Source organism: Streptomyces chlorus, assembly GCF_042655885.1.
GTDB lineage: Bacteria > Actinomycetota > Actinomycetes > Streptomycetales > Streptomycetaceae > Streptomyces > Streptomyces chlorus.
On sequence record NZ_JBHSOA010000003.1, the window covers coordinates 340,679 to 398,349 of the forward strand.

General features: G+C 73.6%; 26 protein-coding genes (2 of these 26 running past the window's edge). 8 read left to right on the top strand and 18 right to left on the bottom strand.

What is annotated here, in order from left to right; translation table 11 throughout:
* Nucleotides 1-5,089 carry the 3' portion of an amino acid adenylation domain-containing protein gene (locus ACFPZI_RS01930; protein WP_381357222.1) on the top strand. 2,087 nt of this gene lie to the left of the window's left edge, so 5,089 of the gene's 7,176 nt are visible here — the last part of the coding sequence; its start codon lies off the left edge, out of view; the stop codon is at nucleotides 5,087-5,089.
* An 82-nt stretch (nucleotides 5,090-5,171) separates the two neighbouring features.
* Nucleotides 5,172-5,918, top strand: coding sequence for a thioesterase II family protein (locus ACFPZI_RS01935; RefSeq protein ID WP_381357225.1), 747 nt, complete (start codon nucleotides 5,172-5,174; stop codon nucleotides 5,916-5,918).
* Here ACFPZI_RS01935 and ACFPZI_RS01940 read toward each other — a convergent pair.
* The 6 genes from ACFPZI_RS01940 to ACFPZI_RS01965 form a co-directional block, all read right to left on the bottom strand.
* Nucleotides 5,884-7,110: a beta-ketoacyl synthase N-terminal-like domain-containing protein gene (locus tag ACFPZI_RS01940; RefSeq protein WP_381357228.1), complete on the bottom strand. Its 1,227-nt coding sequence runs from the start codon at nucleotides 7,108-7,110 to the stop codon at nucleotides 5,884-5,886. The genes ACFPZI_RS01935 and ACFPZI_RS01940 overlap by 35 nt on opposite strands.
* A complete protein-coding gene (locus ACFPZI_RS01945) occupies nucleotides 7,107-7,352 on the bottom strand; it encodes a phosphopantetheine-binding protein (RefSeq protein ID WP_381357230.1) in 246 nt (81 codons plus the stop codon). Before ACFPZI_RS01945 ends, ACFPZI_RS01940 begins: the two co-directional genes overlap by 4 nt.
* A gap of 23 nt (nucleotides 7,353-7,375) precedes the next feature.
* Nucleotides 7,376-8,626, bottom strand: coding sequence for a hydroxymethylglutaryl-CoA synthase family protein (locus ACFPZI_RS01950; protein WP_381357233.1), 1,251 nt, complete (start codon nucleotides 8,624-8,626; stop codon nucleotides 7,376-7,378).
* The gene (locus ACFPZI_RS01955; protein WP_381357236.1) at nucleotides 8,623-31,167 is read right to left on the bottom strand and encodes an SDR family NAD(P)-dependent oxidoreductase; all 22,545 of its coding nucleotides are present in this window, start codon (nucleotides 31,165-31,167) and stop codon (nucleotides 8,623-8,625) included. The genes ACFPZI_RS01950 and ACFPZI_RS01955 overlap by 4 nt, the downstream gene beginning before the upstream one ends.
* A gap of 72 nt (nucleotides 31,168-31,239) precedes the next feature.
* The gene (locus ACFPZI_RS01960; RefSeq protein ID WP_381357239.1) at nucleotides 31,240-32,820 is read right to left on the bottom strand and encodes an AMP-binding protein; all 1,581 of its coding nucleotides are present in this window, start codon (nucleotides 32,818-32,820) and stop codon (nucleotides 31,240-31,242) included.
* 5 nt (nucleotides 32,821-32,825) lie between these two features.
* Nucleotides 32,826-33,071: a phosphopantetheine-binding protein gene (locus tag ACFPZI_RS01965; protein WP_381357242.1), complete on the bottom strand. Its 246-nt coding sequence runs from the start codon at nucleotides 33,069-33,071 to the stop codon at nucleotides 32,826-32,828.
* 129 nt (nucleotides 33,072-33,200) lie between these two features.
* Here ACFPZI_RS01965 and ACFPZI_RS01970 point away from each other — a divergent pair, with 129 nt between their 5' ends.
* Together ACFPZI_RS01970 and ACFPZI_RS01975 are read left to right on the top strand one after the other, a co-directional pair.
* Nucleotides 33,201-34,532 carry an alpha/beta fold hydrolase gene (locus ACFPZI_RS01970; RefSeq protein ID WP_381357245.1) on the top strand — a complete coding sequence of 444 codons (1,332 nt, stop codon included), beginning with the start codon at nucleotides 33,201-33,203 and terminating at the stop codon, nucleotides 34,530-34,532.
* Between the two features lie 4 nt (nucleotides 34,533-34,536).
* A complete protein-coding gene (locus tag ACFPZI_RS01975; protein WP_381357248.1) occupies nucleotides 34,537-35,286 on the top strand; it encodes a class I SAM-dependent methyltransferase in 750 nt (249 codons plus the stop codon).
* Between the two features lie 100 nt (nucleotides 35,287-35,386).
* On the opposite strand, the gene ACFPZI_RS01980 is transcribed toward ACFPZI_RS01975, so the two are convergent.
* Nucleotides 35,387-36,097 carry a PIG-L deacetylase family protein gene (locus ACFPZI_RS01980; RefSeq protein ID WP_381357250.1) on the bottom strand — a complete coding sequence of 237 codons (711 nt, stop codon included), beginning with the start codon at nucleotides 36,095-36,097 and terminating at the stop codon, nucleotides 35,387-35,389.
* A 161-nt stretch (nucleotides 36,098-36,258) separates the two neighbouring features.
* Here ACFPZI_RS01980 and ACFPZI_RS01985 point away from each other — a divergent pair, with 161 nt between their 5' ends.
* Entirely contained in the window at nucleotides 36,259-36,621 is a 363-nt protein-coding gene (locus ACFPZI_RS01985; RefSeq protein WP_381357253.1) for a VOC family protein, read from the top strand.
* 211 nt (nucleotides 36,622-36,832) lie between these two features.
* On the opposite strand, the gene ACFPZI_RS01990 is transcribed toward ACFPZI_RS01985, so the two are convergent.
* The 8 genes from ACFPZI_RS01990 to ACFPZI_RS02025 all read right to left on the bottom strand — a co-directional run bounded on the left by ACFPZI_RS01990 (nucleotide 36,833) and on the right by ACFPZI_RS02025 (nucleotide 51,982).
* Nucleotides 36,833-37,756, bottom strand: a complete 924-nt coding sequence (locus ACFPZI_RS01990; RefSeq protein WP_381357256.1) for a DUF6039 family protein — start codon at nucleotides 37,754-37,756, stop codon at nucleotides 36,833-36,835.
* Between the two features lie 30 nt (nucleotides 37,757-37,786).
* Nucleotides 37,787-40,099 (bottom strand): ACP S-malonyltransferase, encoded by a 2,313-nt coding sequence (fabD, locus tag ACFPZI_RS01995; protein WP_381357259.1) that lies wholly within the window; start codon nucleotides 40,097-40,099, stop codon nucleotides 37,787-37,789.
* A 4-nt stretch (nucleotides 40,100-40,103) separates the two neighbouring features.
* On the bottom strand, nucleotides 40,104-40,952 hold the full coding sequence (locus tag ACFPZI_RS02000) for a DUF6039 family protein (protein ID WP_381357384.1): 849 nt from the start codon (nucleotides 40,950-40,952) through the stop codon (nucleotides 40,104-40,106).
* Between the two features lie 156 nt (nucleotides 40,953-41,108).
* Nucleotides 41,109-42,695, bottom strand: coding sequence for an MDR family MFS transporter (locus ACFPZI_RS02005; protein WP_381357263.1), 1,587 nt, complete (start codon nucleotides 42,693-42,695; stop codon nucleotides 41,109-41,111).
* Nucleotides 42,696-42,983: 288 nt separating this feature from the next.
* Entirely contained in the window at nucleotides 42,984-48,986 is a 6,003-nt protein-coding gene (locus tag ACFPZI_RS02010; RefSeq protein ID WP_381357266.1) for a beta-ketoacyl synthase N-terminal-like domain-containing protein, read from the bottom strand.
* A gap of 69 nt (nucleotides 48,987-49,055) precedes the next feature.
* Nucleotides 49,056-49,928, bottom strand: coding sequence for an ACP S-malonyltransferase (locus tag ACFPZI_RS02015; RefSeq protein WP_381357269.1), 873 nt, complete (start codon nucleotides 49,926-49,928; stop codon nucleotides 49,056-49,058).
* Nucleotides 49,929-49,931: 3 nt separating this feature from the next.
* Nucleotides 49,932-50,753: an enoyl-CoA hydratase/isomerase family protein gene (locus tag ACFPZI_RS02020; RefSeq protein ID WP_381357272.1), complete on the bottom strand. Its 822-nt coding sequence runs from the start codon at nucleotides 50,751-50,753 to the stop codon at nucleotides 49,932-49,934.
* The gene (locus tag ACFPZI_RS02025; RefSeq protein ID WP_381357275.1) at nucleotides 50,753-51,982 is read right to left on the bottom strand and encodes a hydroxymethylglutaryl-CoA synthase family protein; all 1,230 of its coding nucleotides are present in this window, start codon (nucleotides 51,980-51,982) and stop codon (nucleotides 50,753-50,755) included. Before ACFPZI_RS02025 ends, ACFPZI_RS02020 begins: the two co-directional genes overlap by 1 nt.
* Before the next feature lie 272 nt (nucleotides 51,983-52,254).
* Here ACFPZI_RS02025 and ACFPZI_RS02030 point away from each other — a divergent pair, with 272 nt between their 5' ends.
* The 3 genes from ACFPZI_RS02030 (at nucleotide 52,255) to ACFPZI_RS02040 (ending at nucleotide 54,400) form a co-directional block, all read left to right on the top strand.
* Nucleotides 52,255-53,025 carry a 4'-phosphopantetheinyl transferase family protein gene (locus tag ACFPZI_RS02030; RefSeq protein WP_381357278.1) on the top strand — a complete coding sequence of 257 codons (771 nt, stop codon included), beginning with the start codon at nucleotides 52,255-52,257 and terminating at the stop codon, nucleotides 53,023-53,025.
* Between the two features lie 13 nt (nucleotides 53,026-53,038).
* Nucleotides 53,039-53,608, top strand: coding sequence for a YdeI/OmpD-associated family protein (locus tag ACFPZI_RS02035; protein ID WP_381357281.1), 570 nt, complete (start codon nucleotides 53,039-53,041; stop codon nucleotides 53,606-53,608).
* 81 nt (nucleotides 53,609-53,689) lie between these two features.
* Nucleotides 53,690-54,400, top strand: a complete 711-nt coding sequence (locus ACFPZI_RS02040) for a Crp/Fnr family transcriptional regulator (RefSeq protein ID WP_381357284.1) — start codon at nucleotides 53,690-53,692, stop codon at nucleotides 54,398-54,400.
* Nucleotides 54,401-54,709: 309 nt separating this feature from the next.
* On the opposite strand, the gene ACFPZI_RS02045 is transcribed toward ACFPZI_RS02040, so the two are convergent.
* The 3 genes in view from ACFPZI_RS02045 to ACFPZI_RS02055 are tightly spaced (each overlapping or abutting the next) and all read right to left on the bottom strand, a layout consistent with a single transcriptional unit that may run on beyond the window.
* Complete coding sequence (locus tag ACFPZI_RS02045) at nucleotides 54,710-55,330, bottom strand: V-type ATP synthase subunit D (protein WP_381357286.1); 621 nt, start codon at nucleotides 55,328-55,330, stop codon at nucleotides 54,710-54,712.
* A complete protein-coding gene (locus ACFPZI_RS02050; protein ID WP_381357288.1) occupies nucleotides 55,327-56,736 on the bottom strand; it encodes a V-type ATP synthase subunit B in 1,410 nt (469 codons plus the stop codon). The genes ACFPZI_RS02045 and ACFPZI_RS02050 overlap by 4 nt, the downstream gene beginning before the upstream one ends.
* Nucleotides 56,733-57,671, bottom strand: partial view of a V-type ATP synthase subunit A gene (locus ACFPZI_RS02055; protein WP_381357290.1) — the 3' portion only. The gene runs 834 nt beyond the window's last position; 939 of the gene's 1,773 nt are visible here — the last part of the coding sequence; the start codon falls outside the window, past its right edge; it ends in the stop codon at nucleotides 56,733-56,735. The genes ACFPZI_RS02050 and ACFPZI_RS02055 overlap by 4 nt, the downstream gene beginning before the upstream one ends.

Here is a 57,671-nt window from a genome sequence, read left to right on the forward strand (position 1 = left end):
GGCCGACGGCGACACCGGCGACGCCCCGTTCCCGGGCCCGGCGGGCCCCTCCGCCGGGGCCCTCGACGCGGTGGCGGCGCGTGAGCACTGGCGGCGGCGGGTGGCCGCACTGCCGCCGGGGCCCCGGTTGCCGACGGTTGCCGACGACGGGGGCCGGATCCGACTGCGCGGCACACTGCCGGGGTGGCGCACCGTGGTGGCCGCCGGGGCGAAGCACGGCTGCTCACCCGACGGCCTGTTGCTGGCGGCGTACGCACGGGCCCTCTCCCCCGGGCTCGGCGACGTGTTCGGCGTCCCGGTGGTGCGCTGGCCGGACGGGTCCGACGCCGCCCGGCCCGCCGAGCGGACCGCGCTGAGCTGGGTGACGGTCACGGCCGAGGGCTGTCCGCTGATCGACCTGGCGCGCCGTTACGACGCCGTACTGGCCGAGGACCGGGAGGCCGACACGGTGAGCGGCCTGTCCGAGCTCCGCAGGGCCAGGCGCTCCGGTCCCGGCCTGGCCGTCGTGTACACCAGCCTGTTCGACCTCGACACGCATCCGCTGCCGGACGGGGTCGAAGCGGGGGCCTGGGCGACGAGCACCCCGGGCGTGGCACTGGACTGCGTGGCGGTCCAGGAGGGCGACGTGCTGGAGTACGCCTGGGACGTGCTGCCGGAGCAACTGCCCGAAGGGTGGCCCGAGGAGGCGTTCGCGCGGTTCGCCGACGACCTGGCGGGGCTGGTGTCGCTCGAACAGACCCCGGTCGACGACCCGGATCTGCCGCCCGCCCGCTGGAACGACACCGCCCGCCCGTTCCCGGCGGACCTGCCGGTGCAGGTGCTGATCGAGGACCAGGCCCGGATCAGGCCGTCCGACGTGGCGGTCCGCTGGTCCGGTGGCGCCCTGTCGTACGCGGAACTGGAGCTGCGTGCCAACCGGTTGGCCTGGACACTGCGCGAGGCGGGAGTGGGCCGCGGAGACGTGGTCGGGGTGTCGGTGCGCCGGGGCCCGGACATGGTGGTCGCGGTCCTGGGCATCCTCAAGGCGGGCGGGGCCTATCTGCCGGTGCTGCCCTCGCTGCCCAGCGAACGGGCCTCGGTAATGCTGGCAGACGCCGCCGCAGCGTTCCTGGTGTGCGACGCGACCTGCGGTTGGGCGGCGTCGCTGTCCGGCACGCACGGCACTTCGTCGGCGAAGGACGCGACTCGGGCGGCGCAGGACGTACCGGAGTTGCGTCTGGTCGACCTGGATGTGGTGCTCGCCGAGCCGCACCCGCGCGAGGGGCGTGCGCCGCAGCCGGTGAACGAGGTGGACGATCTCGCGTACGTGATCTTCACGTCGGGCAGCACCGGGCGGCCCAAGGGTGTCGGGGTCTCTCACCGCCCGATGCTGAACCTCTTCGAGTGGAGCCGCCGCACGTTCGGCTTCGGGCCCGGCGACCTCGGCCTGTGCGTCACGTCGCTCGGCTTCGACCTGTCGGTCTTCGACATCCTCGGACTGCTCAGCCTGGGCGCCGCGTTGTACGTCGCCGACGAGGAGCAGCAGCGCGACCCGGGGCTGCTGCTCCGGGTGCTGGAGACCGAGCCGGTGACGTTCTGGAACTCGGCACCGACCACCTTGGCCAACTTGGCACCGGAGTTCCCCACGCCGTTCGGCCGGTGCGGCGGCGACACCCTGCGACTGGTGTTCCTCAGCGGCGATTACACTCCCCTGTGGCTCCCGGAGAGGCTTCGAGCGGCGTTCCCCGGCGCCACACTGGTGAGCCTCGGCGGTGCGACGGAGGCGACCGTCTGGTCCAACTACTTCGTGGTGGACCAGGTGGACCCGGGGTGGCGCAGCATCCCGTACGGACGTCCGCTGGACAACTCCCGCTACCACATCCTCGACGCATCGCGCCGCCCGGTGCCGATCGGTGCCGAGGGCGACCTGTACATCGCGGGCGACTGCCTGGCCCTCGGCTACTACCGGCAGCCCGGCCTCACCGCGGAGCGGTTCGTCACCGGCGAGTTCCCCGGTCTTCCGGAGACCCGGCTGTACGCGACGGGTGACCGTGCTCGGTTCGCGCCCGACGGTGTCATGCACTTCCTCGGCCGTCGCGACGGTCAGGTCAAGGTGCGCGGCTTCCGGGTGGAACTGCCGGAGATCGAGCACCGGTTGCGGACGCACCCCGGTGTCGCGGACGCGGTGGTCCTGCTGCGGTCCGGCGGCTCCGGGGAGGACCGACTGGTGGCGTACGTACTGCCCGAGGACCGGGCGCCGCGCCCGGACCGGGCTCCTGCTCCGCCTCTCACCGGGGCCGAACTGCGGGCACATGCCTCGGCCGCGCTGCCCGACTACATGGTGCCGTCGGTGGTGGCGTTCGTCGAGGAGTGGCCGACGACGCCGAACGGCAAACTGGACCGCGACGCCCTGCCGTGGCCGGCCGACAGCACGTCTGTGCCCGCGCCTGCCGTGGAGCGGGCCGCGCCGCCGGTCCCCGCCGGGCGCGTGCCGGGTGCCGGTGTCGCCCGGGCACGGGAGCGGACCGAGGTGCGAGAAGCCGCACCCGGTGCCGCGGAGTCCGGACCGGCCGGGACGGCGCCGAGCGCCGTGGTCGCCACCGGTACGGCAGACGTGGGCGCCGCGGCTCCGGCCGAAGACGTGGCGTCGATCGCCGCGCTGCTGGGCGAGTTGCTCGACCTGCCGCCGGTCGACCCCTCGGCGGACCTGTGGGAGCTGGGGGCCACCTCGTTCACCATGGTGCGGGCCAGCCGGGTGCTGCGGGACCGGTACGGCTGCGAGGTACCGGTGGCGCTGTTGCTGTCGGAGCCGACGGTCGCGGCCATCGCCGCGCACCTGTCCGCCGCGTCCCGGTCCCAGGCGCAACCGGCGCGCACCGAACCGGTGGGCGCGGAACACGAGCAGCCGCCGGCATCGCGGGCTCAACGGGAACTGCCCCGATCACCGCGCGTGCGACCGGAGCCTGCGGAACCACGGAACGTACGAACGAAGCTGCCGGAAACACCGTCGCCCCGTGAGGAGCGACCGGAACCATCACACGTCGCCCCACCGCCGCGGGCCGATGCACCGCGGCAGGCAGAGCCGCGTCGTGCGTCGCCCCCGCAGCAGGTGGACTTCTTCGCCGTCGAGGACCGGCGTCGCTTCAAGGAGGGCGACCTCGGACAGCGGCCCGCGCCCGAGCACGCCCGCCCGGTGCCGCTGGCCGGCGGGCGGCCGAGCGAGGGGCAGCGACGCTGGCGCGCCAGCCGCCGCCCCGTGACCGAGGGGTGGCTGGACGGCGAACGACTCGGCCGGCTGCTGCGGGTGCTGGCCCGGACGGACGAGAGCGCCGGCTCCGGCGCGCTCTACCCATCCGCCGGTGACACGTACGCCGTTCAGGTCTACGTACTGGTGCGCGACGGCGCGGTGGAGGGGCTCGACGCGGGGGCCTACTACTACCGGCCCCGCACGCACGCCCTGGAGCCCCTGGGCACCGGCACGGGCCTTCCGGTCAACGCCCACGTGTACTACAACCGGCCTTTCGCCGCCCGTGCCTGCGCGGAGATCTACCTGGTCGGGGAGCAGCAGGGCATCGAGCCGTTGTACCAGGCCCAGGCCCCCCGCTACCTGGCCCTGGAGGCAGGCCACATGGCTCAGCTGCTGATGCAGCAGCAGGTGCCGTCGGGTGTCGCGGTGTGCCCGGTCGGCGACCTGCGGCAGAGCGACCTCGCCGAGACGCTGGGACTCGGACCGTCCCACACCTTCCTGCTCGGGCTCCTGTGCGCGCCGCTGGACGCCGCCGGCGACGAGGCCCCCGGCGAGCCGCTGTGGACGGCGGCTGACACCCCGTCCGCGCGGCAGCCGGGCGAGGTCGCCGTCGTCGGGATGGCGGGCCGCTTCCCCGGCGCCGCCGGCCCGGACGAGCTGTGGCGGATGCTGCACGAGGGCCGGTCGGCCATCGGTCCCATGGCCCCGTCCCGTGTCGCGGCGCTCGGCTGGACCGGCCGGCCGCCGATCGGGGGGTTCCTGGACACGCTGGGGCCGGTGGACCTGCGCCCACTGCGGATCTCCCCCGCCGAGGCCGCTGTCATCGACCCGCAACTGCGCCTGCTGCTGCCGGCCGTCTGGCAGTGCCTGGAGGGTGCCGGGCACACCCCCCGGTCCCTGACCGAGGACGGCGGCCGGGTGGGGGTGTTCGTGGCGTCCATGTGGGACGACCACCTCGCCACGGCCGGGGACGGCTGGGAACGCGGAGACGCCGTGGAGGTCGTCGCCACCCGGGCGACGCTGCCCAACCGGCTGTCCCACACGTTCGGGTGGCAGGGTCCGAGCCTCGCGGTGGACACCTCCTGCTCGTCGTCGCTGACCGCCCTGCACCTCGCGATGCAGGCGCTGCGCTCCGGTGAGTGCGACAGCGCGGTGGTCGCCGGGGTGAACCTGGTGACCCACCGTCGGCACGTGGGCCTGCTCAGCGGCCTCGGCCTGCTCGCCACGCCGGACGGCGGCACACCGAACGGCGCGTACGACGAGGCAGCACCGGGCTGGTACCTGGGCGAGGCCGTCGGCGCCCTGCTGCTGCGGCGCGCCGACTCGGCCGCCCGGGACGGCGACCGGGTGCATGGAGTACTGGAGGCTTCGTGGTGCGCTCACGCGGGCGGGGAGGGCCGGTTCGGGGCGCCCGGGCCCGCCTCGCTCACCTCGTCGTTGACGGACATGCTGCGGACGGCCGGGCTCGACCCGACGGCACTGTCCTACGTGGAGAGCGCCGCGGCGGGCGCCGGCCTGGCCGACGCGACGGAGGTATCGGCCTTCGCCGAACTGCTGGCCGGCCGGGACGGCCCCGTGCCCATGGGCACGGTCAAGCCGAACATCGGGCACGCCGAGGCGGCGGCCGGACTGGGGCAGCTGATGAAGGTGCTGCTGCAACTGCGGCACGGCCGGATCGCGCCGACCCTGGTCTCGGGACAACCGAACCCCCTGGTGAACTGGGCGGACGGGCCGGTGTACGTACCCCGGCGGGCCGTCGACTGGGAACGGTCGGGCCCGCCGCGGCGGGCGCTGGTCAACGCCGTCGGCTCGGGCGGCTCCTACGGCCACCTGGTGGTACGAGAGGCGGAGGGGACCCGGTGACCGCGGATCCGGCCGTACGCACCACCAGGAAGGGCCCGACGACCGTGGACCGGGCCGCACATGAACCCGGAGGGATCGATCGATGACCGTGGACTGGACCGCCGGCACACGCGATCCGCACGCACCCGTCCGGTTGTTCTGCTTCGCGCACGCCGGTGGTGGCAGCACGCTCTTCCTGCCCTGGCGCCGGATGTTGGCGCCGTACGTCGATGTGGTCCCGATCGTGCTGCCGGGCCGGGAACGGCGCTACCACGAACCGCCGTACACCCGTATGTCGGACCTCGTCGAGGACCTGGTGCCCGCCCTGGAGCCGTTGCTGGACAGGCCCTACGCGCTGTTCGGGCACAGCATGGGCGCGATGGTGGCCTACGAGGCGGCGCAGCGGCTGCGCCCGGCGCCGGGCATGGTGTTCGTCTCCGGCCGGCGGGTGCCCGGGGGGACGGGCGTACGTCATCTGCTCGGCGACCGCGAGTTTCTGGAGGTGCTGACAGGGCTCGGCGGGACACCGACGGCGGTGCTCGACTCGCCCGACCTGGCGAACCTGTTCCTGCCGTCGCTGCGGGCCGACTTCCGGCTGGTGGAGACGTACCAGCCGGCGGCGACCCCGCCTCTGGCGTGCCCGGTGACGGCGCTCACCGGCGACGCCGACCCGGAGGTGGCCCCGGCCCAGATGGCACGTTGGGCCGATCTCACCACCGGGGGCTTCAGCCTGCACGTCTTCCCCGGGGACCACTTCTACCTGAAGGGGCTGCCCGAGGCGCTGCGCCGCACCCTGCTGGACGCGACGGGCCGACTCATCGAGCAGCCCGCCACACCACAGCGGAGTTGAACCCCCCGAAGCCGAAGGCGTTCGACACGACCCAGCGCAGCGGGGCGGTGACGGCGGTGTCCCCGACCAGTCTGGGGGCACCGTCGATCGGTGTGCGCAGCCACGGGTCGGGGTGTGCGAAGCCGCCGCGCAGTTGCACCACCGCGGCGACGGCGGACACGAGTCCGGCCGCGGTGAGCGCGTGCCCCGCCAGTCCCTTGACTGCGTTGGCCAGGGGTGAGGCGTCGGCGAAGACCTGGGCGATGGCGTCCGCCTCGATCCGGTCGCCCAGCGGCGAGCCCGTGCCGTGCGTGCTGACCAGGTCCACGTCGGCCGGGTCGAGATCGGCGGACGCCATGGCCCGGGCCATGGCGTCGGCTTCCCCGTCGACGGTCGGGGCGGGCTGGCTGTTCGCGTCCAGCGTGGCGGCGTGCCCCGCCAGTTCGGCCAGGACACCGACCCCGTGGCGCGCTGCCCCGGCCGCCCGCTCCAGCACCATCGCGGCTGCCGCTGGCCCGTGCACGAACCCTCGGTGCGAGCGGTCGAACGGGCCGCCCGGGCCACTGCCCTCGGTGGGCACCATGGCGCCGAGGTTCAGGAAGCTGCGTAGTTCGGCCGGTGCGGGTTCGGCCAGCGCGCCGACGACCAGGCAGGCGTCGGCGACCCCCCAGGAGACCAGCCGGGCGCCCTGGATGAGGGCAAGGTTGCCACCGGCCGAAGCTCCGCCCACGGTCAGCCCCTCCCCCCTGATGCCGAACGCGGCGCTGAGCGTCGCCACATGGTCGGTGTCCTGGTACTGGAGCGCCAGCCGGGGCGGGACCAGTAGCGGATCTCGTCCCAGGCGCCCCGCGGCGGCGGCGCTCTGGGCGCCGTTGAGGTTGTTGCCCCCGACCACCACGGCGAGCCGCCTCGGGTCGAGGTCGCGCCGGTGCAGCTCGGCCGCCCGCCATGCCTGGCCCGCGACAGCCAGGGACGCGCGGACTGGCCGGGACGTGCGGCGCAGCGCCCCGGGCGGGAGGGACGCCGCCGCGACCGCTTCGCTCAGCATCTCGTCGGACAGCGCGGCCCGGTACGGCAGGGCGTCGTGCGCTTCGGTACGGGCGATCGCGGTGCGGCCGGCGCGGAGCGCGGCGGTGAACCGGTCCACGTCGGGCCCCAGCGCCGAGAGCACGCCGAGTCCGGTGACCGCGACCGGCGGGCCGGCCGGTGTCACCGGTACCGCTCGAACAGGGCGACCAGGTCGCCGACCGGCATGGCCTGGCGGAACTCGGTGATCGGGACGAGCACGTCCAGGTCGTCCATCACGTTGATGACGACTTCGCTGCGGTCCACGCTGTTGAGGCCGAGGTCGGCGAGGGTGCGCGCGGGCACGATGTCGGCGGGCTCGAGGTCGGGCAGGATCGCCCTCGCGTGGTGGCGGATGGCGGCCAGGACCGCTCCGTCGGTGTGTTCCATGGTGTCCTTGACGTCCTTCCGGTTCAGATCCAGTCGTAGTGGCGGTGGTAGTTCTTCACGCTCCGGAGCGCGAGCAGGGGCGGGCCGCCGCGGGAGTCGGGGCGCCATTCGGTGGCGGCGTCGACGGTCAGGTCGGGGCGGGGCAGCAGGCATGCCCGGCTCGCCGGCAGCAGGTCGGTGTACTCGGCGAATCCGAGGCGGCGGCGGGCGGCCAGCCGGGGCCCGATCTTCCGGGCCGCCACGACCTGCCCGGAGCCCTCGCCCACGGTGCCGCTGAGGAATTCCGAGGAGCACCCGGAGCCGTAGGAGAAGAGGCCCACCCGGGCGCGTTCCGTCATCGCGGGCAGCTGGTCCACCAGGCTCGCCAGCGCCAGGTAGAGGGACCCGGAGAAGAGGTTGCCGACCTGCGCCGGGTAGGTCAGGCCGGGTTCGACCCTGCGGGTGAAGTCGGCGGCGATCGCGGCCGGTTCGCATTCGGTGAACTCGCGCATCGCGCGGCGGTGCGCCGCGCGCACCATGCCGGCGAACGGGGTGTGGAAGACCAGGTGGTCGAACGTGCCGTCCAGCGTCACGTCGGCGACCCGGCTCCGGTAGTCGGCGAAACTGCGGACTGTGCACTCCAGATAGGCCACGAGCGACTGGTCGGCGTCGGCGACCTCGATGTCGGGGCCGGGCCGGGCGGTGTCCATCGTCTCGAAGCTGTGCAGACCGAACGCCCCGAGGTCCAGTTCAAGGATGTCGGGCTGCTCGCTGAGCAGCATGGCGACCGCGCCGCTGCCGGTGGCGAGTTCGGCGTACTCGGCACGCTCGTCGGCGAGCCCCACGTCGGTGGCGATGAGCAGCACCCGGGCGTCCGGTGAGGCACCCGAGGCGAGGTAACCCGAGGCGAGTTGCAGGGCCGCGGTGGCGGCGTAGCAGGCCTGCTTGACCTCCAGGAGCCGGCAGTGCGAGGGCAGTCCGAGGTACCGGTGCGCGTACGAGGCGATCGACTTGCTGTAGTCGACGCCGGACTCGGTCGCCACCAGCACGACCTCGATGGCGTCACGCACCGCCGGGTCGAGACCGTCGACCAGGCCCTTGGCGGCGTTCACCGCGTGGGTGACCGGGTCCTCGAAGGGCAGGGCGACCGAGCGCCCGGTCAGCATCAGGTTCTTGACGCGGCCGCGGTCCAGGCCCCTGCCCTCGGCCAGGTCGTCGGCGCTGATCCAGGCGCTGCCGCCGTAGACGTCGAGTGCCTCGATGCCCACCGTGACGGGGCGCGGTGCGGTGGTCATGCGGTCTCCTCGGTGGGCCGGGGGGCATCGGTGGAACGCGGCGTGCCGGAGTCCTCGCCGGAGCGGGAAGCGCTGCGGGGCATGCGGTCGGCGGACGCGGCGACGACCTCCCGCAGGAGTCGGCTGATCTTGTCCGGGTGGGTCACACAGGGGAAGTGCCCGGCGTCGGCCAGCTCCTCGTACCGCGCGCCCGCAATCGCGGCCGCCAGTCGGCGGGCGGTGTCCAGCGGCACCACGCAGTCGAGCCGTCCTTGGATCACGGCGGCGGGCAGGTCGAGCTCCGGCAGGCGGCGCAGCAGATCCGGTTCGCCGGCGAACAGGTCCAGGTAGGACAGGCCGACGTACGGGTCCATGCTCTCGCAGCGCAGCAGCTCCGCCGCGAGATCCGGCAGCCGCGCGGCGTCGCCGGTGGCCGCCGCGACGGCGGCCATGTCCTCGGCCACGATGACCTCGAGGCGGTTCACCTCGCCGACCCGGTTGGCGTACCGGTACGAGCCGCCGATGGTGGTCAGCGAGGCGGTGCGGCCCGGGTGGCGCAGTGCGAAGGTCTGGGCGACCAGGGCGCCCCAGGACGCTCCGGCCAGGTGCAGCGGGCCGTCGATGCCGAGCCGTTCCAGGGTGTCGGTGCAGAGGTCGACGATGTGGTCCAGGGACATCTGTCCCCGGGTACGGGTCGCCCCCACACCGGGGTGGTGCAGGACCACCAGGCGGTGGTCCGTGCCCAGTTCGGCGAACTGGCGGGCGAACATCCCGGCCCCGATGTTGAACGGGTGCATCAGCAGCAGGGTGGGGCCGACACCGTGCACGAATGCCTCGACGGTCGCGGTCTCCAGCTCCACCAGGTGGCGCTGGACGGCCGGGGCGTGCGCGCTGAGCACCGCCAGGTTGTCACCGGCCGGTGCGTATCCGTCGGCGACCGCTGTCCGTACGTCGTCCGGGATCCGCTCCGCGGGCTCGAACCGGGCCCGTGCCAGTGCCATCGGCGAGTCCACCGGCCCGGTCGGGTGCAGGTCCACCACCCCGGAGCGGTCGGCGAAGCACACGGCGAGCCGGTCGGTGAGCGTCTTGGCGTCGGCGTCGGACAGGCCCGTCGGCAGCGTGAGGCGCAGCAGACCCACCGGGTCGTCGCCCACGTGCGGGCCGCCCCGGACGCCGGTGGCACGGTAGATCCAGGCGAGCATGGCGGGCCCGGGCTGGACGAGGCCGGCAAACGCGTCGTCGCGCCGCGGGTCGAGCAGGACGCAGTGCCCGCCCGGTCCGCCGTGCACCGGCGCTCCGGCCTCGACCAGCCGCTGGTGCAGGGTCCGCACCTGTTCGCTCCGGCGGTCGACCAGCTCGCCGATCACCGGTGTGTCGGTGAGCGCGGCGCCGAGCACGGCCTGCTGCTGGCGGCCGAGTTGACGGCCATAGGCGTCCTCGTCCTCGGCCATCCGCTCGGCCAGGTCGGCGCGGCGGGTGGCGACCAGTCCGCCCAGCCCGACGGCGAAGTTCTTCGACAGGCTCACCGTCGCGGCGTCGGCGGTGTCGAGCTGGTCGCGCACGGTCTGCCAGAGCTCGGCGCGGGCCGCCTCTCCGGAGGCCCATGCGTTGTCCACCATCCGGGTGGCGTCCAGCACCAGCGGCACGCCGCGCTCACGCAAGGTGCGGGCCGTCTCCCTCAGGGCGCCGAGCGTCAGGGGAAGGCCGCCGGCGGCATTGGTGCTCAGCTCCAGACAGACGAAGGACACGTCCGAGCCGTACTCGTCCAGCAGGGCCGGCAGCCCGGCGAGTCTGGCGTCGCCGGTGACCTCCGCGCCGTCCGGGCGAGGGATCCGGACTGCTGTGAACCCCTCCTCGGCGAGCGCGAACTTCCAGGTGGGGAACAGGTCGTTGTGCAGCACGACTCCCCGTCGGCCGGGCCACGACCGGCACAGCCGCAGCTCCGCGGCCCGTCCGGACGACGCCCACGAAAGGTGCGGCAACGGCAGCCAGGCGGGGGGTGCCACCGGGGCCTTGCCGGAATCCGCGACACGGGCGGCCAGGGCGGCCATCCGATCGGACACGAAGGGGTCGGTGCGCTCGAACCAGGAGTCGGTGAGCAGGTCGAACTCCACCTCCGTATGGTCGAGCAGTACCGGGTTGTGCCCGGCCCGGACCAGCTGCGCGGCGCGGTCCGACACGGACACGGGGGCGCCGAGGGGCGTCTCGTGACCGGCCGAGGCGGGGGCACCCGCCACGGCGGTCTGCGTGCCCGGGGAGCTCGCGCTGTCCGCGGTGGTCGCGTCCTGGAGGTCGGTGGCGGCCTTGTCCTCCGAGTTGGCGATCATCATGATCAGGTCGACGGCATCGGTACGGTCGGCGGCCGGCTGGCAGAGGTACAGCGGTATCTCGACTGGTCCGAACTTCTTCTTGAAGCGGTAGTTGCCCTCGTCGAAGATCCCGACCGAGCGCAGTTCGGCGAGCGACTGACGCACGTCCTGCGCCGGGTTGGGCGTGGTCGTCACCTCGACACCGAAGCTGCCGCCGAAGCTGAGCACCTCGGCGCCCTCCGCGGCGAGCCGCCCGACGATCTCGACCAGGCTGTACTCCAGCCCACCCAGCGGCATGCTCCGCGGATAGAACTCCACGTCGAGCAGGTACCCCTTCCCGGCGGGCAGTGCGGCCAGCACGATGGCGCTGAGCAGCTGTTCGTCGCGGTAGGTCAGGAAGATCCGGTGCCGGGCGGGCAGCTTTCCCGCCCTGATCAGCTCGCGGGCCTCGGCGACGTACGCGTTCACCATCTGCTTGCCCTCGGACCACCGGTCGACCAGATCGGCGATCGCCGCGTCGGTCACCGGGTCGGACCCGCTGACGTACTCCTCGACGCGGTTGTCGCCGTCGCGGCCGAACCGGTTCACCAGGTAGCGGAGTTTGCTCCGGCGGCCGCCCTCGAGCGAGAACGCGTCGAGGTTCTCCAGTCGCTGCACGACCCCGAACGCGGTGGCCAGCATGGGGCTGCCGGCCAGCTCCGTGAGCGGTTCGGTGGACAGCAGGTTGAGCCGCAGTCCGTTGGCCCGGCAGTGCGCCAGCAGCTCACCGGCCGCCGACGCGAACCGCTCCGGAGCGCCGGTGTACCGCCAGACCAGCACCGAGTCGTCGTGGCGGCCGATCGCCAGATAGCCGTCGCGGGTGACCGGGAAGAACAGCAGAGGGGCGATGCTCAGACCGGCCAGGCCGGTCTCCATCCCGTACCGCTCCTCGACGTCCCGCACGAGCCGCGACAGGTCGGGGTGGTCCGCCAGTTCGGAGCGCGGTACGAGCAGCCCCGTGCTCCCTCCCGGGCCGGCGACGTGCCGTGGGGCGGGGGCGGCGGCTTCGTCGAGCCGGGCCACCGCCGGTGCGCCGAAGCGTCCGGCGAGGTGGCCGGCGAGCGCGGCGCAGTCGGGCTGGTCGAACAGCAGCGTCTTGGGGAGCGTGCCGAGCACCGTCTCCAGTGCGCGGACCGCGCGCAGCATGTCGAGGGAGGTGAGGGCGCCGTCCGTGAACCGACCGTCGGGCCCCAGGTCCTTGTGCACGGCACGTTCCACGACGCGACGGACGGCGGCGGCGAGGTCGGGGGCGTCCGGCTCCGTGTCGGGGGCGGACGGTTCCGAAGCCGCCCCGGCCGACACCGGTTGCGGCGTCGGGGCCGCTTCCTCGGGCTGCCGTGCGGGCTCCACGGTGGCCGGCTCGGCCTTGGGCGCGGCCCGTCCGGAGCCCGGGACGGCCGGGGCAGGGCCCGGGACGGCGACGGCGTCGAGGTGGCGCACAAGGTCGGCGAGTGTGTCGTGCTCGTAGAGCTCGCTCGCCGGCACGGAGGTGCCGTGCTCGTCGTGCAGCCAGCGGACCAGTTCCACGCGCATGATCGAGTCGAGGCCGAGGGCGGTCAGCGAGTCGTGGTCGCCGATCTCCTCGGCGGGCACACCCAGTGCCGCCGCCACCCGCTCGCGCAGCCCCTGCGCCGTCACCTCGGCGGCCCGTGCGGGCGCGGGGACCGGCTCGGCCGCGCCGACCGGCGGGGACGGGGACAGCGACGTTTCTGTGCGGTGTACCGGGGTCAGGCGGACCTGTGCCCGGGCCACGCGGCGTACCGGGGCGGCCGGTACGGAGTCGTCCGGGTCCCCGGGATCCCTGGGAGACGAAGGTCGCGCCGGTGACGGCACGGAACCGGACTTGGTCGCGACGGGTGCCGGCGCGGCCCGAAGGGGTCCGCTCCGGTCCCCCGCAGGCGCGTCCGCGGTCTCGACGGCTTCGGCCGAGGTCTGGTCGGGCTCGGTCATGGTGTCGGTCGATCCCTTCAGGGGCTGAGCGGGACGGGGGAACCAGTGCCTCGTACGGTTGAAGCCGGGTCCGGGCAGCGGTGTCCGGCCGGGAACCACGGGCCAGCGGCCGGCCCAGTCGACGGCGTGACCGTCGCACCAGGCAGCGGCGAGCTCCTCCGGTGTGCTGTGCGCCGAAGCGCCGTGCGGGCGGGTGGTCACGATGCCGAGGTGCGTTCCGTCAGGGCTCGCGCCGCGCAGCGCGGCGACGAGTTGGGCGCGGTCGCGGGCCACCACTGCGAGGCGGTGCGGGAGTTCTTCCCGGCCGACCTGCAGGGTGTACGCCACCTGGTCGAGGCGGGCGCCCGGCATCCGGTCGAGGAAGTCGGCCAGCCGCATGCGGTAGTCGGCCAAGCCCTGCGCGTCCCTCGCCGACACCGGCACGACCAGCGGTCCCCCGGCCGGGAGGGGCAGGGGCTTCGCCACTCCCCCGGTCTGGAGCACCACGTGGGCGTTGGACCCACCGAAGCCGAACGAGCTGACTCCGGCACGGCGCACTGGCTGTCCGGACTCGTCCGTCACCGGGTCCCAGCGCCGGGCTCCGTCCGCCAGGGTCAGGGGGGTGCCGCTCAGGCGCAGGTAGCGGTTCGGCTCGCGCAGGTGCGGATGGGGCGGGACGAGACCGCCCCGCATCGCAAGCACCGTGGTAAGCAGGCCGGCGATCCCGGCCGCCGCCTCCAGGTGACCGATGTTGGCCTTCACCGAGCCGACGGCCACGTGTGGTTCGGCCGGCGCGGGCAGGTCCCAGTCCTCGTACAGCCGGGCGTACGCCTGCTTGAGGCCCTCGATCTCGATCGGGTCGCCGAGCGCGGTACCGGTGCCGTGCGCCTGGACGAAGCCGATGGTGCGCGGGTCGATCCCGGCCGCCCGGACGGCGTCGACGACGACGTCGGCCTGGGCCTTGGGGTTGGGCGCGGTCAGGGACGGCGAGCGGCCGCAGTGGTTGACGGCGCTGCCGAGAATCACTGCCTGCACGTGGTCGCCGTCCGCCAGTGCGCGGTGCAGCGGCTTGAGCACGACGGCGCCGACGCCTTCGCCCCGGACGTATCCGTCGGCGGAGTCGTCGAAACTGGCGCACCGGCCGCGTGGGCTGAGCATCCCCGCCCGGGTGAAGGTCGCGAAGAGGGCGGGGCTGAGCGTCAGGTTGACGCCACCGGCGATGGCCAGGTGGCAGTCGCCGTTCTGGAGTGCGCGGGCGGCGTGGTGCACGGCGACCAGCGAACTGGAACACGCGGTGTCCAGCGCCTCGCTGGGGCCGTGCAGGTCGAGCAGATGAGAGACACGGTTGGCGAGGACGGCGTGGGCCACGCCGGTGGCCATGTGGGCTTCGGGGGCGCCACCGTGTGCCGTCATCAGCTCGTTGTAGTCGCCCGTGGCCACGCCGACGAACACGCCGGTGGCCGAACCGGCCAGCTCGCCGGGGCGTCGGCCGGCGTCGTACAGGGCCTGCCACGTCACCTCCAGGAAGTGGCGTTGCTGCGGGTCCATGTAGCCGGCCTCGCGCGGCGAGATGCCGAAGGCTGCCGCGTCGAACTCGGCGACCCGTTCCAGGAATCCGGCGCGTACCCCGGCCAGCTGCGGATCGGCGAGGAGTTCGGCACGGTCCGCAGGGACGGGCCCCACCTGGTCCCGGCCGGCCGAGACCACCTGCCAGAGGGCTGCGAGATCGTCGGCGCCCGGAAACCGGCCGGCCATGCCGACGATGGCGATGGGCATGGCGGACCTGGTGTCGGGCTCCCGGCCGGCCCGTGCCGCGGCTCCCCGCGCGGCCCCGGCGTCCTTCACCGCCAACAGGTCGGCCGTCGGCAGGGGCTCGGCGGACGCCGGAGGGACGGAGGACGCCGGAGGGACGGAGGACGCCGGAGGGACGGAGGAGGGAGGAGGCACGGAGGGGGGAGGAGGCACGGGCAGGACCGTCGATGTGTCAGGGCCGGCGGACCCGCGGGGCGCCGCGGGCACTTCGGGGGACGCCTCCTCCGTGGCGACGTCCGTCTGCCCGACCGTCGGGTGCTCGCGCACCAGGCGCTCGGCCAGCGCCCCCAGGGTGGGGGCCTCGAACAGCACGGTGGGCAGCAGGTCGAGGCCGTAGCGGGCGTTGACCTGGGTGATGAGCTCGGTCAGCGAGATCGAGTCGAAGCCCAGTTCCATCAGGTCGGTGCCGGTGTCCACGTCGTTGTCCGGCACCATCAGGAACCCGGCGGCCATGGAACGCAGTTCCCGCTCGACGCCTCCGATGCGCTCGGCGGCCCGGACCTCCTCGACGGCTGCGGCGACGGGCCGCACCGGGGTGTGCTGCCGGAAGCCCGCTGCGTACGCGACCACCCCGGGGCAGGTCTCGTCTCCCGCGAGGAAGGCGTCGAAGGAGCGCAGGGCGTCCGTGCCGGGCAGCGGCACCATGCCGGTGTGCTGCGCCATCAGCATGCGGCTGGCCTCGTCGACCCGCATTCCGCTGTCGGCCCAGAGCGGCCAGCCGATCGAGACCGTGCGCCCGGGGCGCTGTCCCGCGCGGTGCCGGGCGGCCCGTTCGTCGGCGAAGGCGTCGAGGAAGGCGTTGGCGAAGGTGTAGTCGGCCTGGCCGAGGTTGCCGGTGGTGGCGGCGACGGAGGAGAACAGCGCCAGGAATTCGAGCGGTTCGTCCCGCGTGGCCGCGTCCAGGTGCACGACGCCCCGGACCTTGGGGGCCAGTACCTCTGCGACCTCCTGGGGGGTCTTGCGCACCGCGAGCGAGTCGCGGGTGACACCGGCCGCGTGCACGACGCCGTGCAGGGCGCCGAACCGCTGACGGACCGCCGCCACGAGAGCGTCCACCTGCCGCCGGTCGCTGACGTCGGCCTGGTGGTAGACCACCTCGGCACCCGTCGCTGCCAGGTCGCGCACCGTCGCCGTCACGGTGGCGCCAGCGGCGCGACGGCCGCACAGGACGAGGTTGACCTTGCCGCCACGCCCGGCCAGGTGCCGGGCGAGCGTCGTGCCGATCCGGCCGGCTCCGCCGGTGATCAGGTAGGTGCGTGCCGGACCGGTGGCGAGGACCGGGCCGGCCGCCGACGGCTCGTGCTCCTCGAACTCGCGCACGTATCGCTCCGTAGCCGTGTGCCGGACGTCGCTCTCATCGGCGCCCAGCAGTTCCTCGACCAGCAGCCGGGCGACCTCCGGGGAGGACCCGTCCACCTGGGCCTGGGCCCCGGAGAAATCCGTGTGCTCCAGCGAGAGTGTGCGCAGCAGGGCGCCGAGCGCGGCGTACGCGGGGCGGGCCTGCCCGGTCCGTTCGTCGAGGTGATGTGCCACCAGCATCCGCAACGGGGTGCGGGAGCGGGTGGCCCCCAGGTGGCTCGTCGCCAGCTTCAGCGTGGTGTCGAAGCCCTCCCGCAGTTGTGTCCCGAGGTCGGGTGCTGAGGCGGGGCAGACCTGGAGGACCGCGTCCACAACGCCGGGGTCGGCGCCTGCGTCGGCGTACCAGGCGATGCCGCGCCGGTCCAGTTCGGCGGCCAGGCCGGAGCGCAGTGCGGGCTCCGGGCAGTGCAGCAGCACCCGGCGCACCGGGCGGCCCGGCTCCGGCGGCCCGGCGGGCCGCCAGCGGGGCCGCCGGTGGCGGATCTCGATGCCGACGGGTGCGGACTCGGGGGCGGTCGCACCGTCCGAGGCCGCCTGGCCGCCGTCGTGCGGCTCGGGAGCGTCGCTCCGCACCGCTGCGGGCGTGGGCCCGGCCGGGGGGACGACGGCGGCACGGGGTGCCTCGCTGCGAACCGCGGTGAGCCTCAGCCCCCGCAGGGCGAGGGCCCGTTCGGCGCCGTCGTAGACGTCCAGGTCGACGATGCGGAAACCGGTGGCGCCGTCGGGGGTCACGTCGCGGGCATGCACCCGGCAGCGGGCCGGGAGCGGACGGACGCTGGCCAGTTCGGCGCACGAGGTGGGCAGGTAGCCGTTGGTGTCGTCGAGCACGGCCAGCGCCTGGAGCGCGCCGTCGAGCACGGCGGGGTCCAGGCGCAGGCCCGGCGCGGGCGACGCCGCCACATCGGCCAGGCACTCCCCCGGCCCGGCCCACAGGGCTTGGAGCACTTGGAGGCCGCCGTCGTGCCGCACCCCGCCCGCGCTGAGGCGGGCGTAGACCACGGCGGGTGCCACGGACGGGCCGACCTGGTCGGGGGCGGGCGCGGCGGCGGGCGGCAGTGCGGGGCCGGTCAGGGGCTCGACCATGCCCGTCGCGTACGCCACCCCGTCGGGGCCGGTCAGTGTGAACGGGACCGGCTCGCCGGGCCGGTGGGCGGCGGCGACGACCCGTACCTCGGTCGTGCGGTCGAGGTCCAGGGGCCGCTGCCACGTCAGGTCGCCGAAGCGGACGGCGCCGGACAGGCCGGGCAGAGCCGCGTGGACGAGCTGGGGAACGGCGGCACCCGGCAGGATGCGGCGGCCTCCGACGTGGTGGCCGCCGACCGCCTCCCCCAGAACGCTCAGGGACACGGGGACGGTCACGGGGACGGAAGCCGCCGCGGGGCTCGGAGCAGCCTGGGGCGGGGACTCCGGCCCGGGAGCGGCGGGCGGCGGCGTGGCCGGCTCCCACCAGATCCGCCGGCGTTGCTGCGGGAGGCCCGGGAAGGCGGCCACACGCGGCGGTACGGGCCACAGGGCGGCCCAGTCGACCCGCTCACCCCCGGTCCAGCGGCGGGCCGCGTCGGACCACCGCTCGGCAGCCGTGCCGTCGGGCGTGTTGCCCGAAGCGGTGGCGGGGGTGGCAGTCGTTTCGCGGCCGGGGGCCGCGCTGCCGCGCCACACACCGGGCGCGCTCTCACCGCGGGCGACCGCGGTCAGCCGGGTGACCAGCTCGGGCACGCTGCCGCAGAGCACCGCTACCCGTTCGCGGAGGGCGGGCCGTCCCACTTGGCTGGTGTGGGCGAGGCCGGGCAGTGCGGCCCCCGTCGGCAGCGGCCCTGCGAGGGCGGCGGCAACGTCACCGGCGTACTCGGCCAGCAGCTCGGGAGAGCGCGCCGACAGCACGAACAGCTGGTCTCCGGACGGCGGGACCACCGGGTCCGGACGCGGGGACAGGTATTCCTCGATCACCACGTGGGCGTTGGCGCCACCGGCGCCGAACGAGCTGACACCGGCCCGTCGTGGTGACGGGCCCCCCTCCCAGCGCCGCAGTCCCCTCGGCAGCTCCAGCCGGTCGCCGAGATCGATGCGGGGGTTCACCTCGCGCAGGTGGGCACAGGGAGCGATGGCGCCGTGCCGGAGCTGGAGCAGCACCTTCGTGAGCCCGGCGATGCCCGCGGCCGCCTCCAGGTGACCGACGTTGGCCTTCACCGAGCCCACGGCCAGCGGCCGGCCCCCGGCACCGGCAGGGGCCCCGTGACCGTCGGGCGCGCCCTCAGCGACCCGGTCGAACACCCTGCGCAGACCGGCCATCTCGATCGGGTCGCCCAAGGCGGTTCCGGTGCCGTGCGCCTCGACGTAGTCGACCGTGGCGGGGTCGACGCCGGCCCGGTCGAGGGCCTGCTCGATGACCGCCGCCTGGGCGTTCGGGTTCGGCACGGTGTAACCGGAGGTGCGGCCACCCGCGTTGACCGCGCTGCCCTTGACCACCGCCCATATGTCGTCGCCGTCGGCGATCGCACGGCTCAGCGGTTTCAGCAGCACGGCTCCGACACCCTCGCCCGGTACGAATCCGTCCGCTTCGGCGTCGAAGACCCGGCACGCCCCGTGCGGCGACAGCATCGTCAGCGAGCACAGCGAGACAAAGTGCGCGGGGTGGATGATCACGTTGACGCCGCCCGCGATCGCCGTGTCGCACTCGCCGCGCCGCAGGCTCTCGCAGGCCAGGTGCAGCGCCGTGAGCGAGGACGAGCATGCGGAGTCCACCGCGAAGCTGGGCCCGGACAGGTCGAGGAGGTACGACACCCGGTTGGCGATCGACCAGTACGACGAGTGCGCGCCGGTCATCTCGCCCTGCGGCCACGCGGTCGCACCGAGCTGCCCGTAGGTGCCGTACATCGCACCGGCGAAGACCCCGGTGCGCCCGTTCGCGCGACCGCCGAGGTTGCCGGTCTGTTCCAGCAGGTCCCAGCAGGTCTCCAGGAACAACCGTTCCTGCGGATCGATTTTCACCGCGTCGCGGGCCAGGATGCCGAAGAAGCCGGGGTCGAACCGGTCGACGCCGTCGATGAAGCCGCCCCGGGCGGTGTAGAGCCGGTTCGGTGTGCCGGGCCGGGGGTCGTAGTGCTCCCGCCAGTCGAACCGGTCCTCCGGCACCTCCGTGACGGCGTGAGCGCCGGACGACAGCAGCCGCCAGAAGGCGTCCAGGTCCGGCGCGCCGGGGTACCGGCCGCTGACGCCGACGATCGCGATGTCCTCGGGCCGCACGGCCGGGGCCGGGCCTCCCGGTTCCGCCGGCCGGCCGGTGACCTCGGCATGCGCGGCCGTGTCCTGCGCGGGCGAGCCGTGCACGGCCCTGTCGTGCGCGGCGCGTGCGGTCCCCGCTGTGCGAAAGTCCGTTGGTGCGGTTGGGGCCTCGTGGACCACCTCCCGTTCGGTACGCGGCTTTGGGGCTGTGCCGGATCCGGTAAGGGCCTCGGATCCCGTCTGGTATCCACTGCGAGCCGCTGGGGCCGCCCCCGATCCGCTGCGGGCCACGGGAACCGCCGCGGCACCGGGGCGTGCCACGGGAACCGCCGCGGGGCCGGTGGCCGCCCCCAGCTCCGCCGGCCGTGCGGCACGCAGGTGGTCGGCGAGATCGGCGATGGTCAGGTGCTCGAACAGCAGTGTCGACGGCAGTGAGCCGAGGTCGTCCTCGAACCGGGCGATCAGGGTGAGACTGACCAGTGAGTCGATGCCGAACTCGTCGAAGGCCGCGTGGTCGCCGAGGTTCTCCGGGTCGTGCCGGAGCACTTCCGCGAACACCGCGCGCACGTACTGGCGGGCCGCCGCCGGCGTCACGACGGCCGGGACCGGGGCCGGGGACGTACGGGCCCGCGCCGGGGGTGCCTGGTCCGGTGTCACACCGGCCGGTGCTCTGCGGGCCGTGAGCAGGCAGGGGCCCGCCGTTCCCCCGGCGGTTTCCGCGGTGACCTCGACATCGGTGAGTCCGGCCTTCCCCGCCACGGCGCGCCAGGTCTCGGGGGTGAGCAACGGCGAGTGGGGCCGGCGCAGCTCGGGGTCCTCGTAGCGCCACCAGCCTTCGGCCAGTCCGAACGTGAGCGTCAGGAAGTCGGAGCGCCCGGTGGTCTCGTGCACCACGAGGAGGCCACCCGGCCGCAGCAGCCCGGCCGCATGCCGCAACGCGGCGGTGACGTCCGAGGTGGCATGCAGCACTCCCGCGACGACCACCGCGTCGTGGTCGGCGCCGAAGCCCTGGGCGACGGGGTCCTGTTCGGCGTCGAACCGGGCGTACCGCAGGGTGACCGCGGCCGGTGTCCGCGCCCGCAGAGCCTCTTCACCCTGCCGCAGGAACGAGGCCGACAGGTCGGTGAAGACGTACTCGACCGGTGCGGCGCCGGTCAGCGCGGCCAGCACGTCACGGGTGGTGGCGCCGGTGCCCGCACCGATCTCCAGCACCCGGGCACCCGGCCCGCAGGCGTCGACCTGGCGGCGCACCCGGGCGGCGAGTTCCCGGTTGGCGGCGCGTTCGGCCGCGCCGCCGCCGTAGAACCGTGCGAGGAGGTCCGTCGAACCGCCGGGGAACAGCACCTCCAGAGGGTTGCGCCGCCCCGCCAGCACCTCGGGCAGCGCGGCCACGCACCGCCGCAGCAGCTGCTCCTCCGCACCGCAAGGCCCGGAGCCGGCGAGCGCCGGTCCGACCGCTCCCGCGCCGATGAGACCGATGAGGTCCGTGCCCTCGCGGCGCACCGCCCCGGCACGTTCGAGTATGGGGAGCAGGGCGTCGAAGAGCCTGCGGTGGGCGGGTACGACACCGAGCCGTTCCGCCAGCGTCGCGGCGGAGCACTGTGCACCGGGTGCGGGCAGGGCTCCGGCGGCGGTGAGTTCGGCGGCCAGCAGGGCGCCCGCCAGGGATTCGAGGCTGCCGTCGTCCGGTTCGCGCACGGTCACTCCGAGTCTGCTCAGTGCTTGCGGGGTGGCCCGGGCGACGAGGGCCTGCGGTACGCGGGCGGCGAGGATCCGCCTCAGCGCGGCGAATCCGTCGGCGGGTTCGATCGAACCCACGCCGGACGCCGCCATGGCCCGGGCACGTTCCGGCGCGGCGACCACGCCGACACTGCCCCAGTAGCCCCAGTTGACAACGGTCACCGGGACCGGGCCCGAAGTGTGCAGCGCCTGCCCCATGGCGTCCTCGACGGAGCTGGCGGCCGCGTACGCGGCCTGGCCGGGCGAGTCGATCGCGGAGGCGGCCGAGGAGAAGAGGACGAAGTGGTCCAGGGGTTCGCCGCGCAGCACGTCGTGGAGCACCCGTACGCCCCGGGCCTTGGGCCGCAGCGCCGCCCTCAGGTCGTCCGCGTCGGCGAACGCCAGTGTCCGGTCCCGCAGTTCGAGGGCGGCGTGCACCGCGCAGGTGACCGGGCCGAACTCGGCGTGGGCCACGGCGAGTGCGGCCCGTACGTCGCGGGGTTCCGCGACGTCGCCCCGCACGTACCGGGCCCGTCCGCCGGCCGCCTCGACCTCCGCCAGTCGTGCGGTCACCTCGGCGTCGGCCGGACGGCGTCCGAGCCAGACCAGGTCGGCGGAGGTGTGCCGGGCGAGGTGCATGCTCAGGGCGAATCCGATGCCGCCCGCGCCGCCCGCGATCAGATGGACGCCCCGGTCGCGCCAGGGTGAAGCGGGACCGCCGGAACCGCCCTCGGTCCCGGTCCCGGACGGAGGGAGCTGAGCCGTGGTGGGCGCGGCCGTCAGGGGCCGGAAGACCTGGGCGAGCCAGTGGCCGTCGCGCCGGGCCAGCACCGGGTGACCGGCTGGTGCCCCCAACAACGCGTCCGCTCCCGCGTCGCCGAGGTCGAGACCGCGCACGTGCCAGCTGGGGTGTTCGGCGCCGGCGGCGCGCAGTACACCGAGTACGCCCGCCCGCGCCGGAGCCGTGACGGGTCGCCCGGCGGCGGGCAGCACCCCGTCCAGGACGGCCGTCAGGCTCAGGGCCCGGCGGGCCGCCGGCCCCCGCGCCAGCACCCGCACACAGTCGAAAACCTGCGCAAGGGTGGGGTCTTCGTCGAGGTCGGCCGAGCTGCCGCCGGTCGCCACCACGTGAACGGAGTCCAGGTCCGTACGGGCCAGCCGGTCCGGGCCGGCGGCCAGCGGCAGCAGCTCGCCGCCGCACTGTGCGGCGAGGTCGCGGGCCAGCGGTTCCGCCCCCGGGGTGTGCAGCACCAGGGCGCGGCCGACGCCGACAGGAGCGGGTTCGCCGTCGCCCACCCGGATCCAGGTGGGCACGAGCACCGAGACCGCGGGCCCGCCGTCCTCCGCTCCGGCACCAGCCGTGCGGGACGACGACGCGTCCGGGTTCGCACCCGGGGTACGGCCCGGGGCCGCCTCTCCGTCGTACGGGCCGGCGCCGCGCGGGTGCTCCGTGCGCGCCTCGCGGGCGACCAGGCCCTCGATGCGGGCGTGTTCCCTGCCGTCGGCTCCGGCGAGCCGGACCGTGATGCCCTCCGGGGTTCTGCTGACGTGCGCCCAGGAAGGTGCCCCCTCGGCCGGGCGCACCACCACCCTGGCGGCCGCGAACGGCAGCAGCAGTTCACCCTCTCCGGCCAGCACGGAGGCGACCTGAATGGCGCCGTCCAGTGCGGCCACGTCGACGACGGTGCTCCATGCCGGCCGCTCGGCGACGGTGAGGCGGCCGAGCGCCTCGCCGTCGCCCACCCACACCTCGTCGACCACTTGGAAGGCCGGGCCGTAGTGGAGTCCGGCGGCGGCGAAGCGGGTGTAGAGGTCCCTGCCCGACCGGTGTCCGGTGCAGCGCCGGGCGATGTCGTCGACCGGGAGCGGTGCGGCCTGCGCCGTGGCGGGCCGCACCGTGCCCGTGGCGAAGTCCGTCCCCGCGCACCGCAGGCTGAAGCGGGAACCGTCCCTCTCGACCCGTACCTCCCGCGCCGTACCGGCGTGCAGTGGCCGGAGCCACCTCACCCCGGACAGCTCCAGCGGCCCGTTGTCCCCCGCCGAGACCGCGGCGAGAGCCAGTGCACCGGTACCGGGCAGCACCGGCGTTTCGCCGACCCGGTGGTCGGCGACCTGCCAGGCGTCCGGGGCCACCCACCAGGTGAGCCCGGGGCCCGGAGCGGTCGCGGGAGCGGCCGGCGGCTGGGGCCAGTGCCGGGTGCCGCGCAGCGGATGCGCCGGCAGCGGGGTGCGCCGGGCGTCGGTCCCGAGAAATTGCGTCCCGAACGCGGGGCTGCCGCCGGCGCGGTACTCGTCGGCGAGGCGACGCTGCTCCGGGGTCGCCGCGGCGAGGTACGGCGGGGCGCCGTCCGCCGCCGCCCGCAGCTGGGAGGCGAGGTCGTCGAGGCTGTGCGCGACGAACACGGCACGCGCCTGGTGGTGGCGGCGTCCGACGCAGAGGGTGTAGGCGACGTCGGCGAGGCCGGGCGCCGTCGTCGCGGCGTCGGCGAGGGCGCCGAGCTGCACCCCGAGTTCCCTGGGAGTGCGGGCCGACACGGGGACGACGAAGCTGCGCGGTTCAGGGTTCCGCGGCCGGGCGGGGCCCTCGGCGACGACCAGGTGGCAGTTCGTACCGCTCACACCGAAACTGCTGACCGCCGCGACGCGCTGCCCACTCGGGCCCGCCGGCCAGTCCCGCACCTCGGTGACCACATGGAACGGGCTGTCGTCGAGGTCGAGTCGGGGGTTGGGCGAGGCGAACCCGGCGGTCGGCGGCAGCTGCTTGTGGCGCAGCGCCAGCAGCACCTTGAGGAGGCTGGCGATGCCGGCCGCCATCGTGGTGTGGCCGAAGTTGCCCTTGACCGAACCGAGCGCGCAGGACGCCGTTGTCGCTCCGGTCCGGACGAACGCCTCGGCCAGCGCCTTCACCTCGATCGGGTCGCCCAGCGGGGTACCGGTGCCGTGCGCCTCGATCAGGCCGATCTCCTCGGGCGTGATGCCTGCGCGCTGCCAGACCCGGGTGAGCAGGTCGGCCTGAGCGCGTCCGCTGGGCGCTGCGATGCCGTTGCTGCGGCCGTCGCCGTTGGCACCGCCGGCCCGGATGACGCCGTGGACGTGGTCGCCGTCGGCGAGCGCGCGGGCCAGTGGCTTCAGGACCACGGCGCCGACCCCCTCACCGAGCACGATGCCGTCGGCGGAGGCGTCGAAGGGCGCGCTCCGGCCGGTCGGCGACAGGATGCCCGCGGCGCTGGTCTGCACATGGATGTCGGGGCCCAGCATCAGCGCGACCCCGCCCGCGACGGCCATCTCGCAGTCGCCGCTCAGGATGCTCTGGCAGGCCAGGTGCACCGCGAGCAGCGACGACGAACAGGCGCTGTCCACCGCGGCGGTGGGGCCGGTCAGGTTGAGGAAGTACGAGACTCGGGCGGCCAGCACCGAGGGGGCGCCGCCGAGGAAGCTGTGCGCCGTGTCGTGCCGTCCGGCGGCGCGGCGGACGTGCCGGTAGTCGCTCTGGGTGCAGCCCACGAAGACACCGCAGGACAGGGCTGTGTCGGGGCCGACCGCGTAGCCGGCGTCCTCCAGGGCGCGCCACGACTCGGTGAGGAAGAGACGCTGTTCGGGGTCCATGTCCTCCGCCTCCAGCGGGGACATGCGGAAGAACGGCGCGTCGAACTGGTCGATGGCGGCCAGCGACGCCGCCCACTTGCTGGTCGTGGTGCCGGGGCGGCCCGACGGGTCGTAGTGCACACCGGTGTCCCAGCGGTCGGCCGGCACCTCCTCGATGTGCTGCCTGCGATCGGCCAGAGCTGCCCAGAAGGCGTCCAGGGTGGGCGCGTGCGGGAACTGGCCGGACATCCCGATCACCGCGATGGCGTGGGCGTCGTGCGGTGGCGAGGAGGGGCCCGGCGCCACGGTCTCCGCGGGCCTGGTGAGGGCGGCGGGGGTGCCGGCCGGGCCCGGTGCGGCGGCGGGTGCCGCTGGGGCCGCCCGGCCCCGGGCGCGTACGCCGACTCCGCGCAGCACGAGCGGCGCCGCGGCCCCGGGCTCCGGCGGGGGCGCGCCCCCGGCCGCCGACACGGATGCCGGGACCGGCGCAGGTGTCACGAGCGGTACGGGCGCCGGGACGGACGCTGCTGCGCCGGCCGGTGACCGGACCGGTACGTCCGTCGCGGGTGCCGGTGCGGCGGGCTGGGGCGTCGGCACCGCGGCCACGGCGGGCCCGGCCGGTTCCGGCACCGCGGCGCGTGGGGCGACGGCGGCGTCGGCCACCTGCTGCTTCTGGCGTACGGCCTCGGCCACGGCATCGGCCAGTTCGGGGACCGTGGGCCGCTCGTAGACCAGAACCGACTCCAGGTGGACGCCGAGCCGGGAGGCGAGGGTGTTGGTGACCTCGACGGCGCCGATCGAGTCCAGCCCCATGTCGGAGAACGTCTGCCGCAGGTCGACCTCGTGCGGCGCCAGGTAGAGCTGAGCGGCCACCACCTCCACGACGACGTGGCGCAGTTCGGCGCCGGTCGGCCCAAAAGCCGGTACCGGCTGCGCGGACGGAGCCTGCGGTGCGAGCGGTACGGACGGCACCGAGGAGAGGGGCGACTGCGGCGGGGCGGCCGGAGCAGGCGCCGCAGCCGGAGCAGGCGCCGCGGCACCCGGACCGACCGGGGCCGGCTGCGCCGATTCGCGCCCCAGGCGGCTGTGGACCCGTTCGACCGCCTCGCCGCCCAGCACCCGCTCGTGCATGCGCAACTCCCGTTCGATCACGTCGGACAGGACGGCGAGCGTGCGGCCGGCCAGTTCCCGCTTGAGTTCGGCGGCGGCCGTGCGGGACTGCCGCACGATGGACTGGGCGTGTCCCAGGGCGGTGGACAGGACGTCGGCACGCGGGCGGATGTCCACCGGGGCGCCGCGCTCGCGCAGTTCCGCACCGGTCAGGGTGCGTCCGGTGTAGAACAACTGCTCGGCGACCGCCGAACCGAGCTTGCGTTCCACGAAGTAGGTGGCGCCGGCGCCGGGGGTGAAGCCGTAGGTGAGGAACGGGACGCCGTAACTCGCCTCCCGCGCCATGACGACCACGTCGGCGTACAGCCCGAACACCAGACCGCCGCCGCTGGCGTGGCCCTGGAGGGCGCTGACTACCGGCTTGTCGCACGCGAGGACGAGCTGGTGCAGGAAGGACACGTCGGCGAATGTCCCCTGCTTGGCGGCCAGTCGGGCCATCGCCTCCGGCGTGGCGCCCATGCTGAACACCTCGCCGCTCCCGGTGATCACCACGCAGGACACCGCCTCGTCGGCCGTGGCCCGCAGGAGAGCCTCCCGGAACCCGTCCAGCAGTTCGTCCGTGAAGGTGCTGCGGCCGAGGGTGACCAGGAGGATTCCTTCCGGCAGGAGGCGCGTCTCGCAGGCGGGCCGCGCACCCGGGTGTCTTCCGGCAGTGGCGTCCGTCCGGAGACCGGGGCCCGGCGCGGCCGTGGTGTGCGGGGCGGCCGGTGCCTCTCCGGCCGCCGAAGTGCCCTCGGCGGCAGCCGTGTCCGCTCCCCCGGTGTTCTCCGCGCGCCACAGACCCGGCCAGCAGCGTTCGCCCCGGAACGGATACGGCGGCAACGGCACCCGGCGCCGGCCCGCCGGATGGCAGCGGTGCCAGGGGACATCGGCCCCGGCCGCCCAGGCTTCGGCGAGCCGCTCCCACTGCCGCTCCCGCACGGCGTCGTCGAGACCGGCCGGGTCCGCGACGGCCCCCGGCTCCCGCCCCCAGTAGGCGCCCGGCGGCGGGGCCTCACCGGCGAGGTGGGCCCGCAGCGCCCGGCGGGCGGCGGAGCTGTCCGGGCAGACCACGGCCAGCCGTCGGGCCCGCGGGGTCCGGCCGACCTGGGAGGTGTACGCGAGGTCGTGCAGCCGTTCCGCTCCCCCGCCCGGGGCCAGTTCGCCGAGAGTGCGCCGGGCCAGCTCGTCGGCGCGCAGCCCGGCCGATGCCGCGAGCAGGTCGAGGTCCACCACTTCCAGACCCAGGTCGCGCAGCGGCACGGTGGTCGGCACGTCGTCGGGCCGTACGCCGAGCAGGCCGGCGACTGCCCGGCTGACCGCGTCGTCGTCCTGTTCCAGAACCGCGAGCAGGTCCCCCGCCACCCGGGCGAGTTGTCCCTCGTCCTCGGCGGACAGCACGAGTACGGCCGGTCCGGTGGGTGCGGGGGCTGCGGGGAGCGGCGGCGCCTCCTCCAGGACGAGGTGGGCGTTGGAGCCTCCCGCGCCGAACGAACTGACACCCGCCCGCCGGACGCCGGCCGGTCCCGGCTCCCATGGTGCCGCGGAGCGCTGGAGCCGGAACGGGCCGTCGTCGATGCGCAGCGCCGGGTTCACGTCGTCGCAGTGCAGCGTGGGGGCGAGTGTGCGGTGCCGCAACTGGAGCAGCACCTTGGTCACGGCGGCCACCCCGGCGGCGCTCTCCAGGTGGCCGATGACCGACTTGACCGAACCGAGTGCGCAGGTGGTGTCGACACCTGCGTACGCGTCGCGCAGTCCCTGGACCTCGATCGGGTCACCGAGCGAGGTGCCGGTGCCGTGCGCCTCGACGTAGGTGACGGTGGCCGGGTCGACCCCGGCTGCGGCCAGGGCGCCGGTCACGACGTCGGTCTGCGCGCCCGGACTGGGCACGGTGAACCCGCTGGCCCGGCCACCGTGGTTGAGGCGGGAGCCGCGGATCACGCCGTACACGTGGTCGCCGTCGGCCCGCGCTGCGGCGAGCGGCTTGAGCAGCAGTGCGCCCACACCCTCGCCGGGCACGTAACCCGTGCCGCCCCGGCCGAAACTGCGGCATCGTCCGTCGCGCGAGAGCCACTGCCCGGCGGCGAGCTGCAGGTACTTCTCCGGGTGCGGCATGACGTTCACCCCGCCCGCCAGGGCCCAGGTGCACTCGCCCGAGCGGATGGCCTGCACGGCGAGGTGGATCGCCGTCAGCGATGACGAGCAGGCGGTGTCGACGGCCATGCTGGGGCCGCGCAGGTCCATCCGGTAGGACACCCGGTTGGCCACGGACGAGTGCAGAGCCAGGGGCAGCGGCTCGTCCGGCGCGTCGTCGACCAGTTGGAAGTGGGACGACATCACTCCGACGAACACCCCGACCCGGCGGTCGGCGAGCTGGTCGGGCCGGTATCCGGCGTCCTCGACCGTCTGCCAGGCGGTGGTCAGGAACAGCCGTTCCTGCGGGTCCATCCGCTCGGCCTCGCGGCGGGAGATGCCGAAGAAGGCGCGGTCGAAGCGGTCGATGCCGTCGAGGAACCCGCCCCACTTGCCGTACGTGCGTCCCGGGGTGTTCGGCCGGGGGTCGAAGATCTGCTCGTGCGGCCACCGGCCGGCCGGCACCTCGGTCACGCAGTCCTGCCCGGCTCGGAGGTTGCTCCAGAACTCCGCCACGTCGACGGCCTGCGGGTAGCGGCCTGCGACGCCGATCACTGCGATGGCGCCGCCGTCCGCGCCCGGTACGTCGGTGGGAGGCGCGGAGGGGGCGGGGGCAGGGGCGGCGGGTTCGGCGCCGGATGAGGTCGTGAGCGCGGAGGCCGCGACGGATGCGGCCGTGGGGACGGAGTCGGATTCGAGCATGGGAGCGGAGTCGGATTCGAGCATGGGAGCGGTACCGAGCGCGACCGCGATCCGGTCCGGTTCGCCGTAGCCGATCAGCAGGTGGGGCGCTCCGGTGGCCAACGCCCCGGCGAGGGCGCGGAGTCCGGCCGTAGTGGGCAGCGGCGCCAGGCCGTGCGTCTGGCGGTCGTGGCGCAGGGCCTCGGCGGGCGCGGTCATTCCGCCGTCGGCCCAGTACGGCCACTCCACGGCCAGACTGCGGCCGGGCCCCGTGCGGCGCCGCATCATCGCACCGAGGGCGGCGTTGGCGAAAGCGTAGTCGCACTGCCCGGGGCTGGGCAGGGTGGCGGCGAGCGAGGAGAACACCACGAACAGGCCGAGGTCGTCGGCCGAGGTCGCCTCGTCGAGGAGGGTGACCGCGTCGATCTTGGCGGCGAGCACGGCGGCGGCACGCTCCGGCCGTTTGCGGAAGAACACGGCGTCGTCGACCGTGCCCGCGCAGTGGAACACCCCGTCGAGGCGCCCCTGCGTGCGCCGGGCGGCCTCCGTCAGCCGTGCCACGTCGGCCGCCGAGGAGAGGTCGGCCCGTACATAACGTGCCGTCACGCCCAGTGCCCGCCACTCCGCGAGGAGCCTGGTGGTCTCGGGCGGCTCCGGCCGACGCGCCGCGAGGGTGAGCTCGGCCCCGTACTCGCGGGCCAGCCAGTCCGCGACGTGCAGACCGATCCCGCCGGCTCCCGCGACGAGGTACGAACCACCCCCGCGCACCGGGGCCCCCTCCGGCAGCGGAAGCGGCACGGGCCGGTGGCGGCGCACCAGCCGCCGGCCCCCGGCGTGGTGCACCTCGACGTCGGCCGTGAGGTCGTCGGCCTCGGTGAGCACGGCCGCCACGTCGGGCGTGCCGCTCGGCAGGGCTACCACGCGGCAGCGCAGGGCCGGCACCTCCGTGCCGAGCGTCCGCAGCAACGCGCCGAGCGCCTGGTACCCGGCGTCGGCGTCCGGCCCGTGCACCACCAGCAGCCGGTGCGGGCCGGGTCTGCGGCTGTCCACGAGGGCGGAGGCGAGCGCCCACAGGCGGGGGTACGGCGCGGGCGCGGGCCAGGTGGCGTCGATGAACACCGATGGTTCGATCCCGTCGGAGGTCATCCGGTGCAACAGGCCGGTCAGGGCCCCCCGGTCCCGCTGGTCCACGAGGTAGCCGCCGTCGGGCACCGGCCCGTCCTGCACCACCGTGACGACCCGCCGGTCCGGGCAGGCATCCCGCAGCGCTTGGGCCCATGCCGCGCCGAACACGACGAGATCGCCGCGGTCCCGCCCCGGCACGGGGGCGGGCGCCGGGGTCCAGACCGGCTCGAAGGCGACGAGCTCACCGGGCGTCCGGGCGTCATCCTTCTCCGGGGCCGCCTCGACGGAGGCGTCCTCCCCTTGTGGAGACGTGTCGTCGCCCGAGGTGGTCTCCCCGTACTCGGAGACGAGGAAGGCGGCGACGGCGTCCACCGTCGTGTGCTCGAAGAGCAGGGTGGGGTAGAGGGTCGCGCCGACCAGTTCCTCCAACTGCTCCGAGACCCGTAGCACGTCGACCGAGTTGAGGCCGAGTTCGTAGAAACCGACGCCGGTGGGCACATCCGCGGCGGGCCGGCCGAGGTGCCCGGCGACCACCGCTCGTACGCGGCCGGCCATGGCTCCGCCCACCGGCGTCGCCCGCTGTTCTCCGTCCTTCGGAGCCGCCGTCCGCGAAACGGCGGGGGTCGGCGTGCGCTCCGGATCCGCCGTCCCGGCCGCTTCGGGGGCCGACACCACCGCGCCGGGGCGCAGCCGCTTGGACGCGAAGCCCACGATCTCGGCGATCGGCCGGCCGTCCGAGCCGTAGATACGGACGTCGTTGCTGAGCAACTCTCCGGAATCGGTGAGCCGTTCCGCCTCGGGCACGTGGACCACGGCGGGACCGCGCAGGGGCCGGACCGCGCGGAACCTGCTGACGAACATCGGCACGAACGGGTCGTCCTCCGGCGGCGTCTGGCAGAAACCCAGCAACGTGGCCGCGTCCAGGCGGGCCGGGTGCAGGTAGAAGTCCCCGTCGTCGGCGCCGGTGCCGTCGGCGAGGTCGATCTCCGCGAGCAGGCCGCCCGGGCCGCGCCGGACGGTGCCGGCGCACGCCATGCGCGGCCCGTGGTGGACCTGCTGGGCGCGCGCCCTGCCGTACACCTGCGTCATGTCACCGGTGGTACCGGCGGCGTCCCGGACGTCGGCGGCCAGCGTGGACAGCGCCCGGTCGGTCCAGTCGAGCCGCGCGCGGAGGTTCTCCACCCACGGTGCGTCCGGTGTGAGCGCGCCGGCCGGGCGGCTGGTGGCCCGCACCCCGACCCGGCCGGTGTCGTCCGCCTCGAACACCACGCGCAGTTCGCGGCCGATGCCCGGAGCGGTGGTGACGGGTTCGCTGAACAGCACCTGGGTCAGTACCGCCCGCGCCGGGTCGAGATCACGGGCTTCCAGCATCCGCCAGATCACGTCGAAGAGCGCGCTGCCCGGCAGCAGGCACACGTCGCGGAGCCGGTGCTCGTGGACGACGAAGTCGGTCGGCTCCAGAGCGACCTCTGCTTCGACGCGGGAACCCGGACTGAGCATGACTACCTCCCGTGGGCGGTCCGGCAGGGCCCGGACGGGCCCAGCATCATGGGCGACGGCGCCGGTGCCCGCTCAGATCTGAGCGGACCGGCGTGATGAAGGCTGCATCGCGGCCAGGCGCTGTTCGGCGGCCCGGCGCAGCCGGGGACGGTCGACCTTGCCGTTGGCGTTGAGTACGGGCTCCGGCAGCCACCACAGCAGGCGCGGCAGCATGTACGCGGGGAGCCGGCGGGCCGCCCTGCCCAGGATCTCGGCCTGGGTGACGGGCGGCCCGCCCATGAGGCAGGCGACGAGTTGCGGACCGCTGTCTCCGGCGACCGTGAGGACGGCCACCTCGGCGCCCGGGGCGGCGGCGCGCAGCGCCTCGCCGACCTCCCCCGTCTCGACCCGGTAGCCCTGGACCTTGAGCTGGCTGTCCAAGCGGCCGAGATGGGCCATGCCCCCGGGACCGCGGCGGACCAGGTCGCCGGTGCGGTACCAGCGGTGTCCGTCGTGGTCGAGGAACCTCTGCGCGTCCTCCGCGGGGTCCAGATAGCCGTGGAACACCTGGGCGCCGCGCAGGCAGAGTTCGCCGGTGGTCGCGGGTGCGCCCTCCTCGTCGACGACGAGGGTGTCGACGCCGGGGAACGCCTCGCCGATCGGTACGACGGCGTCGTCCGGAGCGCCGTCGGCCCCGTCCCAGACGTGCCCCGTGCAGGCGACGCTTGCCTCGGTCGGTCCGTAGAGGTTGTCGATGACGGAGTGGGGCGCCGCCGTGTGCCACGCACGGGCGGTGCCGGTGGTGAGCGGCTCGCCGCAGAAGATCGTCGTGCGGAGGTCGGGAAGGCAGCCGGGGCCGAGCCGGCCTGCGAGGCGCAGCGAGGCCGCCAGGCTGGGGGTGGCGTGCCAGACGGTGATGCGCCGGCCTGCCAGCCGGGCCGGTGCGAGCGCCTGGAGCCGGTTGAGGGCGCAGAGGCATCCGCCGGATCCCCAGGCGAGGAACAGCTCGCTCACCGACAGGTCGAAGGTCAGCTCGTAGATCTGGCTGAACCGGTCGCCGGGCCCGAAGTCGTAGCGCTCCAGGGCGGTGCCCACGAAAGCGCTGATGTTGTGGTGCCGTATCGGCACGCCCTTGGGCATCCCGGTACTGCCCGATGTGAACATCAGGTAGGCGAGGTCGTCGGGCCCGCGTCCGGGTACCCGGACGCGGCCGGGCGGCCCCGGCCTGCGGACCACGGAACGGGACTCGGACAGGCCCGCGCAGGAGGGCGGTTCGGGCAGATCCGCGGCGAGCAGCAGGGTACCGGGCCCGAGCATCGGCAGCAGGGCGGGCAGCGCTGCGGCACCGGTGGCGTCCACCACCAGCGCGTCCAGGCCGGCCGCCGCGGCCACACCGGTGAGCCGGTCCGGCGGCGCGTCGGGGGCAAGGGGGACGGCGCAGGCTCCGGCGCGCAGGGCGGCCAGGAATCCGGCGTACGCCGTGACGCTCTTGGCGGCCAGGACACCCACCCGGCTCCGCCCGTCCGCGGCGAGGGGGCCGGCCAACGCCGACACCTCGCGATCCAACGCCTCGTAGGTCAGCGTCTGTTGTCCCACGCTCAGCGCCGGTCCGCCGGGGGCGAGTGTGCGCCCCCGGTCGAACCACTGGTCGAGCAGCAATCCGTCGGCGGGCATCCCGGTCAGCCGTTCGCCAGCGGCCCGACGACCGCCCACAGGGTGCCCGGGGTACGGAACGTGGCGGGCGCGATGGTGTGGTCCGGGAAGGTCACGCCAAGGATGTCCTCCAGGGTGTCCATCAGTACGACCGTCGCGACCGAGTCCAGCCCGACGGTGGCCAGCGGCAGGTCCTTGGGAACCACCGGTTCCTGCTCCAGGGCGGGCAGTTGAGCCCGCAGTATCTGCTCCAGGGTCTCGTACCCGATCATGTCCAGACAGCCTCTCCCTCGATGAGCCTGTCAGCGAACCGGTGCCGGGCGGCCGGTACCGCTCACAACTGAGCGGCACGGCGGCGAAGGTCCGATCATGCTCGGAACGCGGCCGAGAGTGGGAGGACCATGCCCGAGACCATCGAGTCGTTCCTGTGCGCTGTGCACCGGACGTACACGGAGGTGACGCGCCGGCAGGCCGGCTACTTCACCACCCGCCCGCTGCGCGCGGCCGGCCCGCCGGCGGGTGCGGCAGCGGCGGTGTCGGACGCGTTCGGTGTGGCGCTGAAGACGACGGATCCGGCGGCGTTCACCGCGGTGGACGAGCTGCTGGACCGCCGCCGCGCCCGGCAGGACGTGGTCGACGACGTCGCCCCCGGGGGCACTCCCGGCCGTGTGACGGCCGGCGGATGGCGGGACTGGCGGCGGCGGCAGGACCGGCACGTCGCACTGCGGGCCGCGCGGGCTGCGCACCTGGGCCGGTCCCTGGACCGCCACGCGGTGCGGCACGCGGGCCGAGGCCTGCGCTACCGGGCCGGCGGCCAGGGGCCGCTCCTGGTGCTGGTAACCGCCCTGGGGCACACCGACGAAATCTGGTACCCACTGGCCGAACAGCTGCTGCCGGGGCGGCGGTTGGTGATGTGGGACGCCGGGGAGACCACCCCCGCGGGGCGGCCCTGGCCGCTCGACGGGCAGGTGGCCGACATCGAAGCCGTCCTGGCCGCCGAGGGGGCGGACTCGTGCGACGTCGTCGCGTGGTGCTCGGGGGCCCAGATCGCCCTGGAGTACGCGCACAGCCGCCCCTGCGCCGTCCGGGCGCTGGTGCTGCTGCACGGCTCGTACCCGAGGGCGGCGGGCGACGCGTGCTCCGACTACGAACGCAGTCTGGGCGCGGTGTGCGCCTCCGTTGCCGCGCACCCCGGGCGGGCGCCCCGTGCCCTGAGGATGCTCACCGGCGGCGGCCCGCCCCAACCGCTGCCCGCCGACGAGCAGCGGGCGGCCGTCGAGGTGCTCGCCCGCGCCCCGGCGGGCCTGGAATCCGTACTGCGCCACCCGTTCCGGGACCCGGACGCGCTGGTCCGCTACAGCCGTCAGCTGACCGAGCTCTGGCAACGCCCGCTCCCCGGACCGGGGTCGGGCCTGCCGCCGCTGCTGTCCCTGGCCGCGGACCTCGACCGGGTCGCCGCGCCCGAACCGCCCGCGGCGCTGACGCCGCTGCTGGCGGGCCGGCACGGTGAACTCGTCGGCGCCACGCACTACAGCATGATCGACCGCCCCGAGGTGGTGGCGACCGTCTGCGGAGCCTTTCTCGACGACCCGCCGGGCGGAGCGCCCGTCGCCGCGGGACCGGCGGAGATCCGCTGGGTCCCGGTCGACGACCCGTGTCCCGTCCCGACCCCTACGTCCAGCGCGTCCCGTACGTACGTCCACGAGGGCATGACCCCATCCACGAGGAAGTAACGCGATGACCAGTTCCGTGAAGTTCGACAGGCTCGCCGCCACCTACGACGCGGCTCGCGGAGGCGAGGGGCGCGGGCACATGACCGCCGCCACGATCGCGCCGCATCTCACCGCCGGCCAGGTGCTCGAAGTCGGGGTGGGAACCGGTGTGGTGGCGGCCGGCCTGGCCGCCCTGGGGCGCACGGTGCGCGGAGTGGACGTGTCCCAGCCGATGCTCGACGTCGCCGCGAAGCGCTTCGACGGCGAGCTGCTGATCGGCGACGGGATGGCGCTCCCGTTCGAAGACGCGTCCCAGGACAACGTCGTGTACGTGCACTCGCTGCACCTGATGACCGACATGACGGCAGCGCTGACCGAGGCGGCGCGGGTGCTGAGGCCCGGCGGCCGAATAGTGGTGCGCCACGGTGACCCCGTAGCGGACGCCGACGACCTGGTGCTGATTTTGCGCCAGGTCCAGGCGATGCAGCCGGCCCGCCCCGACGCGGCGGACGCGGTGCGGGCGGCGGCCGAGGCGGCCGGACTGCGGGTGCTGCGGCAGGGCCTGGAACCGGAGTACGAGAGCGGGATGGATCCGGACACCTTCATCGCCCTGATCACCAACCGGCAGGTGCCGTTCCTTCAGCGGCTGGAGCCCGAGCGGGCGGCTGAGGTCGTCGCGCCGATCCTGGAGCAGCTGCACGCCCTGCCGGAACCGCAGCGGGTGCGCCGGCAGGCGTGGTCGTGCCGGCTGACCGCCGCGGAGAAGCCGGTCTGACCGGTACGGGTCCACGGTGGCTCCGGGGGAACGGCCCCGGAGCCACCGCGGGAGACCCGGTCAGCAGGGGGCCGGCTCGGACGGCAACCCGGGGACCCGGTCAGCAGGGGATCAGTTCGAACGCCACGGCGGGGACCCCGCCGAAGCGCGCGCCGGTCGCCTGCGCCTGCCCGCTGACGGCGGGCCGTACGGCTTCCCGGGTGTAGCCCAGGCTCCCGAGGTAGGTCTCGTGGGCTTCGAGCGACGCGACGGCGGCGTCCAGGCCGGTGGAGATGTCCAAGGCGTGGGTGGGCTGCGGGGAGTTCGCCACGGCGAGGTGCTTCACCGACCACGGCTCGCCCGCCTCCGGCAGTATCCACCGGTTCCCGGCGTCCATGACGGCGTCGAGCGCGCATCGCCCGAACTCCCGGTGGTCGGGGGCGTTCCACCGGCCGGTACCGGTGCGCTCGTGGTGGTTGAAGACGACCACGAGCTGTGGGCGGACCCTGCGGATCGCGGCCACCAGGTCGCTCCGCAGCGCCTCGCCGGCCCGTACCGCGCCATCGGGGTGATCAAGGAACTCCACTTCGCTGACGCCCACTCGGGCGGCGGCCTGCCGCTGCTCGGCCTCGCGCACCCCGGCCGCACGCGCCGGAGGCATGCTGTCGATCCCCGCTTCACCGCGGGTGGCCAGCAGGTAGGACACGGCATGTCCCTTGCGGGTCCACACCGCGACGGCTCCCGCGGAGCCGAACTCGACGTCGTCGGGGTGCGCGGCGAGAACGAGCGCGCTCTCCCAGTCCTCGGGCATGGATTCCAGATTCTCCGTCATGATCCGACGATACGACCGGGGAAAGGCACCGAATGCTCAATAGTGTGCTGCCGTGGCGCGTTGTCCGGAAGATCGTTGGTTCGGCTCCCGTCGCGGCACCCTCGTGGAAGACTGCGTGCGGGCATCCCCGCCCACAACCACATTTCTGAAAGGGTGGATCAATGGCATCGATCGCTGAGCCCGGAGCCATTACCTTGAGTTGTCCCGACCCGGAATCACTGGCCGACTTCTACGCCAGGGCGACCGACTGGCAGAAGATCTTCACCAGCGAGTCGGCGGCCTATCTGGCGGGCGGGAACGGCATGCGCATGGGATTCGTCAAGATTGACGGATTCAAGACCCCGACCTGGCCGGAAGCGGGCCACCGCGTCCACCTCGACTTCAGCGTGGCGGACCTGGTCAAGGCCGAGGCCGAACTCCTGGCGCTGGGCGCCACCAAGCCCGAGGACCAGCCGGGCGAGGGCAAGTGGACGGTCCTGCTGGACCCGGTCGGCTACCCCTTCTGCATCACCGCGATGGCCTGACCGCCGTCCGGGCCGGCCGCTGCCCGGATCCGACCGGCTTCCCGGACACGGCCGGGACCTCGGGCACGGCCCTGGTTACCGTTCCCGCCGACGCCGCAGGCCCGGCCGGTTCCTGACCCGCCGCCCATGAGGTTCCGCCCCGCGCCCGACGTACGCGTCCCCCGCCCCGGACTCCCGGAGCGGGGGGCGCTTTCGCGGGTCCGGCGCTCGCTCAGCCGAACGTCCGGGGCACCAGCAGACCGTCCCGGGTGCTGTCCTGGACGACGATCTTGTCCCAGGTGCCGCCGCCGCGCTCCGGCGAGATCCACTCCTGGATGTACGACGCCCGGGGCGCGCTCGGGTCCGGGCTCGCGTCGAGCGCCATCAGCTCCTGGTACGCCTCGATGTCCGCCATGTGGATGAACATGTGCAGGCGGTCCATCTGCCCGAACGCCTCCTCGAACAGCAGGACCGTGGTCCGGCCCTTGGCGTTGAGGTTGTATGTCTCGGCAAGCGTGCGCACGAGCACGCGGGCCTCCGCCCGGTACGCGTAGTGGACCTGGGCGGTGCGGTGCATGAGCAGCCCGGACGACGCACTGGTGAGCAGGCTGTCGATGGGCAGCGAGCTCTGCCGCGCGGCCGGCAGCAACTGGAAACGGGTCCGGCCGTCCACCGTCTCGACCGGGTTCAGGCCCTCCCGCGTCGACTCCTGCTGCGCCATCGCCTGGGTGGCGGTGCCGAAGATGCCCCAGCGGTGCGGCAGCAGGACGGTCTCCTGCACGCTGCCCGCCTCGAACAGCTCCTCCCAGCCGTCGTCCTCGCCGGCGTCGCGACCGAGGACACCGCTGCCGCGATCGGCGCCCCGCTGGGTCAGCGCGGTGTAGTCCCGCATGGAGCGCAGGTGGATGAGCCAGTGCAGGCGGCCCCGGGTGCCGAACGCGTCCTCGAAGCTGAGCACGGTGGCGATGCCCTCGTTCCGCTCGTTGAACTCCTCCGCCAGGGCCCGCGTGGCGGAGCGGGCGCGGGGGCCGTGACCGGCGCGGATCTGCGCGGAACGCCACAGCACGACTTCGGCCGAGGCGGTGTCGAGGGTCTTGTCCGGGGGTGTGCGCACCTGGTGCTGGGCGGTTGCCGCAGTGGGCGGGAAGTCGTTCATCGGGTGGGTCCCTTCGGGGTGGTGGGTGGGTCAGCGGACACCGGCGGCGAGGACGTCCGCGGCTCCGGTCATCAGCAGGTCGGCCACGATGTCGACGTCGCGCCGCCGCCACGACTCCAGCGCGGTCCCCTCGACCAGCCGGTTGAAGGCGCCCATCGCGGGGCCGCAGTGGATCTGGAAGTTGGCGGCGTTGTCCTTCACGCCGTCCAGCGCCGCCCGTGACGAGTCGGCGAAGTACCACTTGAAGACGAGCGCCATCCGGCGCTTGGCGTCCCGCTCGGCGTCGCGGGCGATCTCCGGCCTGCCGGTGTCCCGGTAGTGCCGGCCGGTCTGCTCCCACACCTCGGCCAGCGGCCTGCGGAAGCAGGTGCGTTCGAGGGTGGCGAGGGTCCTGCCGTCGATGTCCTCCAGCCGTTGGTGTCTGCGGTAGAGCTCGTACAGCTGGTTGGCACGGGCGGCGAACATCGTGCCTCTCCGTACGACCTGCACCCGGGAGCCGATCTCGAACAGGTCGCCGGCGGGGGCGTACGTGACGTCCTGCACGTCCAGTCCGGCCAGCAGGTCCTTCACCGCGTCGGAGGTGCCGGCCTGCGGGGTGCACTGGTTGACGCTGCCGGTGAGGACGAAGTCCGCGCCGAGCAGGAAGCAGGCAGCCGCCGCCTCCGGGGTGCCGATGCCTCCCGCCGCGCCGACCCGCACCGGTTCCCCGCCCGCCGGCGCACCGGCGCTCTTCCGCAGCCGCAGCAGGGTGGGGAGCAGGGCGAGCGCGACGCCACCGTCGGTGTGTCCGCCCGAGTCGGACTCCACACAGAGGTCGGACGCGACCGACAGCCGGGCGGCGGCCGCCGCCTCCTCGCCGGTCAGCGCGCCCTCCGCACGCAGCCGGGCGAGCAGCTCCGGCGGGGGCGGAGCCAGGAACTGCCGCGCCACCTCCGGCCGGGACACCTTGGCGAGCACCTGGTTGACCGCCACCGGCCGGCCGGTGGCGTCGAGATGTGCGCCCGTGGCCCGGTACCGCACCAGCGGCGCGGTGATCCGGGTGAACGCGGCGGCCTCGACGTACCGCACCCCGCGCTCCAGGTACAGCTCGACCGTGGCGCGTTCCAGTGCGCTGTCGGTCATGTCGTGCAGGAGGTTCATGCCGTATCCGGCGCCGGTGGGCAGGCGTCGTCCGATGTCGTCCAGCGCCTCCCGGATCCGGGCGAGGGACAGTCCGCCGGTGCCGAAGAAGCCGAACAGCCCGGCATGTGCCAGCCGCACCACCATGTCGGTGGATGCGATCCCCTGGTACATCGACCCGGCGACGTACGCGTGCCGGGTGCGGTACGTCTCGCGGAACCGGGCCGACCCGAGGGTCGTACCGCCGCGCGGCTGCGTGGCCACCGGGCCGGCCGCCGGGATCGCGGAGACGGCGGGCTCCGGCGGCTGGACCGTCGCCGGGCCGGCGGGTGCGGCGGTCGTACGGGGGACCGGCCGCTCCCCTCCGGCGGGATACCGGCGGGCGGCTGCGGCCTCGCGCCAGAAGCCGGTGAGCGTCCGGCCGCGGCCGACCTCCCACACCTCGTCGACCCCGACGTCCAGCAGATGCTCCATCGTCTCCCGCCAGCGGACCCGGGACCGGATCTGGGGGCCGAGCAGCGCCGCCACCGGCTCCGCGGGCGCGTACGGCGCGGCCGTCACGTTCGCGATCACCGGCAGCTTCGGCGTCGCCAGCGGCACCTCGGCCAGCACGCCCGCGAACCGCTGCGCCGCCGACGCCATGTCCCGGGAGTGGAACGCGGCGCTGACCGGCAGGGGCACGCACCGCAGGGCCGGATTTCCCGCGGTCAGCAGGCGGGAGACCTCCGACACCCCCGCCGGGGCGCCGGAGATCACCACCTGGGTCTCCGAGTTGTCGTTGGCCACCTCGACGTCGTCCCGGCCCGAGTCGGCGAGCACGCGTTCCACCTCGGCGAGTCCGGCGCCGACGACCGCGGCCATCGAGCCGCCGTCGGCCTCGCCCATGAGCCGTCCACGCTCCGCGACCAGGCGCAGTCCGGTGGCGAAGTCCAGGACCCCCGCCACCATCAGCGCGTTGAGTTCACCGAGGCTGTGCCCGGCGACCAGGTCGGGCTCCCCTTTTTCGGCCCGTTGGGCCAGATACGTGAGCGCGTGGACGGTGAACAGCGCGGGCTGGGCATAGCGGGTCAGCCGCAGCCTGTCGTCGTCGCCCAGGCACAGGTCCCGGATCGAGTAACCGAGGACGTCGTCGGCGAGGGCGCGGTGGTCGGGGAAGGCGTCGAACAGGTCGGCGCCCATCCCCCGGCGCTGGCTGCCCTGCCCGGCGAAGAGCAACGCGCGCACGGCGTCAGAGCTGTCGGGGAACGAGGAGGGTGTCGATGACGCCGCCGGGCACGAAGGCGTCCGCACCGGTGCCGCCGCCCTTCTCCGGGGCGATCATCTGGCGCTCCAGCAGCTTGCGGAACTGCGGGTCGCGGTACGGCAAGTTGCGCAGTTCCTCCCAAGCCTCGTAGGAGGAGAGGTGGATCAGCTGATGCAGCCGGTCCATCGCGCCGAAGGTCTCCTCGTACAGGTACGCGGTGACCTTGCCCCGCAGGTGCTCGTTGACGTAGTTCTGCCAGGCGAAGGCGTAGTACCGCGCCTCCTTGCGGGTGGAGTACCTGGCGTAGGCGACGCGGTGCACCATCAGCGGCGCGTTGGCGGAGTTGAGCTGCTCCTCCGGCGGCACCGACGTCTGCCGCCAGGCCTCGGGCACCCAGGCTTCGTGGTCCTCGTCCTCGCCGTAGTCGAGTCCGTGCTGGGGCACCAGGATCTGCTCGGTGATGCTGCCCTGCACCACGGCGTTGCCCCAGCTGCCGAAGCCGCGGTCATCGGCGACCACGTCGTCCTCCAGCAGGATCTTGGTGGTCTCGTCGTGGTCGACCATCTCCAGGCTGGCCGCGTAGTCGGCCGGGCTCTTCATGTTGATGAACCAGTGGTGCTTGGCCTGGTCGCCGAACGCCTTCTGGAAGAAGAAGAACGTCATGCCGTTGAGATCGGCCTTGTTCATGTGCTTGAGGACTTCAGAAACGAAATTGAGTCCCTCTTGCTCATGGCCCGGCTTGAAGTGGGCATAGCGCGAGATGATGAAACCCGCATTTCCCGAGTGCAGCATTGCGCTTCCGGGGCGGTCTATCTGGTGGCTGGCCGGCTTCATAACGTCGTTCACCGCGACCTCAATTCCTCGTCGGCTTTGTCGTGCCGACACTAGGAGGAAGGGCGGTCGCGGCGACGCACAGTTTTGCGCAGACGCCGAGAACAGGTCGACGACTGTTCGCGGCGTCCACGCGGGGTCACATCGGTACGTTCCGGATCAGCGCTGTTCCTCCCCGGCCACCGGCTGCTTGGCCAGGCCGTCGTCCTCCGTCACCCCGGCCGGGGGCACCTCGGGCATGAGGAGACTCAGCAGCAGCGCGAGGACGGCGAACGGCACCACGGTGAGGAACACGGTGGCGAGCGCCTCGCCGTACGCGCCGACGACGAGGTCCCGTTGCGGCTGGGCAAGGTTCTGGATGCTCTCGACACTGCCCAGGGACTTCTCGTCCGGGGCGGCGCCGCCAGAGCCGCTGGCATCGTTCAGCAGGGCGGCGAACCGGCTGTTGAGGACGGCCCCCAGCAGCGCCACGCCGAACGCCGAGCCGAGCCGCTGGAAGAAGCTGACGGCGGCCGTGGCGGTACCGATGTCGGCGGGGTCCACGACCCCCTGTACGGCGGTGATGATCGGCTGGAGGGCGAAGCCCGCGCCGACGCCGAAGACCAGGCCGAGCAGGATGATCAGCCAGCTCGGTGTGTCCGCGTCGATGAAGCCGAGCGGGAGCAGCGTGACCGCCAGGAGGGCGGCGCCGAGCAGGGGGAAGATACGAAAGCGGCCGGTGGCGCTCATGCGGTTTCCGGCGTAGATCGAGCCGAAACCGACGCCGATCATGGTCGGCACGACGGCCAGTCCGGCGACGAAGGCGGACATGCCCTTCACCGCCTGGAAGTAGACGGGCAGGAAGACGACGCCGGTGAACAGCCCCAGACCGGCGATGAGGCTGTACACCGAGCCGAGGGAGAACAGCCGGAGCCGGAACAGCGCCATCGGCACCACGGGTTCGGCGGCGCGACGCTCCACGACGACCAGGGCAAGGGTCAGTACGACGGAAGCGGCCACCAGTCCCAGCGACAGCGGGTCGGTCCAGCCCCGTTCACCGCCGGCCCAGCTCAGGTACAGGAGCAGCGGGGTGGTGGCCGCGATGACGAGGGTGGCTCCGAGATAGTCGACCGTGTGGCTGCGCCGTTCCATGGGGATGCGCAGCGCCGAGGCGGTGACCAACAGCGAGAGCAGTCCCAGCGGTACGTTGATGAGGAAGATCCAGCGCCAGCCGATGGCGTCCACGAGGCCGCCGCCGATGAGGGGGCCGGCCAGGGTGGCGATGCCGAAGACCCCGGCCACCATGCCCTGGTAGCGACTCCGTTCGCGGACCGGCACGACGTCGGCGATCACGGACAGCGCAAGGGCGTACAGTGCGCCGGCCCCGAGGCCCTGCACCGCGCGGGCGGCGATCAGTTGGGTGATCTCCTGGGCGATGCCGCACATCGCGGATCCCACGATGAAGATGCTGGTCGCCACGATGAACACGATGCGGCGGCCGAACTGGTCGGACACCTTGCCCCAGACCGGGGTGCTCGCCATTGACGTCAGCAGGTAGGCGGTGATGACCCAGGCGAGGTTGTCCAGGCCGCCCACATCGCTGACGATGCTGGGTAATGCGGTACTGACCACCGTCTGGTCCAGCGCGGAGAGCAGCAGACCGGTCATCACTCCGATGAGGGCGCGGTTGATCTGCCGTTTGCTCAGCCGGGGTCCGGCCGCATCCTGTGCGTCCTGTGCGTCCTGTGGTTCTGACGATGTCGTCATGGGCAGTCAGGGGCGCGGACCCCGAAGGTCCCGGCCCCCGTCCCCCTTTCCGTTCCGCGCGTGCGGGTTTTCCGCAAACGGCTTACCGATGGTCTTCGGCACGGTCTCTCAGTCACGACGGACGGCAGGCCCGAAGGCCGTCCGACCGCAAGCGGTTTGAGGAAGTCCGCACCGGCGCGCGGGACATTACCGCTCCCGCCGACGGCCCGTCGGGGCGACGAGGCTCATCCGGCCCAGTCCGCCGACGGATGGCTCAATACGTCCGTTCAGGGCCGCCGTGGGACACGTTCACCGGAACGCCAGACGCAGCGCGGGTTTCTCCACGTGGGCCGGAGGTGCCTCGTCCGTGCGTTCCAGCCACAGCCGCCGCCGCTCGAACGTGATGGGCGGCCTGCTCCGGCGGCGCGCACCGGCCGCCGCGAGCTCCTCCGGCGGCGCCTGCGCCACCACGACGTGGGCGTTGGTGCCACCGAAGCCGAACGAGCTGACCCCGGCCACCCGGGTACGGCCTGGCAGCGGCCAGTCCTGCGCCGTGTCGGCCAGGGCGAACGGTGATCCGGCCAGCGACAGGCGGGGGTTGGGGGTCTCGCAGTGCAGCGACGGCGGTACGACGCCGTGCTCAACGGCGAGCAGTGCCTTGAGCAGCCCCACCGCGCCGGCCGCGTGCAGCAGGTGGCCCACGTTGGTCTTGACCGAGCCGAGGAGGCACGGTCCGGGGCGCGGGGACGTGTCCTCGTCGAAGACCGTGCGCAGGGCCCGGAACTCCAGCGGGTCGCCGATCGCCGTGCCGGTGCCGTGCGCCTCGATCATGCCGATCTCACCGGGCGAGCGCCCGGCGTCGCGCAGGGCCTTGCGTACGGCGGCTGCCTGCGCGGCCGGGTTCGGTGTGGTCAGGCCCATGGTGCGGCCGTCGTTGGTGACCGCCGAGCCCTCGATGACGCCGTGCACCGGGTCGCCGTCGCGCAGGGCGGCGTGCAGCGGCTTGAGCAGCAGCACGACACTGCCCTCTCCGGGCACGAACCCGTCGGCCCGACGGTCGAACGCGGCGCACCGGCCGGTCGGCGACAGTGCGCCCGCCGCGGAGAACTCCAGGAACGGCGCCTCGTCGAGGAGCACGCTGCTGCCCCCTGCGAGGGCCAGCTCGGTCTCCCCGCTGCGCAGGCTCTGGCAGGCCAGGTGGATCGCCACCAGGGACGACGAACAGGCGCTGTCGACCACCAGGTGGGGGCCGCGCAGGTCGAAGTGCTGACCGACGTGGGAGGCGACGAAGTTGGGGTCGGACTCGGGCACTTCGGCGCGGATCTCGCCGCGCGCGGCGTACCCGGAGCCACGTGCGCCGGCGAACACACCGACGTCCCGCCCGGCGAGTTCGGGGCCCTCCAGACCGGCGTCGCGCAGGCAGTCGGCAGTTCCCTCCAGGAACAGCCGGATGGCGGGGTCGAGGTACTGGGCCTGCACGTCGGTCAGCCCGAAGTGGCCGGGGTCGAACTCCTCGATGCCCTCGACGAAGCCGCCCCACTTCCCCACGGTGTGACCGGGCAACGCGGTGGGCCGGTGGAACCGGGCCACGTCCCAGCGCTCCCGCGGCGCCTCCCCGACAGCCAGGTGTCCGGCGCGCAGGTTGCGCCAGAAGGTCGCGACGTTCGGTGCCCCGGGCAGCCGGCACGCCATGCCGATCACGGCGACGGCGTCCCGGTCGCACGGTGTCCGCCGCCCGGCCGCCCGTTCGGTGTCCGGTGTCCGCGACGCGGCGACGGGGTGCGGCTGCCGCAGTACGGCATCCTCGGCACGCGGCTCCGGGGGCGGACCCTGCTCCTGCTCCTGCAACGGCTCGTCGGCCGGGGGCTGTTCCCGCGTGACGTCCGGCTCCGTCGGCATAAGGACGTCCAGCCGGTCGGCGAGGGTCCGCAACGTGCTGTGCTCCAGCAGCAGTGTGGGGTCCAGCGGTCGGCCGACGTGCAGTTCGATCGCGTCGAGGAGTTCGCCGAGCATCACCGACTCCACGCCCAGTTCGGCGAACTCCGCGGCCGGATCGAAGTCCTCGGCCGGGATGCCGACCACACGCGCGAAGAGGTCGCACAGCCAGGCGGGTACGGGGCGACGGCCGTTCGGCGGCGCCCCCGGTGCGGGAGTCTTCGGGGCCGACGGAACCGACGGTTCGGGGGACGCGGCGAGCGGCGGCGCGGCGGGCTCGGCGGAAGGCAGCCTGATCAGCCCGGCCGGGTCCGCGCCGCCCAGCGCGCGCAGCGCGACCACGGGTCCTCCGGTGCCGGACGTGATGATCCGGTCGAGGGCGGACAGTGCCTCGTCGTCCCCGGCCGCGTCCAGACCGAACCGTTCGCCGGGGTTGCCGGCGCCCGGCCGGGCGCCGCTGTCGCGCCACATGGGCCAGGCCACGGAGTGCACCCAGGGGGACTCCGCCGCCACGCGCTCCGCGAAGTCGTCGACGAAGCTGTTGGCCGCCGCGTACTCCAGTACCCCGGCCGCCACCGACGGCACCACCGCGGCCAGTGAGGAGAAGGCCATCAGGAAGTCGGGCCGGTCGGGCAGGCACAGCTGGTAGAGGGTCTCCAGCCCGTCGGCCTTGGGCTCGAACACCAGCTGGATGTCGCTCGGTGTGCGCCCGGCAAAGGGCCCCACGGCGGGAGTCACGGCGGCGCAGTGCACCGCTCCGCGCACCGGTCCGCTGTCCTCCCGTACCCGGTCGAGGAAGTCCTCCAACTCCGGGCGGTCCAGCAGAGACCCGCGATGTACGTGCACCCGTGCTCCGGCGGCTTCCAGGGCGCGCACGGTCTCCACCGCGGCCCGGGCGCCGGCGCTCAGCTCGGGGTCGTCCCAGCGGACGGCCGGGGGCAGCGACCGGGCGCCGAGCAGGGCGAGGTGGCGGACGCCGCGGGCGACCAGGTGGCGGGCGACGCGGGCCCCTATGCCGCGGGTGGCGCCCGTGAGCAGGTAGGTCCCGTAGTGGTCCAGCCGGGGTGGCGGGAGCCGGGGGCCGTCGAGCGGGGTCAGCGTCGGCAGGTGGCGCAGGCCGCCCCGGTGGACGACTTCGCCGTACGCGTTTCCGGTGAGCGTCGCCAGCAGTTCGGCGGCCTGTGCGCCCGGGGCCCGGTCGGTGTCGTCGAGGTCGACGGTGATGCCGGTGAGGTGGCCGGTCTCGGCCCCGAGGAGGCGGACGAATCCCGCCATGCGGGCCCCGGCGTTCCCGCCCCGTGTCCCGCCGACCGCGCGTCGTCCGCGGGTTGCGTGTACGACGTGCGTCGGTGCGGTGCGCCCGGCCGCACGGCGCCCGGCGCCGACCGCGATCAGCCGCTGGAGCAGCGCCAGACGCGTCTGCCATGGGCCGGCGCTGCCGGGGGCACGGCCGACGTCGGCGAGATCGACGACGGCGGCCAGATCGGGGTGCGCCGCCAGCGCCCGGTCCGCGAGGTCCGCGCCCGGGGAGCCGGTGAGGGTGCCGTGCGCGTCGCCGTCGCCGGGGTCCTCCCGCACCAGGTGGACCCGGTCGGTGCCGACCCGCGCCACGAGGGCGTCGGCCAGGTCGCGGCTGCCCCTGCCGTAGACGCACAGCAGGCTGCCCCGGAGGGCGGCCGGTTCGCCCACCGGGCCGGCCGGATGCCACGTCTTGCGGTACAGCGGCAGGTGAACCGAGGCGACGGGCTCGGGCGGTGCGGGCGCGACAGGAGACTCGGGCAGCCAGCAGCGGGTACGGGCGAACGGGTACGCGGGCAGCGTCACGACGCGGGGCGGGCGTCCGGCCGGCCGTGCCGGGACGACGGGGTGGCCGGCGATCCACTGCCGGGCGAGTTCGTCCGGCGCTCCGCCGCGGACCGTCTCGCCCGGCGCACGGCCCGACGGCGCCCGGCCGCGCAGCAGCGCGGCGGTGTCTCCGTCGAGGTGGCGTCGCAGCCGGTCGGCGAGTTCGTCGGTGGTGGAGACCACCACCGCGGCGCGCTCCCGCAGGTGGTGGCGGCCCTCCGCGAGGGTGAAGGCCAGGTCGCCCAGGTCGGTGCCGGGCTGCTCGCGCAGGTGCGCCAGCAGCCGCGAGACGACCTGGCGGAGGCGGTCCTCGTCGTAGGCGGACAGCATGATCACCGTCGGCGTCCGCGGCGTCGGGGCTGCCGGGGCGTCAGGGGCCGGATGCCCGGGCGGTTCTTCCAGGATGACGTGGGCGAGGGTTCCGCCGGCGCCGAACGAGCTGACGCCGGCCCGGCGCCGGGCGCCGTCCCGGGTGGTCCAGGGTTCCAGCGACCGCTGGACCCGCAAGGGGGACTCGCCCCAGTCGATGTCCGGGTTGAGCTCGTCGGCGTGCAGGGAGGGCACCAGGGTGCGGTGCGTGAGCTGGAGTACCACCTTGGCGATGCCTGCCAGGCCGGCCGACGCCTCGGCGTGGCCGATGTTGGACTTCACCGAGCCGATCGGCAGGGCCGCGTGGCCGAGTGCGTCGCGGGTGAAGACCCGGTGCAGCCCGTCGGCCTCGATCGGGTCGCCCAGCGCGGTTCCCGCGCCGTGCGCCTCCAGGTACCCGATGTCCCGCGGGTCCAGTCCGGCGTCGGCGAGGGCCTGTCGTACGACCTCGGCCTGTGAGGCGGGGCTCGGCACGATCCAGCCGTTCGTCCGGCCCGCGTTGACCACGGCGGTGCCGGCCACCACGGCATGCACCCGGTCCCCTGCCGCCTCGGCGGCGGACAGGGGCTTGAGCAGCAGGGCGCCGACGGCCTCCGCGGGCACCATGCCGTCACCGCCGCGGCCGAAGCTGCGGCACAGCCGGTCGCTGGACGTGCCGCCCAGCCGGTCGATCTGGCGGAACTTGTTGGGGTGCAGCGAGAGGTTCGTGGCAGCGACCACGGCGGCCTCGCAGTCGCCGGCGCGCAGCGCGCGGGCGGCCAGGTGCAGTGCCACCAGGGAGGCCGAGCACATGGTGTCCACGGTCATGCTGGGCCCGTGCAGGTCAAAGACGTACGAGACCCGGTTGGCGATGCCCGCCACGGTGGACCCGCTGTCGACGGCCGCGCCGAGCAGGCTCTGCTCGACTCCGAAGTACGGGTACTCGTTGTACATGGATCCGACGTACACCCCGACCTTGGAGCCGTGGTCGGCGCGCAGGCGGCGGGCCGGGTGGCCGGCGTCGTCGAGGGCCTCCCAGACGGCCTCCAGACAGAGCCGTTCCTGGGGGTCCATGAGTTCGGCGTGGCGGGGGGTGATGCCGAAGAGCAGCGGGTCGAACCGGTCCACGTCCGCGAGGTATCCGCCGTGCATCAGGGAGGCGGGCCAGCCCGGCCGGAGCCGGTCGGCGGGCACCGGGCCGACGGTGCAGGTCCCGGTCCGCAGCCGCTCCCAGAACTCCGCCAGGGAGGCCGCGCCGGGGAAGCGGCCGGACATCCCCACGATGGCCAGCGGTTCCGTACCGGCCCGACGACGCGCACCGAAGGACGCGGGAGCGGAAGCAGGGGCGGGCGCGGAAGCCGGGACCGGATCGGCTGCGGGACCGGTCACGGAGTCAGGTGCGGGCCGGGCTTCCTCGGCCGGAGTGGCGGCGGGGCTGCCCGCCTCCTGCGGGCCGCTGTGCCGGGTGGCCAGGACGGCGGCGATGCCGGCGAGGTTCCCGTGCTTGAAGAACAGGGTCCGGCTCCGCTCCCCCAGATCGTTCTCCAGCCGGGTGTTGAGCCGTGTGATCAGGAAGGAGCTGAGGCCCAGTTCCTCCAGCGGGGCATGGAGGTGCACCTCCTCGACGGCCAGTCCGGCGGTCTCGGCGAACACCCGGCACAGGTAGTCGCCCGCCCAGCCGCCGTCTGCAGGAGCCGGGGGCTCGGTCGCAGGGGCGGCGGCGCTGTCCCCGTCGGCGTCGTCGGGACTGCCGAGATCGTCGAAGGGGTATGCCGGCAGCGCGGCCCTGCGGCGCGGAGCGGTCCACAGGCGGCGCCAGTCGACGTCCCCGCCTGCCAGCCAGACCGCCAGCGCCTCCTGCTCGTCGGCGACCGCCGTCGGCCGTGCGGTGTACGGCGGGACGCCGTGCACCACGGAGCGCCGTACCGCCGCCGACGACCGTGCGTGCACGACGTCGTCGAGTGCCGTACGCAACTGTTCGCCGGTGCGGCAGAGAACGGCGAGGCGGTGGCCGAGTGGCACCCGGCCGACCTGACTGGTGAACGCGATGTCCGCCACGTCGGGGGCCGGTTCGGTGTCCGCCGTGTCGTCGAGGAAGTCCCGGTAGAGGCGGGCGAGGCGCACCAGCAGCTCCTCGTCGGCTGCCGAGAGGAGGACCATCTGTACCTTCTCGTTGTGCGCCACGCTCACCCCTGTCGTCCGGCGGTAGCAATTCCGGGACGCACGCTATAAGCGCGCCGCCGCGCGCCACGCTCACTCCTGAGCGTCCCCGGGAACCGCACGTGTGCCGTCCGGCGCGGTGCAGGCGGCCCACAGCCGGGGCAGCAGCCGGCCGGGGCCGGCCTGGCGGAGTTCCGTGACTCCGGCGGCGTGGAGGTAGGTCATGCTGGCGGACCAGTGGACGGGCCGGTACAGGTGCTGGGCGAGCAGTTCGGCCAGCCGCTGGGGGCTGTGCGGACGGGCCGTCACATTGCTGATCACCGGGATGCGCGGGACGGCGAAGGTCACTTCGGCGAGGATCTCGGCGAACCCGGCGGCCGCCCCCGCCATGTAGCGGGAGTGGCCGGGGTTGGGCGCGTCGATGAGCGTCGCCTTGGCGGCTCCGCCGGCGCGCAGCACAGTGCCGAGGGCGCGCAGCGATCCGGTCGGCCCGGCCAGCACGGTCTGGTCCGGGGCATTGAGGTTGGCGATGTCGAGGTCGGCGAATCCTTCGGCCGCCATCACCCCGGCCAGCTCGTCGACGCCGATGCCGGTGACCGCCAGCATCCCGCCGGGCACCGGGCACTGCGAGATCAGCCGGGCCCGCGCGAGGACCAGCCGCAGTCCGGTGGCGAAGTCGACGGACCCGGCGTGGCAGAGCGCGGTCAGTTCGCCCATGCTGTGCCCGACCAGGTAGTCGGGTCGTGGCTGGTCGAGCGCGGCGAGGCGGGTGAGGACGAAGAGCGTCGGCTGTACGCAGGTGAGCCGCCGCCAGGGGCTGTCGGACCCGGCGGTGAGCACGGGGCGCAGGGGATGGCCGAGGATCTGTTCGGCCTCGGCGGCCAGGTCGGGGTACCGGTCGAGGAGACCGGCACCGGTCTGACCGCGCAGCGCGCCTTGCCCGGGAAAGGCGAGCGCAGTCGGCACGGGTCACACCTCCCAGGGCATCCGCTGGTGGTGCACGTAGTTGTCGATCCGCGCGCGCACCGCCGGTGAACCGAGCAGCCCGGCGAAGACCTCCCCGGCGTGGGCACGCGCGGTTTCCGGGATCGGGGACAGGCTCGCGCAGTACGCCTTGGCCGCGCCGACGGTCGCCCGGTCGAGCTTGCCGACCCGGCCGAGCAGCCTGCGCAGTTGCTGTCCGTGCGCGCCCTCCAGCTCGTCGACGAGTCCGAAGGTCCGGGCGTCGGCAGCCGTGACCGGCGCCGTGGACAGGGTCATCGCGTAGGCCCGTTGGAAGCCGGTACGGCGTATCAGGAACGGCAGGATGTTGCAGGGCAGCAGCCCCCAGAGCGCCTCGGGCAGGGCGAAGGAGCTGCGCTCGGTGGCGACCACCATGTCGCAGGCCGCGGCCAGGCCGACGCCGCCGCCCAGAGCCTGGCCGTCGAGCGCCGCGATCACGGTCACGGGGATGTCGGTGAGCCGTCGCAGCAGGTCGAAGAACTCACCGCCGCCCGGGGAGCCCTCCTCGGTGGAGACCGAGGCGAGGTCCATGCCCGTGCACAGGGTGCCGCCGCTGCCCGAGAGGACGACGGCGCGGGTCTGCGGATCGGCGGCGGCCGATTCCAGGGCGTCGCGCAGTTGCTGGACGTCGTCGGGGGTGAGGCTGTTCTGCCGGTGCGGGCGGTCGATGACGAGGCGGGTGACAGGTCCGCCGCGGTCGACGAGCACGGTGGGACCGGCAGGTGCGGCGGGACCGGCAGGTGCGGCGGGACCGGTGGATCCGGCGGGGCCGGTGGGGTGAAGGGTCATCAGGTCCACCTGTACGTGCGGTGGTAGCCCTCGATCCGGTCCAGCACGAGCAGACCGCGCCCGGTGAAGTCCTTGCCGAGATCCCCGTACGCGTCGAGGTCGAAGCGGGCGTCGCGGACACCGAACTGGGCGCGGTCGCCCTCGGCCGCGACCTTGTCGTACTCGTCGACGGTGAGGGGCCGTCGGGCGGCCAGCGCCTCTTCGACGCCGAGGGCCGCGAGGTCGCCAACGGCCCGGGGGTGTACGACGCCGCTGAAGAACTCCGAGGCGCAGCCGGAACCGTAGGAGAACAGGCCGATGCGCCGGGGCTGCGGGAAGCTGCCGTGCCGGAGCAGGGAGCACAGGGCCAGATAGAGCGAGGCGGAGAAGATGTTGCCGACCTCCGCGCCGTACCGCTGGGACGGGCGGACCCGCTGCTCGTAGTCGGCGTCCACCTCGTGCTGGCCCGCCTGCCGCTGCTGGCGCAGCAGCCGCCGGTGGGCGCCGCGCACCATGCCCACGAAGGGGGTGTGGAAGGCCAGGTAGGCGAAGTTGTCGACGATGTCGGCACCGTCGACCCGCTCGTGGTACGCCTCGTACGCCTTCTGGAGGCATTCCAGGTAGGCCAGCATCGACACGTCCTGGTTGACCACGTCGATGCCGGGGCCGGGGCGGAAGGTGTCCATCACTTCGAAGGTGTGGCAACCGCTCGCACCGAGGTCGATCTCCAGGGCGGTGGCTCCGCGCCCCACCAGCATGGCGACGGCGCCGGCGCCCTCGGCGCCCTCCCACTGCTCGCCGAGCGCGGGCACCCCGGCGGAGTCCGCGGCGACGACCAGGGCGAGCGCGTCGTCGTACGGGCTGGCGTGCACCATGCCCACGGCGGTGTGCAGAGCCGCGGTGCCTCCGTAACAGGCCTGCTTGACCTCGAAGGAGCGGCAACGGGAGCCGAGTCCGAGGTAGTGGTGCACATAGGTGCTGATCGACTTGCCCAGGTCGACTCCGGACTCGGTGGCCACCACCACCACCTCGATCCGGTCGCGTTCGGCCGGGGTGAGGCGGCGGACCAGCGGCTCGGCCGCGTTCACGGCGTTGGTCACCGCGTCCTCGAACGGCATGTTGACCGACTTGCGGCTCATCATGAGGTTGCCGAAGCGGCTCATGTCGTGGCCCCGTGTCTCGTACAGCGTCCTGATGTCGACGCAGCTCCGTCCCACGTACGGATGAAGGGCCTTGATCCCTACGCCCATGCCGCTCTCCCGTCTGCCGGAGCGCACCGGCGTCCGTCCGACCGGCGCCGATCATGCCCCGACCGACGGGGCGGTGACTGCGCACAATTGCGCAGTCCGCTGTTCCTCCGGGACCCCAAACTAATCACACGAACGGGTGTCCAAAGAGCATTTCTTCCCCCTCTTGCGCGCACGTCCTGCGGCTGTCCCGGCGGAGCCGTGAACGAGGAAGAGCACCCACACGTTCGAGACGCTCCGACATGGCTGCGAGGTGGTGAGGAGGTGCGCGGGAGATGGGGTACCCGGGAACCGTGGCACACGTGTGGTGCCGGCCGGTGAACGGCGTCGCCGAGGTGCGCGGCGGGGCGCGCCCCACAGACGTCGAGTGGACCCTGAGCGACGCGGAGCGGGCCCGCCGGGACACCTTGTGCCGCACCCAGGACCGTGCGCTGTACACCGCGGCGTGGGGCCTGGTCCGGCAGTCACTCAGTGCGGCCGAGCCCTGGGTGCGCCCGGACGAGTGGCGGTTCCAGCGCTCCAGCCTCGGCCGTCCCGAGGTCCACCACCCGGTCCGCGGCCGCTCGTTGAGGTTCAACCTGTCGCACACGGAGGGCATGGTGGCGTGTGTGGTGACCCGTGACGCACGCTGCGGCGTGGACGTCGAGCGCCCGGGCCGGGCGCTTCCGCTGCACCGGCTCACCCGCACGGTGCTCTCCGCACGCGAGCAGCGCGAGTTCGACCTCGCGCCCCCGGGCCGTCGGCAGGAACTGTTCTTCCGCTACTGGACCTTGAAGGAGGCGTACCTCAAGGCGATCGGGACCGGGCTACGGTTCCCGATGACCGCCTGCGAGTTCGACCTCGGCGGCGGGCGGCCGGCGCTGCGCTCCCTCGCCGCCGGACCCCGGCATGCCCATTACACGTTCCGGCAATGGCCGGTTCTGCACGGTGGTCTCCTCGCTGTCGCGGTACAGGGTGGCCCCTGGCACACGGGGGAGGACGATGTCACCATCCGAGCACACCTGCCCCAGATCCGCGAAGAATGTACGCACCACTCATACTTCTGATTGGATCAAGGGCATGGGCGAACCGATCATCTTTTTCGAGGACCACCCGCAGTGGGAAAAGTGGCTGGAGGAGCATCACGAAAGCGCGACCGGAGTATGGGTCAAGATCGCCAAGAAAGCCGCCGGCATTCCGAGCATCACCTACGCGGAGGCGCTCGACGGCGCCATCTGCTTCGGGTGGATCGACAGTCAGCGCGACAAGGTGGACAACCAGTTCTGGCAGCAGCGCTTCACGCCGCGCACCAAGAAGAGCCCCTGGTCACAGGCCAACCGGGAGCGGGTGGAGCGACTGACGGCGGCGGGCGGGATCCGGCCGGCCGGCCGGCGGGAGGTCGACGCCGCCAAGGCCGACGGGCGTTGGGACGCGGCATACGCCTCCCAGAGCAAGATGACCGTGCCGGACGACCTGGAAGCGGCACTCCGCGAGGAGCCGGCGGCTGCGGAATTCTTCGCGACCCTGGACAGCAGGAACAGGTATGCGATTCTGTACCGCATCCAGAGCGCGAAGAAAGAGGAAACACGCATCAAGCGAATTGAAAAATTCGTCACGATGTTGTCGAACAACGAAAAAATCTATCCCTGATGGCGCCCTTGGTCGAGGTCCGGCCGGGCCGGACCTCGACCAAGCACCGTCCTGTAGAGAAAATCACTCACGGGGGGTTCCATGCAGTGCGTTCAGTTCGGCAAGTCAGCCCTCTATCTACACCTGCTGAAGAACAGAGACAACTACAAAATATCGCTGACCCAGATAAACCTGGGACGAGGCTACAACCTTTACACCTGTGGTGAGACCATCGACGATCTGTTCCTCATCATCCACGGGGGAATCAAACTCACCACCAGCGCACACAGCGGCAAGGAGTGTATTTTAGACATATGCAGGAGGGGCGATGTCCTGGGCGCTCTCTCACTGCTTCCGTCCGAACACGAAGAATCCGCCACCGCGGTGCTGGACACCCGCCTGCTGCGCATCAACCGCCGGGACTTCGTGCGCATTCTCCGCAGCGACCCCGATCTCTTCCAGGGCTGGAGCCAGCACCTCGCCCAACGTATCCGCAAGCGTGAAAGCACGATCAAGCACCTGGTCACCATGAAGTGCGAGTACAGGCTCGCGGCAATCCTGCTGCACCTCTCCGACCGCTTCGCCGAGAAGAGCTCCCAGTGGCAGCACATCGACGCACGGATCACCCATGACGAGCTGGCCGCCATGGTGGGAACGACCCGGTCCAGGATCGGTTTCTTCCTCAAGAACTTCAACGGCCGCGGTCTCGTCAGGCGGCTGCCGGACGGCACACTCCTGATCAATTCCGCCCTTTCGGATTTCCTCGCCACGGATCCGAACGAAGAAGAGCAAGTGCTGGAGCACTCGGCGTAGATCGCCCGCATGTCGGCTCCCCGGGAGGGGAACTCCTCCCCCACCGGGGCCCCTGACACGGTCGCCCTGCCGCGGCTGAGCAAGGCCGGCGTCAACGCCATCGAAACGGCCGTCACACCGCAGTCCCGGACGGCGAGCCGGGCCTCGGGCGACGTCCGGTTGATCGAGGGGCGGTCGTCGCCACGATCGTCCACGGCGGACAGCCGACCGTGCCGGATCCGGCGGCCCGGTTCCGCCACGGTGACGAGATTCTGCTCGTCTCGCACACCGCGACCGAGCAGGAGATCCACGCAGCGTTCCGGTGAACGGTCACCGCTCGGCCGTCCCCGCTGCCCAGCGTCGCCGTACGCCGTCCTCGTGCTCGGCCTGCTCCAGGGCGAGGCCGGCCCGGTCGACGGCCTCCCGCAGGCGCGGAATCCAGTGGCACCGCAGAGCGCGGACCCGGTACCGGGTGCTGATGACCTCCGCTCCCATGCGCTCGGCGGCGGTATGGGCGACGGCGTACTCGGCAGCGGCGCGCACGGCCCGGGCGTAGGCCGCTTCGGCGTGTACGAGCGCAGTGTTGGTGGGAGCGGCGGAGGCAGGAGGACGGGCGGGTACGGACAGGGAGACCGTTCCCGGGAGTCGTACGCCCCTGCACGTGGTCCAGTGAATCGTGGCCTCGGCGGGCCCGATGCCCGCGGCGGCCGAGTCCAGTGCCTGTTCCCCACCCAGGAGCAGCCCCCGCAGCAGCCAGAACTCCGCCTCGGGGAACTGTGCGTGCCACTCCCGGGTGGCCCGTTCCTCCGCCTTCAACAGCCGCTCGTGCTCGGAGCGCAGAACGCGGAGCTTCTGCTCCAGCAGGCCGGCTCCCCGCTCGGCGACATCGAGGCGGTGCCGCAACCGCAGCCGTCCCGCGCGACCGGGCGGTGTCCGGGGAGCCCCGGTCACCGGGGCACGTCCTCGTCGATGTCGCCGAGGTCCTTCGCCCCGTGGGCGTCGAGGAGCGCGGTGGGGAGCATGGAAAGCTGGCCGCGGGGCAGCGTGAGCAGGGCCCGCCAGCCGCGCTCCAGGGAGGCGTCGAGGCTGCGGGACTCGTCACTGCGCTGGTCGGCGAAGTCCCGCAGGAACGCCTCGTCGAAGTCGAGGTAGCGGCGGTCGGTGGGGCTCAGCGCCGCCTGGCCGACCAGGTCCGCGAGGTCACGGACCCGCCGGGCTCGGGCCAGGGCGGCCAGCAGCTGGGCCGCGACGTCGAGGTGGTCGTCGCGGGTACGGCCGGGGCCGGCGCCCTTGCGCATCAGCCGGGAGAGGGAAGACAGGGCGTCCAGCGGCGGGTAGACGCCCCGCGCGTGGATCTCCGACGAAAGCACGATCTGGCCCTCGGTGATGTAGCCGGTCAGGTCGGGCACGGGATGGGTGATGTCACCCGCGGGCATGGTGAGCACCGGCAGGACGGTGACCGAGCCGGGGCGCCCGCGGATGCGTCCGCAGCGCTCGTACAGGGAGGCCAGGTCGCTGTAGAGGTAGCCGGGGTAGGCGCGGCGGGCGGGAATCTCCCCGCGGGCGGCGGAGACCTCGCGCAGGGCTTCGGCGTACGTCGTCATGTCGGTCATCACGACCAGGACGTGCCGGCCGTCGGTGAAGGCGAGGTGCTCGGCGACGGTGAGCGCGATCCGGGGGGTGAGGATCCGTTCGATCACCGGCTCGTCGGCGGTGTTCAGCAGCAGGACCAGCTCCCCGGCCGCGGACCGTTCCTCCAGGGTGTCGCGTACGAAGGAGGCGTCGGCGTGGGTGAGTCCCATGCCCGCGAAGACGACGCTGAACGCCTCTCCGCCGGCGGTGGCCTGCGCGGCGATCTGGGCGGCCAGTTCCAGATGCGGCAGCCCGGCCACCGAGAACACCGGCAGTTTCTGCCCCCGTACCAGCGTGGTCAGGGCGTCGATGGCCCCGACACCGGTGAGCACCGGTTCGGACGGCGGCTCGCGCCGCACCGGGTTGACGGGGGCGCCGCCCACGTCGGCCTGGAGGGCGCCGAATACGGGGGGCCCGTCGTCGACGGGGTCGCCGCGGCCGTTGCAGACGCGGCCGAGCCAGTCCGTGCCGACCGGGACGCGCAGCGGCCTGCCCGAGAAGACCGCGCGGACGCCCTGCGGGTCCATCCCCGCGGTGCCCTCCAGCACCTGGACGACCGCCAGGCCGCGGTCGGCATCCAGCACCACGCCGTGGCGTCGTTCGCCCGAGGCGAGGGTGAGGTGCGCGTACTCGTCCCAGCCGACCTCCGAGACACCTTCGACGATCGCGAGCGGCCCCCGGAGTTCGCGCACCGCTGTGTACTCGATCCCACCGGACACGCTCATGGCCGCAGTTCCTCCAGCCTGGAGAGCATGGCCTCCCGCCGTGCCGTCACCCCGGTGGCGTCGTGCGGGCCGGTGTCCTCCCGGGCGCGCAGCAGCGAACCGAAGTCGACCTCCTCGACCGACGCCGCCGCAGCACCGGAGTCCACCAGTTCCCGGCAGCGGTCGACGACCGCCAGGACGGCGTCGGCCAGCGCGGCCGTCTTCTCCGGCCCGCAGTACGCGTCCCGCTCCGACAGCGCACTCTGCTGCAGCACGCCCTCCCGCACCAGCCTTCCCGCGAGCACGCTGATCCGCTCCCGCGCCGGAAGGGCGGCAATCCCGATGAGGTCCACCAGGTCGGCCAGCCGGTCGGCCTCCGCCAGCGCCGCTCCCACCCGGTCACGGCGCCGGGGCCACGCCGGATCCCCGGCTGCCCGGTGTCCGGCGGCCAGCACCGGGACGTCCCGGGAGAAGGACCCCGCCCAGGAGACCGCCGGGTAGTGGCGGGCGTAGGCGAGGTCGCGGTCCAGGGTCCACAGGCAGCGGACGAAGCGTTCGGTGTGGGCCGTCACCGGCTCGGTCATGTCCCCGCCCGGCGGGGACACCGCGCCGATCACGGTCACCGAGCCCCGGTCGCCGCCGAGCGTGGTCACGGCGGCGGCCCGCTCGTAGAAGGCCGCGATGGCCGAGGCCAGTCCGGCCGGGTAGCCCTCCTCGGCGGGCAGTGCGCCGGTACGGGAGGCGAACTCGCGCAGCGCCTCGGCCCATCGGGAGGTCGAGTCGGCGATGACCACCACGTCCAAGCCCATGTCACGGAAGTACTCGGCGACCGTCGCCCCCGTGTGGACACTCGCCTCGCGGGCCATCATCGGCATGTTCGACGTATTCGCGATCGTCACGGTGCGGTCCGCCAGGCGTCCGCCCGTCCGCGGGTCCTGAAGCTCCGACAACTCGGT

Coding starts and splice junctions, on each gene's coding strand:
- ACFPZI_RS01965 (WP_381357242.1), bottom strand. CDS start 33,071: ATGATCGGGTACGAGACCCTGGAGCAGATACTGCGGGCTCAACTGCCC.
- ACFPZI_RS01960 (WP_381357239.1), bottom strand. CDS start 32,820: ATGCCCGCCGACGGATTGCTGCTCGACCAGTGGTTCGACCGGGGGCGC.
- ACFPZI_RS01990 (WP_381357256.1), bottom strand. CDS start 37,756: ATGAACGACTTCCCGCCCACTGCGGCAACCGCCCAGCACCAGGTGCGC.
- ACFPZI_RS01985 (WP_381357253.1), top strand. CDS start 36,259: ATGGCATCGATCGCTGAGCCCGGAGCCATTACCTTGAGTTGTCCCGAC.
- ACFPZI_RS02000 (WP_381357384.1), bottom strand. CDS start 40,952: ATGAAGCCGGCCAGCCACCAGATAGACCGCCCCGGAAGCGCAATGCTG.
- ACFPZI_RS01945 (WP_381357230.1), bottom strand. CDS start 7,352: ATGGAACACACCGACGGAGCGGTCCTGGCCGCCATCCGCCACCACGCG.
- ACFPZI_RS02030 (WP_381357278.1), top strand. CDS start 52,255: ATGGGGTACCCGGGAACCGTGGCACACGTGTGGTGCCGGCCGGTGAAC.
- ACFPZI_RS02050 (WP_381357288.1), bottom strand. CDS start 56,736: ATGAGCGTGTCCGGTGGGATCGAGTACACAGCGGTGCGCGAACTCCGG.
- ACFPZI_RS01970 (WP_381357245.1), top strand. CDS start 33,201: ATGCCCGAGACCATCGAGTCGTTCCTGTGCGCTGTGCACCGGACGTAC.
- ACFPZI_RS01950 (WP_381357233.1), bottom strand. CDS start 8,626: ATGACCACCGCACCGCGCCCCGTCACGGTGGGCATCGAGGCACTCGAC.
- ACFPZI_RS02035 (WP_381357281.1), top strand. CDS start 53,039: ATGGGCGAACCGATCATCTTTTTCGAGGACCACCCGCAGTGGGAAAAG.
- ACFPZI_RS01975 (WP_381357248.1), top strand. CDS start 34,537: ATGACCAGTTCCGTGAAGTTCGACAGGCTCGCCGCCACCTACGACGCG.
- ACFPZI_RS02005 (WP_381357263.1), bottom strand. CDS start 42,695: ATGACGACATCGTCAGAACCACAGGACGCACAGGACGCACAGGATGCG.
- ACFPZI_RS01980 (WP_381357250.1), bottom strand. CDS start 36,097: ATGACGGAGAATCTGGAATCCATGCCCGAGGACTGGGAGAGCGCGCTC.
- ACFPZI_RS01955 (WP_381357236.1), bottom strand. CDS start 31,167: ATGCTCAGTCCGGGTTCCCGCGTCGAAGCAGAGGTCGCTCTGGAGCCG.
- ACFPZI_RS01935 (WP_381357225.1), top strand. CDS start 5,172: ATGACCGTGGACTGGACCGCCGGCACACGCGATCCGCACGCACCCGTC.
- ACFPZI_RS02020 (WP_381357272.1), bottom strand. CDS start 50,753: ATGACCCTTCACCCCACCGGCCCCGCCGGATCCACCGGTCCCGCCGCA.
- ACFPZI_RS02040 (WP_381357284.1), top strand. CDS start 53,690: ATGCAGTGCGTTCAGTTCGGCAAGTCAGCCCTCTATCTACACCTGCTG.
- ACFPZI_RS02025 (WP_381357275.1), bottom strand. CDS start 51,982: ATGGGCGTAGGGATCAAGGCCCTTCATCCGTACGTGGGACGGAGCTGC.